The following is a 57,671-nucleotide window of genomic DNA, read 5'->3' on the forward strand; positions in this document are numbered from 1 at the left end:
CAAGCAGAAACACGGGGGCTCGTCGTGCGGTTCAATCTTCTCGGACCAGTGGGTGTCGAAGTCGGCGGGAGCGAGCCGGCGGTTCCGTCGGGGATGCCCCGGATGGTGCTCCTGGTCCTCCTGCTCCACGCGAACCAGGTGGTCTCCACGGAGCAGTTGACCGTGGCGGTGTGGGGGGGAGCGTCCACCGGCGACGGCTGCCGCGGGCCTCCGGAACCACGTGCTGCGTCTGCGTCGGCAACTGGGCCGGGAGGCCGGGGCGCGTATCCGGACGGTCGCGCCCGGGTACCGGGTCGACGTCCTCGACGGGGAACTGGACGAGGCCGAATTCCTCCTGGGCTGCCGTACCGGGCACTCCCTGCTCGCGAGGGGGGACCACCAGGGTGCGAGCCGCGCCCTGGCCGCTGCCCTCGCCCTGTGGCGCGGCGATCCGTTGACCGACCTTCCGCAGACCGCCGATGTGCTGGTCCGGGTCCGGCAACTGCTGGAGACCAGGCTGACAGCCTGGCAGGACCGGATAGCGGCCGACCTGTCCCTGGGGCGGCACCAGGAACTGGTCCCGGAACTCCGCGGACTGGCCGGGGCGCATCCGCTCCGAGAGGCGCTGCACGGCCAGCTGATGCTGGCGCTGTACCGGTCCGGTCGGCAGGCGGAGGCACTGGAGGCCTTCCAAGCGCTGCGCCGGACCCTGGTCGACGAGTTGGGTGTGGAGCCCTCCGGGCCGCTGCGGCACCTGCACAGCCGCATCCTCGGCTCGGATCCCGCACTCGGCCCTGATCCCGTACCCCGCCCGGACAGCGGGCAGGGCGGGGGCGCCGAAGGAGCGGAACCCGAGGCGCACGCCCCCGTGACGATCCCTGACGGTGCCGATGCCGTGGCCGCCGCCTCCGGACCGCGGAACAGCGGCTCCGGGGTCCGGCAGCTTCCGGCGGACACCCGCGCGTTCACCGGCCGCTCCGGGGAACTGCTGACATTGCTCGCCCTGGCGGAACAGGCGGACGCGGCCGGAGCCGACGGGCCGGACGGACCGGACGTCGGCACGGTCGTGGTCTCCGCCATCGACGGCATGGGCGGAGTGGGCAAGACCGCCCTCGTGGTGCACGCCGCGCACCGGCTGGCCGAGCGGTTCCCGGACGGCCAGCTGTTCCTCGACCTGCACGGCCACACACCCGGCCGGGCACCGCTGACCTCGGCCGAGGCCCTGGGGCGGCTGCTCCGCTCGCTCGGCGCGGATCCCCGCTCCATCCCCGGAGAGCCTGGTGAACGCGCCGCGTTCTACCGGGACCGGCTGGCCGGGACCCGGACGCTGATCCTGCTGGACAACGCCGCGAGCACGGCCCAGGTCCGGCCGTTGCTGCCGGGTGCTCCGGGAAGCCTGGTGCTCATCACCAGCCGTCGCCGACTGGCCGGCCTGGACGACGCGGACCCGCTGCACCTGGACCCGCTGTCCCGTGCCGAGGCACGCGCGCTGCTGCACACCGTGGCCGGGACGGAGCGGCTGCCGGTGGGGAATCCGGCGACCGAGGAGATCATCTCCCTCTGTGGCTGCCTGCCCCAGGCGCTGCGGATCATCGCGGCCAGGCTGCGCCACCACCCGGTGCTACGGCCTGAGGAACTGGCTGCGCTGCTGCGGGACGAGAAGGCACGCCTCGACCATCTCAGCGACGGGGAGCGGAGCCTGGTGGTCGACTTCGACTGCTCCTACAGCGCCTTGCCGGCCGCCGAGCAACTGCTCTTTCGGCGTCTCAGCCTGGTGCCCGGCGCCGACTTCGACGGCTGTGCCGCAGCGGCCCTGCTGGGCCCGGCCGCGACCGGGCGGGAGCCGGCGGACGCGGAGCGGCTGCTGGAGTCACTGCTGGACCGGAATCTGCTCGTCCAGCAGGCTCCGGGGCGGTACCGCTTCCATGACCTGGTCCAGCTCTACGCCCGCGGCGTGGCGGCGGGCGCCGGGGCAGGGGGACCGGAGGCGTGGGAGCACGAGGCCGCCCGGGAGCGGTTGCTCGACTACTACGCCGGCACCGAGCAGCCTCCTTCGGTGACACCCGCAGTGCTGTCGGCGCTGACCCTCGTCCCTCAGGGCTCCTGCGCGTTCTGATCAAGGAAGTATGCGAAGTATTACGCGGATCATACGCCGCTGTTATCAGTTCCTGTAAGGATTACTTCAGTTGGTCATTTCACCTTCGCAATCATTTGTCCGGAAATGCACGAGACTCTGGAGAATTCATGTCCCGTATAGCCAAGACCATCACCCGGGCGGGGCTGCTCACGGTGGCGGTGCCGGCGCTGGCCTTCGCCGCCACGCTGCCCGCGCACGCGGCGGCGGCGCCGAACATCATCAAGCCCATGAGCAGCGGCGGTGGCTGCATCACCCAGGGGACCGAGGGCGACTCCGTCGAGGCGTGCATCAGTGCCTCGGGGACCACGGTGAAGTCGGACGGCTACTTCAACAAGATGCCGAAGTGCACCACGGTCACCATTTTCCTCGAAGACACGGGGACGGGTCAGGAGTGGACCCACGTGGAGAGCTGCGGCCTCGGCCACCACGGCCCCATCGGCATTACCGGGACCAAGGGCCACAACTACCGGACGGTCATCACCGTGACCGAGCCCGGCAACAACTACTCCGTCAGCATCAGCCCCACCCTGCACCTCTCGTAACCGGGTCCGGCTGGGCCGCCGAGCCGGGTGCCACCCGGCTCGGCGGCGGCGCCCCGCACGGCCGAATCCGTCACTCGGTATCATGAAGCATCGCCGTACCGTCCAGTCGGCGCGATGCATCAGGAGAGCAATTGCCGGACGAGGTCGTGCCCACCGCTGCCGACGCGCAGGACGGCGCCTCCGCTGCCCCGGGCACCCCGGCTGCCAAGGCCCCGAGCGCCCCGGTCGCCAAGGACGGGGCGTCGGTCGCGCCGCGCCCTGTCGCGCCCTCGCCCAGCCGGGTGCGGGCCCGGCTCGCCCGGCTCGGCGGCCAGCGCACCAGCACCCTCAACCCGGTCCTCGAACCGCTGTTCCGGATCGTCCGCGGCAACGACCCCAAGGCCGACCTGGTCACCCTGGAGCGGGCCTACCAGATCGCCGAGCGCTGGCACCGCGGCCAGAAGCGCAAGAGCGGCGACCCGTACATCACCCACCCGCTGGCCGTCGCCACCATCCTGGCCGAGCTGGGGATGGACACCGCGACGCTGATGGCGGGCCTGCTGCACGACACCGTCGAGGACACCGACTACGGCCTGGAGACGCTGCGCCGCGACTTCGGCGACACCGTCGCGATGCTGGTCGACGGCGTCACCAAGCTGGACAAGGTCAAGTTCGGCGAGGCCGCGCAGGCCGAGACGGTCCGCAAGATGGTCGTGGCAATGGCCAAGGACCCGCGGGTGCTGGTGATCAAGCTGGCCGACCGGCTGCACAACATGCGGACCATGCGCTACCTCAAGCGCGAGAAGCAGGAGAAGAAGGCCAGGGAGACCCTGGAGATCTACGCTCCGCTGGCGCACCGCCTCGGGATGAACACCATCAAGTGGGAGCTGGAGGACCTCGCCTTCGCGATCCTCTACCCCAAGATGTACGACGAGATCGTCCGCCTGGTCGCCGAGCGCGCCCCCAAGCGGGACGAGTACCTCACCACGGTCACCGACCAGGTCGTCGGCGACTTCCGGGCGGCCAGGATCAAGGCGACCGTCACCGGGCGCCCCAAGCACTACTACAGCGTCTACCAGAAGATGATCGTCCGCGGTCGCGACTTCGCCGAGATCTACGACCTGGTGGGCATCCGGGTCCTGGTCGACTCGGTCCGCGACTGCTACGCGGCGCTGGGCACCATCCACGCGCGGTGGAACCCGGTGCCGGGGCGGTTCAAGGACTACATCGCGATGCCCAAGTTCAACATGTACCAGTCGCTGCACACCACGGTGATCGGCCCCGGCGGCAAGCCGGTCGAGCTGCAGATCCGCACCTTCGACATGCACCGCCGCGCCGAGTACGGCATCGCCGCGCACTGGAAGTACAAGCAGCAGGCCGTCGCCGGGACGTCCAAGGTCCGCACCGACACCCCGTCCGGCAAGAGCGGCAAGGCCGACACCGTCAACGAGATGGCCTGGTTGCGCCAGCTGCTGGACTGGCAGAAGGAGACCGAGGACCCGAGCGAGTTCCTGGAGTCGCTGCGCTTCGACCTCTCCAACAACGAGGTCTTCGTGTTCACCCCCAAGGGCGACGTGATAGCGCTGCCGGCCGGGGCCACCCCGGTCGACTTCGCCTACGCCGTCCACACCGAGGTGGGCCACCGGACCATAGGGGCCCGGGTCAACGGCCGCCTGGTGCCGCTGGAGAGCACCCTCGACAACGGCGACATGGTCGAGGTCTTCACCTCCAAGGCCGCCAACGCCGCGCCCTCCCGGGACTGGCTCGGCTTCGTCAAGTCGCCGCGGGCCCGCAACAAGATCCGGGCCTGGTTCTCCAAGGAGCGCCGCGAGGAGGCGATCGAGCAGGGCAAGGAGGCGATCACCCGGGCCATGCGCAAGCAGGGCCTGCCGCTGCAGCGGATCCTCACCGGCGACTCCCTGGTCACCCTGGCCCACGAGATGCGCTACCCGGACATCTCGTCCCTCTACGCCGCCATCGGCGAGGGCCACGTCTCGGCGCAGACCATCGTGCAGAAGCTGGTCCAGGCGCTCGGCGGCGAGGAGGGCGCGACCGAGGACATCGCCGAGACCGCCACCCCGTCGACCAGCACCGGCCGCCGCAGTCGGCGGGCCGCCAACGACCCCGGCGTGGTGGTCAAGGGCGTGGCCGACGTCTGGGTCAAGCTCTCCCGCTGCTGCACCCCGGTGCCGGGCGACCCCATCGTCGGCTTCGTCACCCGCGGCAACGGCGTCTCGGTGCACCGCGCCGACTGCGTCAACGTGGACGCGCTGGCGCAGCAGCAGGAGCGGATGGTCGAGGTCGAGTGGGCGCCGACCCAGTCCTCGGTGTTCCTGGTCGCGATCCAGGTCGAGGCGCTGGACCGGTCCCGGCTGCTCTCCGACGTCACCCGGGTGCTCTCGGACCAGCACGTCAACATCCTGTCGGCGGCGGTGCAGACCTCCCGGGACCGGGTGGCGATGAGCCGGTTCACCTTCGAGATGGGCGACCCCAAGCACCTCGGGCACGTGCTCAAGGCCGTCCGCGGGGTCGAGGGCGTCTACGACGTCTACCGGGTCACCAGCGCCCGGCCGAAGTAGCCCGGACACGCTTGAGGCCCTACCGCGAAACGGTAGGGCCTCAGCCGTGGGGCGGGGTCGGTCTCAGCCGCCGAACTCCTGGAGCCCCTTCAGGGCCTGGTCGAGCAGCTCACGGCGGCCCTCAAGCTCCTTCTCCAGCTTGGCGACGCGCCCGCTGTCGTTCTTGGCGCGGGCCGCCTCGATCTGCTGCTCCAGCTTGTCCACGGCCGCCTGGAGCAGCCCGGTCATACCCTGCGCACGGGCGCGGGCCTCCGGGTTGCTGCGCTGCCACTCGGCCTCCTCGGCCTCGCGGATGGCGCGGTCCACCGTGTGCAGCCGGGCCTCCAGCTTCGGCCGGGCGTCGCGCGGGACGTGGCCGATCTCCTCCCAGCGCTCGCTGACGCCGCGGTAGGACGCCTTGACCGCCTTGAGGTCGCTGATCGGCAGCAGCGCCTCGGCCTCGACCAGCAGGGCCTCCTTGAGCTTCTGGTTCTCCCGCTCCTCGGCGTCGCGCTCGTCGAACACCGCCGAGCGGGCCTGGAAGAACACGTCCTGGGCGCCGCGGAAGCGGGCCCACAGCTCGTCCTCGGCCTCGCGCTGGGCCCGTCCGGCCGCCTTCCAGTCCGCCATCAGCTCGCGGTAGCGGGCCGCGGTGGCGCCCCAGTCGGTCGAGTTGGACAGCGACTCGGCCTCCTTGGCCAGCCGCTCCTTGACCTGGCGGGCCTCGTCGCGCTGGAGGTCCAGGGTGGCGAAGTGCGCCTTGCGGTGCTTGGAGAAGGTCGAGCGGGCGTGCGAGAAGCGGTGCCACAGCTCGTCGTCGGACTTCCGGTCCAACCGGGGCAGGCCCTTCCAGGTGTCCACCAGGGCCCGCAGCCGGTCCCCGGCCTCGCGCCACTGGTTGGACTCGGCGAGCTGCTCGGCCTCGGCGACCAGCACCTCCTTGGCGGCCTTGGCCTCGTCCTGGGCCTTCGCGCGGGCCGCCTTGCGCTCCTCGCGACGGCTGTCGACCTCGCCGACCAGCGCCTCCAGGCGCGCGGCCAGCGCGGCCAGGTCACCGACCGCGTGGCCCTCGGCGACCTGCGCGCGCAGGTGGTCGATCGCGGTCATCGCGTCCTTCGCCGCCAGGTCCGTGCTACGGACCCGGCGCTCCAGCAGGCCGATCTCGACGGACATGCCCTCGTACTTCCGGGTGAAGTAGGCGAGAGCCTCGTCGGGGGAGCCCGCCTGCCACGAGCCGACGACGCGTTCGCCCTCGGCCGTCCGCACGTAGACGGTCCCCTCGTCGTCGACACGGCCCCACGGGTCGCTGGTCACAGCGCCTCCTCCATATGGCGGCTCGTCGTCCGGGGACGAGGGCCGCCTTCCACAGTTCGTTGTCCGGCTGGGCGCGAAAGCTTCGCCGCCGGGTCAGGGCACCCTACAAGACGCCAACATAGGCGACCGGCACCGGTGCTGTCCGTATCCCGGCGGCGAAAACTGCGCCAGCGCGCCGTCAGGCTGTGATCAGCCCTTCTTGACGCTCACCGTGTTCATGACGACCGTCTGCAGCGGGTGCCCGTCGCCGGTGCCGTTGGCGTTGTCCGAACCGGCCGCGGCGATCTTCGTCAGCACGTCCATGCCGCCGGTGACGGTGCCGAACGGGGTGTAGTTGGCCGGGAGCTGGCTGTCCTTGTAGACCAGGAAGAACTGGCTGCCGTTGGTGTTCGGGCCCGAGTTGGCCATCGCCACGGTGCCGGCCGGGTAGGTGCCGCCCTTGATCGCCGGAGCGGTCAGGTTCTCGTCCTTGAAGGTGTAGCCCGGACTGCCGGAGCCGGTACCGGTCGGGTCGCCGCACTGCAGCACGTTGAGGCCGCCGCTGGTCAGCCGGTGGCAGGAGACGTGGTCGAAGTAGTGCTGCCCGGCCAGGAACACGAACGAGTTGACCGTGTGCGGGGCGTTCGCCGCGTCCAGCTTCAGGGTGACCGGGCCGCAGTTGGTGTCCAGCGTCGCGGTGTAGGCCGCGGTGGTGGTGATGGTCATGGCCGGCTCGGTCTTCCACTGCTTCGAGCCCGGGGTGCCGGCCGCCGGGGTGGTGCAGCCGGCCACGTGCGCCGACCCGGCCTTGGGCCCGGCGCTGGCACTGGCGGTGGCCGAGGCGGTCGGGGTCGGGGCCGCGGCGGTCGTCTTCTTGTCGCTCTTGGAGGTCATCGCCCAGGCCCCGACACCGGCCCCGGCCAGCACGATCACCACGGCGCCGATGACCGCGGTGCGCTGGCGGGCCCGCCGTACGGCCTGGGCCCGGTTCCTCGCCTGGCGCTCCAGCCTCAGCCGCTCCAGTTCCCGGCGCCGCTTCTCCTTGTCCTTCGGGAGGGGCTTGCTGGGCCTGTCGTTGGGTGCCACCGACCGTCACTCCTTCACTTTCGCCACACCGAGCCGGTGAGGACCTTCTAACCCGTTGGCCGCTCAGTGTAGGGATGGAATCTGTAAGCGGAAGGCCAGCCCTGCCCGTGGACGTCCGGCAACTGGTTCGCGATCGTCCCCGCAGCGCCGGTAGGCTGCCAGCATCTTCCTCCGTACATAAGGAATCACGTGTTCATCGCCGGTTTCCCCGCAGGGGCCTGGGGCACCAACTGCTACCTGGTCGCCCCCGCCGCCGGCGAGGAGTGCGTCATCGTCGACCCGGGCCACCAGGCCGCCGCCGGGGTCGAGGAGGCCGTCCGCGAGCACGGGCTCAAGCCGGTCGCGGTGGTCCTCACGCACGGGCACATCGACCACGTCGCCTCGGTCGTGCCGGTCTGCGGCGCCCGCGGCATCCCGGCCTGGATCCACCCCGAGGACCGCTACATGCTGGCCGACCCGGAGAAGGCCCTCGGCCGGGCGCTGGGCGCTCAGTTGATGGGCGAGCTGACCGTGGGCGAGCCGGACGACGTCCGGACCCTCACCGACGGCAGTGTGCTGGAGCTGGCCGGGCTGCGGCTCACCGTCGACCACGCGCCGGGCCATACCGGGGGGTCGGTGACCTTCAGGACGCCCGCTGCGCCGGAGCTGCCCCCGGTGCTCTTCTCGGGCGACCTGCTGTTCGCCGGCTCCGTAGGACGTTCGGATCTCCCCGGCGGCGACCCCGACGCTCTCCTGCGCTCGCTGGCACGCGTGTGCCTGCCGCTCCAGGACGAGACCGTGGTGCTGTCCGGACACGGCCCCCAGACCACCATCGGCCGCGAGCGCGCGAGCAACCCCTACCTGCTCCAGGTGGCGGGCGCGACCTCGGCCGAGCCCGGCGCCCCCCGCCGGGGACTCTGAATTCGAGACGAGACGTGAGCAACTCCTTCCAGGCCCCCAAGGGCACGTACGACATCCTGCCCGCCGACTCCGCCCGCGTGCTCGCGGTGCGCGAGGCCATCGCCGCGCCGCTGCGCCGGGCCGGGTACGGCTACATCGAGACGCCGGTGTTCGAGGACGTGAAGCTGTTCTCCCGCGGTGTCGGCGAGTCCACCGACATCGTCTCCAAGGAGATGTTCACCCTCACCACGATCGGCGGCGACGAGCTGGCGCTGCGTCCCGAGGGCACCGCCTCGGTGTTGCGAGCCGCGCTGGAGGCCAATCTGCACCGGATCGGCAACCTCCCGGTGAAGCTCTGGTACAGCGGCTCGCAGTACCGCTACGAGAAGCCGCAGAAGGGCCGCTACCGCCAGTTCTGGCAGGTCGGCGCGGAGGCGATCGGCGCCGAGGACCCGTTCCTGGACGCCGAGTTGATCATTCTCGCGGCCGACGCCTACCGCTCGCTCGGACTGCGGAACTTCCGGATCCTGCTGAACAGCCTCGGCGACAAGCAGTGCCGCCCGGTCTACCGGGCCGCGCTGCAGGAGTTCCTGCGCGGCCTCGACCTGGACGCCGACACGGTCCGCCGGGCCGAGATCAACCCGCTCCGGGTGCTCGACGACAAGCGGCCCGACGTACGGAAGCAGCTGGTCGGCGCGCCCGCGCTGGTCGACTTCCTGTGCGAGGAGTGCAAGGCGTACCACGAGCAGGTCCGCGAGATCCTGACCGCGGCCGACGTGGCCTTCGAGGACGACCCCAACCTGGTCCGCGGCCTGGACTACTACACCCGCACCACCTTCGAGTTCGTGCACGACGGCCTCGGCTCGCAGTCCGCGGTCGGCGGCGGCGGGCGGTACGACGGACTGTCCGAGATGATCGGCGGCCCGGCGCTGCCCTCGGTCGGCTGGGCGCTCGGCGTGGACCGGACCGTGCTGGCGCTGGAGGCCGAGGGCATCGAACTGCCCAACCCGGCCGCGAGCGACGTCTTCGCCGTCCCGCTCGGCGAGGAGGCCCGGCGGGTGCTGTTCGGCGCGGTGACCGCGCTGCGCCGGGAGGGCCTGTCCGCCGACCTCGTCTACGGCGGCAAGGGCCTCAAGGCCGCGATGAAGGCCGCCGACCGCTCCGGCGCGCGCTTCGCCGTGGTCGCAGGCGATCGCGATCTCGCCGACGGCCTGGTGCAGCTCAAGGACCTCACCACGGGCGAGCAGACCCCGGTCGCCCTGGACGCTCTCGTATCCACCCTGAAGGAGAAGCTGAAGTGATCCGCAGCCATGAAGCCGGCACGCTCCGCCCGGAGCACGCCGGCGCCACCGTGACCCTCGCAGGCTGGGTGGCCCGCCGCCGCGACCACGGCGGTGTCGCCTTCATCGACCTGCGCGACGCCTCCGGCACCGTCCAGGTCGTCGTCCGCGACCTGGAGGCGGTCTCCGAGCTGCGCTCCGAGTGGTGCGTCAAGATCGTCGGCGAGGTCCGGGTCCGCCCCGAGGGCAACGCCAACACCGAGATCCCGACCGGCGAGGTCGAGGTCGTGGTGAACGAGCTGACCGTGCTCTCCGAGTCCGCCGCGCTGCCGTTCCAGGTCGCCGAGTACGAGCCGGGATCGGTGAACGAGGAGGTCCGGCTCCGCTACCGCTACCTCGACCTGCGCCGCGAGGGCCCGGCCAAGGCGCTGCGGCTGCGCTCGCGGGCCACCCACATCATCCGCACGGTGATGGAGGAGAACGACTTCCTCGACATCGAGACCCCGTACCTGACCCGCTCCACCCCCGAGGGCGCGCGCGACTTCCTGGTGCCGGTCCGGCTCCAGCCGGGCCACTGGTACGCCCTGCCGCAGTCGCCGCAGCTGTTCAAGCAGCTGCTGATGGTGGCCGGGATGGAGCGCTACTACCAGATCGCCCGCTGCTTCCGGGACGAGGACTTCCGCGCCGACCGCCAGCCGGAGTTCACCCAGCTCGACGTCGAGGCCTCGTTCGTGGACCAGGAGGACATCCTGGCGCTCGGCGAGAAGCTGGTCTCCCGGATCTGGGGCGAGGTGCACGGCCACCAGGTGCAGCTCCCGCTGCCGCGGCTGACCTACGCCGAGGCGATGTCCCGCTACGGCTCGGACAAGCCCGACGTCCGCTTCGGCAACGAACTCGCCGACCTGACCGAGTACTTCGCGGGCACCGAGTTCCGGGTCTTCCAGGCCCCCTACGTCGGCGCGGTGGTGATGCCCGGCGGCGCCGGGCAGCCGCGCAAGCAGCTGGACGCCTGGCAGGACTGGGCCAAGGCGCGCGGCGCCCGCGGCCTGGCCTACGTCCTGGTGGACGAGGACGGCTCGCTGCGCGGCCCGGTCGCCAAGAACCTCTCCGAGGCGCACCTGTCCGGCCTGGCCGAGGCGGCCGGAGCCAAGCCCGGCGACGCGGTCTTCTTCGCCGCGGGCAAGCGCACCGCCTCGCAGGAGCTGCTGGGCGCGGCCCGGCTGGAGATCGGCCGCCGCTGCGACCTGATCGACGAGTCGGCGTGGGCCTTCCTCTGGGTGGTCGACTTCCCGATGTTCGAGCCGATCGAGGACGACAAGGGCGAGTTCCAGGGCTGGCACGCGGTGCACCACCCGTTCACCGCCCCCACCGCCGAGTCGATGGACACCTTCGACAAGGACCCGGGCAACGCCCTCTCCAACGCCTACGACCTGGTCCTGAACGGGTCCGAGATCGGCGGCGGCTCGATCCGTATCCACCAGAAGGACGTCCAGAAGCGGGCCTTCGACGCGATCGGCCTGACCGAGGAGGAGGCCCAGTCGCAGTTCGGCTTCCTGCTCGACGCCTTCGACTTCGGCCCGCCGCCGCACGGCGGCATCGCGCTGGGCCTGGACCGCCTGGTCGCCCTGCTCGGCGGCTACGACACCATCCGCGACGTGATGGCCTTCCCGAAGACCTCCACCGGCGGCGACCCGCTGACCGGCGCGCCCACGCCGATCACGGCGCAGCAGCGCAAGGAGGCAGGCGTCGACGCCAAGCCCAAGTCGGAGCAGTCGGAGGACTGACCCGGGTTCCCCGAACCACGCGTGGGGGCAGGCACCGAACAGGGTGCCTGCCCCCCGACGTCAGGCGGGGTACGGGTGCCAGCTGGCGCTGTCCAGGTGAAGTGCTCCCTGGGCCAGCGGGACGGTGATGCCCTGGCCGAAGATCCCCTCGGAGTGCTGGGTGTAGACGTGTGACGCGGCCTGGTGCTCCAGGAGGTGCCAGGTTCCGGGGCGCGGGTCGACGATCAAGTACCAGCCGATGCCGTGCTCGGCGTACAGCTCCCGCTTGGTGTGCCAGTCGTCGTGCCAGGCCCGCTTCCCGGGCGAGACAACCTCGACGACGACCTGCAGCAGTTGGACCGGGAGATCACGGACCGTCAGGTCGACGTCATCGAGCCGCAAGATCACCACATCAGGGCGCGGCGTGCCGTCGGTGCCCAGGTCGATTCCACGCTCGCCCCAGGCGTCGTACGGCTCGCCGACCTGGCGGACGATCGACTTCCCGACCAGGTCGTGCAGCATCGTCGGGTTCGCCTGCATGACGATCTCGCCGCCGTAGTACTGGGCGCGCACGCCGCTGGGCTCCTGGAAGTCGGCCCAGACGCGGTCCATGTCGGTCATGCCGCGATTCTATCGAGTACCCCACGGGAAGCAGCCGGCCTGGCCTGTAGCACGGTGCTACTGTGGGAATATGGCGACCATACTGGCGCGGCGCGCGCGTATCCGTGGTGACCGGCACCAGGTGACCCTGCCTCCGGAGATCCGGGAGGCCCTGCACGTCCGGTCCGGGGACGAGATCGAGTTCGCGGTGGACGAGGACGGTCGGGTCACCGTGCGCGGGTACGTCTCGATCCCGGCCGACCAGGCCTGGTTCTTCACGCCCGAGTGGCAGGCGGGGGAGCAGGAGGCACGGGAGCAGAAGGCCCGTGGCGAGGGCGACGGCTACGACACCGACGAGGAGTTCCTCGCCTCGTTCGACGAGTCCGGCTGATGCCCACGTACCTTCGGCTGCTCCGGTTCAATCGCGACTGGGCGAGTCTCACCGCTGAGCAGCAGGCGCGTTTCCGGATCGCTGTCGCGGTGTTCGTCGCGGACCTGCGCAAGGGCGAGGGGTTCCGGCCGAGCCTGAGGGTGAAGAAGATGTCCGGGTTCGACGTCTGGGAGATGACCTGGGCCGCGGACGGGCGGGCGACGTTCAGCTACGGCGAGGAGACCCGGCCGGGCGAGGTTCACATCGTGTGGCACCGGATCGGAACGCATGACATCTTCCGCAAGCCGGAGTGACCGGGCTCGGTCCGTCCGGACCGGGAGGTGCGCGGGCGGACGGACCGAAGGCGGACGGACCGAAGGCGGACGGACCGAAGGCGGACGGACCGAGGGCGAGTCGGCTACAACCGGGACAGGTAGCCGTTGTCGACCAGCCAGAGGACGTTGAGCTGGGTCGGGGCGCCGGGGACGAGGGTGCCGTCCAGCTGGTACTGGCGGCCGAGGCCGGGCTGGCCGAACCAGGGGGCGATCGGGCCCGCGTCCACCGTGAACGGCTTGAGGACGCGGTAGTCGTGGTAGTTGCAGCTGCCCGCCGGGACGCTGTCCAGGCTGGACGGCGGGATCGAGCGGGCGGCGTAGGGGAGGCCCTCGGGGGCGAGGAACGCGCCGTACTCGCTGCCGAAGCGGTCGATGTCGGTGCCGGGGCGCAGCGTCTGGGGGCCCTCGATCGGCTGCCCGGCGCGGTCCAGCAGGTAGCCGTTGTCCGGCGGGTAGATCCAGCCGGGGGAGCCGGAGTTGGCGGTCGGGCTGTAGTACTGCGCCAGCAGCCGCGCGTCGCTGCCGAGGTCGCCGGAGCGGCTGTAGCCGAGGAGTTCGAAGCCGACCCGGCCCAGCAGCGGCAGCTGCTGCGGGCCGAGCCGGGAGTCGTCGTGGTGGAAGGCGGTGGAGCACTGGTCCAGCGGGGTGCCTGCGGCCTGCGCGCTGCCGGTGCTGAGCAGCGTGCCGGTGAGCAGGGCGGTGGCCGCGACGAGCGCGGCCAGAGTCCGTCGGATGCGCAAGGGTTCTCCCGGAATCGTTCTGTGATCACACGTGTGCGTACAGTGATCATCCAAGGGGATCCGACGGTGTCCGGTCAAGAGCGCACGCGGGCGCGGAGCGCATAGGGTTCAGGGCATGGAACCGGACCTCTTCACCGCCGCCGCGGAGGAACGCCAGAGCCAGGAGCCGAACCGCTCGCCGCTCGCGGTGCGGATGCGGCCGCGGACCCTGGAGGAGGTGGCCGGACAGCGGCGGCTGCTCGGGGCCGGTTCGCCGCTGTGGCGGCTGGTGGCCGGGGCCGGGGGACCGGCGGCGACCTCCTCGGTGATCCTCTGGGGCCCGCCCGGCACCGGGAAGACCACGCTCGCGTATGTGATCAGCCAGGCCACCGACAAGCGCTTCGTCGAGCTGTCCGCGATCACCGCCGGGGTCAAGGAGGTGCGCGCGGTGATCGAGTCGGCCCGTCGCGAGACCGGCGCCTCCGGCCGGGAGACCACGCTGTTCCTGGACGAGATCCACCGCTTCTCCAAGGCGCAGCAGGACAGCCTGCTGCCCGCCGTGGAGAACCGCTGGATCACCCTGATCGCGGCGACCACCGAGAACCCCTTCTTCTCGGTGATCTCCCCCCTGCTCTCCCGCTCGCTGCTGCTCACCCTGGAGTCGCTGACCGAGGACGACGTCCGCGAGCTGCTGCGCCGCGCGGTGGCCGACGAGCGCGGCCTGGCGGGCGCGGTGACCCTGGCCGAGGACGCCGAGGAGCACCTGGTCCGGATCGCCGGCGGCGACGCCCGCAAGGCGCTGACCGCGCTGGAGGCCGCGGCCGGGTCGGCGCTGGAGCTGGGGGAGGCGGACGTCCGGCTGGAGACGGTCGAGCAGGCCGTGGACAAGGCGGCGGTGCGCTACGACCGGGACGGCGACCAGCACTACGACGTGGCCAGCGCGCTGATCAAGTCGATCCGCGGCAGCGACGTGGACGCGGCGCTGCACTACCTGGCCCGGATGATCGAGGCGGGCGAGGACCCCCGCTTCATCGCCCGCCGGCTGATGATCTCGGCCAGCGAGGACATCGGCCTGGCCGACCCCAACGCGCTGCCGATCGCGGTGGCCGCGACCCAGGCGGTGGCCATGATCGGCTTCCCGGAGGCGTCGCTGACCCTCTCCCACGCGGTGATCGCGCTGGCGCTGGCGCCCAAGTCCAACGCCGCGACGGTCGCCATCGGCGAGGCCCTGGCCGACGTCCGCAAGGGCCTGGTCGGGCCGGTCCCGCCGCACCTGCGGGACGGCCACTACGCGGGGGCGAAGAAGCTCGGCCACGCCCAGGGCTACGTCTACCCGCACGACCTGCCGGACGGCGTCGCCGCCCAGCAGTACGCACCGGACGCGGTGCACGGGCGGACGTACTACCGGCCGACCCGGCGCGGCGGGGAGTCGCGCTACGCGGACATCGCCGACTGGGTGCGCGGCAAACTGCGCGGCCAGTAGCGGACAGCGGTGACCAGGGGCCGACGGCGGTGGTCGGGAGCACCGCGCGGCGTCCGTTAGGATGGTCCGAAGCGAGATGTCCCGTGTCCGGATGCGAGTCCGGCCGTCACCAGCGGGGCGTCATACAGGGAGCCGCCACCGGCAACACGGTGGCTCCAGGAGCGTCGCGCACCTTCGGGTGTCGCGTGCAGCCCACCACCTCTCCAGGCGGTGGGCCTGTGTCGTGTGCTGCACATTGTGCCCGGTTCCGGCGACTGGCTGTCCCGGACCGCGAGAGGCGACCTCCTTCAACAGTGGTGAGCCAGTTTCCATGCAAAGGAGTTCGGTTCGTGACGAACCAGAAGCGCCCCAAGGTCAAGATTGCCCGCGCCCTGGGCATTCCGCTGACCCCGAAGTCCGTCAAGTACTTCGAGGCCCGCCCCTACCCGCCCGGCCAGCACGGCCGTGGGCGCAAGCAGAACTCGGACTACAAGGTCCGTCTGGTCGAGAAGCAGCGCCTGCGCGCTCAGTACGACCTGAGCGAGACCCAGATGGCCCGTGCGTTCGACCGTGCCCGCAAGGTCGAGGGCAAGACCGGTGAGGCGCTGATCAGCGAGCTGGAGACGCGTCTGGACTCCCTGGTGCTGCGTTCGGGCATTGCCCGCACCATCTACCAGGCCCGCCAGATGGTCGTCCACGGCCACATCGAGGTCAACGGTTCGAAGGTCAACCGTCCCTCGTTCCAGCTGAAGCCCGGCTTCGTGGTGACGGTCCGTGACCGTTCCAAGGAGAAGACCCCGTTCCAGGTCGCCCGTGAGGGTGGCAACGCGGGCGAGGGTGCGACCGTCAAGTACCTCGAGGTCAACCTGAAGGCCCTGGCCTTCCGTCTGGACCGCGCGCCGCAGCGTCGTGAGGTTCCGGTCATCTGCGACGAGCAGCTCGTCGTCGAGTACTACTCGCGTTGATCCGCGGGTAGTGCCCAGCGGGCCCCCGCCGTCCTCTGACGGCGGGGGCCCGCTGCCGTTCCACCCCCGACAGGGCTTCAGCCGCCTACGCGTCCGCCGGGGCCGGGCTGCGCGGGGAGGTCGGCACCGGCCGCGGTCCCGGCAGGCCGCCGCCCGCGGCCGGGCCGCCTGGCTCCGCGCTGTGCAGCGCGCGGGTGACCGCCGCGTCCAGATCCAGCAGGGTGCCCTGCCGAAACGATTCCGCAGCCTCTGTCTCGGCCAGTCCCGCCAGCACCCGCGCCTCGCAGGTCTCGTGCGCGGCGTTGAAGGTGCTCGAACCGAACAGCGGGATGCCGACCGAACGCCAGATGCTGTGCGCGGCGCCCTGGAGCAGTCGGGCCTCCCGCAGGTCGCCCGCCGCGCCGTCCTCGCCGGGCTCGGTGGCCAGCAGCGCCAGCACCTCGATCCCCAGCACCACCCCGACCAGGTCCCGGAAGCCGTGGCTCAGCCGCACGCACTCCCGGGCGTGGCCCCGGGCCGCCCGCAGCTCCCCGCCGAGCCAGTCCGAGTAGGCGACGGCGAACATCCCGTAGGCGTAGGCCCACTGCTCGCCGAACTCCTCGCAGACACCCCTGACCTTGGCCATCCACAGCTCACCCGACTCGGTCTCGCCCTGGAAGATCATGGCCAGGCCGAGTTCGAACATGGCCATCACCACATTGCTGTTCAGCTCGCCGAGCTTCTCGTAGTGCCACAGCGCCTCCTCGAACAGCTCCGCCGCCCGGGGCAGGTCGTCGCCGATCAGCGCCGCGCAGCCCTGCCGGTGCACCGCGTAGGCGAGGGCCCGGTCGTCGCCGGTCTCCAGCGCCTGCCGGCGGCACTCCTCCAGGGCCGGTCGGGCCCGCGCCAAGTCGCCCTGCAGCGTGGCCATGTAGCCGGTCACCCAGAGCGCCTTGGCCCTGGCCTCGGTCGGCTCGCCGGACAGCGCCAGCGCCCGGTCCAGCCAGTGCCGCCCCTCGCTGAGGTGCCCGCAGCCGACCCAGAAGTACCAGAGCGTCCCGGCCAGGAACAGGGCGAGCTGCTCCTCGCCCGGCTCGGTCAGGCAGTAGTCCAGCGCTGCGCGCAGATTGGCGTGCGCCCGGTGGGTGCGTTCGCTGGTCTGTGCCTGCCGGGCGCTGAACCACTCGATCTCGCCCCAGGTGGCCAGGCCCAGGTACCAGTCCCGGTGGCGGCGGCGGATCCGGTCCTCGTCGCCGGTGTCGCGCAGCCAGCGGGCCCCGTACTCGCGCAGGGTGTCCAGCAGCCGGTAGCGGACGCCGTGGCCGTGCTCCTCGTCGCGGAGCACGATGGACTTGGCGACCAGCTCGGACAGCACGTCCAGCACCTCGTCCGCGGGCAGTCCGGTGCCGCCGCAGACGTACTCGGCGGCGTCCAGGTCGAAGCCCCCGGCGAAGACCGAGACCCGGGCCCAGAGCAGCCGTTCGGCCGGGCTGCACAGCTCGTGGCTCCAGCCGACGGCGGTGCGCATGGTCTGGTGCCGGGGGAGCGCGCTGCGGGAGCCGCCGGTGAGGATCCGGAAGCGGTCGTCCAGCCGCTCGGTGATCTGCTCCACCGAGAGCACCCGCAGCCGTCCGGCCGCCAGCTCCAGCGCCAGCGGGATGCCGTCGAGACGGCGGCACAGCGCGGCCACCGCCTCGGCGTTGCCCGCGGTGAGCCGGAACCCCGGGACCACCGCCGCGGCCCGCTGGACGAACAGCTGCACCACCTGGGCGTCCGGGCTGTCCGCGGGCAGCGGCGGGACGTGCAGCAGGTGCTCCCCGGCGACGCCCAGCGGCTGCCGCCCGGTGGCCAGCACCCGCAGCCGGGGGGCCGCCGCCAGCAGCCGGGCGACCAGCGCCGCCGCCGCGTCCACCAGGTGCTCGAAACCGTCCAGCAGCAGCAGCAGTTCGCGTTCGCGCAGATGCTCGACCAGGACGTCCACCGGCGGACGGGTGGTGCCGTCGGTCAGCCGCAGCGCCTCGGTGACGGCGTGTTCAAGCAGCGCGGGGTCGCTGACCGGGGAGCACTCCACCACCCAGGCGCCGTCGTTCAGCCGGCTCGCGGCGCGCGCGGCGGCGCGGAGCCCGAGCCGGCTCTTGCCGACGCCGCCGGGGCCGACCACGGTGACCAGCCGGTTGCCGTCCAGCAGCCTTTGCGCGTCCGCGAGTTCGGTGGAGCGGCCGACGAAGGCGGTGGTCTCGGCGGGGAGGTTCCCCGGGGTGGTGCTGGACAATCGATCCCCCTGTGGGCGTACGAGGGCGCTCCCCCTGTTCGGCCCAACGAGCGAGCCCGCCGCCGGTTACGCGCCCCGGCGCGGCGGCGGCCCCCGGCCGCGGGCGACGGCGTCGCGGTCCTGGGAGCGCGGCCCGGCGCGATAGGGTTCCTGCACGCCCACAGGCGCGGGCAAAGCGGTGCGGAACGACGAGCGAGCGAAGGAGCAGGCCAAGGTGTCCGGTGGAGAGGTCGCGGGCCTCGTCGTCGCCGTGTTCTGGGCGGTGCTGGTCACCCTGCTCGCGGTGGTCCTGGTCCGGCTCGCCGCCGCGCTGCGCCAGGCGACCGCCCTGGTCGCGGCGGTCACCGAGCGGACCGTGCCGCTGCTGGACGAGGCCGCGCAGACGCTCCGCGCCGCCAACGACCAGCTGGCCCGGGTGGACGAGATCACCGCCAACGTCCAGGACGCCGCCGCCAACGCCAACGCGCTGTCCTCCACCATGGCCGCCACCCTCGGCGGCCCGCTGGTCAAGCTCTCCGCCTTCAGCTACGGCGTCCGCAGCGCGGTCGCCAAGCAGCGCACCGCCGGGCAGCCGGAGCGGCTGATCCCGCACCAGACCGAGCGCGACCTGATCGCCCGGATGGTCAAGGCCGAGGTCAGGGCCGCCACGGTGCGCCGCGGCGTGTTCGCCCGGCTGCTCAGGAAGGGCTGACCACGATGCGCCGGATGTTCTGGATGGCCGTGGGCGCGGGCGCGACGGTGTGGACCCTCAACAAGGCCCAGCGGCTCGCCCGCAGCATCACCCCCGGCAGCCTGGCCGACAGCGCCGCCCGCGGCGCGGTCGAGGCCGGCTCGGCCGTACGCTCCTTCACGGGCGAGGTCAGGGCCGGGATGCTGCAGCGCGAACTGCAGCTCAACCGCGAACTCGGCCTGGACGGCAGCGTCCTGGCCCGGACCGAGCCGTCGAAGGCCCCCGTGCTGCGCGGGGGCGTGAAGAAACGGGTGGAGATCCCGCCCGCTGTGCCGTCTACTACGCATATCACCCCGTACAACCGGAATGAGGACCTGTAATGGAGTCGGCTGAGATCCGCCGCCGCTGGCTGCGATTCTTCGAGGAGCGCGGCCACACCGTCGTCCCCTCGGCGTCGCTGATCGCAGACGACCCGACGCTGCTGCTGGTCCCGGCCGGCATGGTGCCGTTCAAGCCCTACTTCCTCGGCGAGGTCAAGCCGCCCTTCCCGCGCGCCACCAGCGTGCAGAAGTGCGTCCGCACCCCGGACATCGAGGAGGTCGGCAAGACCACCCGGCACGGCACCTTCTTCCAGATGTGCGGCAACTTCTCCTTCGGCGACTACTTCAAGGAGGGGGCGATCCGCTACGCCTGGGACCTGCTCACCCTCCCGCCCGCCGACGGCGGCTACGGCCTGGACCCGGAGCGGCTCTGGATCACCGTCTACCTGGACGACGACGAGGCCGAGAGCATCTGGCGGGAGAAGATCGGCGTCCCGGCCGAGCGGATCCAGCGGCTGGGCAAGAAGGACAACTTCTGGTCCATGGGCGTCCCCGGCCCCTGCGGCCCCTGCTCGGAGATCAACTACGACCGCGGCCCCGAGTTCGGCGTCGAGGGCGGCCCGGCCGTCAACGACGAGCGCTACGTGGAGATCTGGAACCTGGTCTTCATGCAGTACGAGCGCGGCGCGGGCGACGGCAAGGAGGACTTCCCGATCCTGGGCGACCTCCCGGCCCAGAACATCGACACCGGCCTCGGCCTGGAACGCCTCGCGATGATCCTGCAGGGCGTGCAGAACATGTACGAGACCGACACCCTGCGGGTGGTGATCGACAAGGCCACCGAGCTGACCGGGGTCCAGTACGGCGCGGCCCAGGGCACGGACGTCTCGCTGCGCGTGGTCGCCGACCACATGCGCACCTCGGTGATGCTGATCGGCGACGGGGTCACCCCCGGCAACGAGGGCCGCGGCTACGTGCTGCGCCGGATCATGCGCCGCGCCATCCGCAACATGCGGCTGCTGGGCGCGCCGGGGCCGGTGGTCGGCGAGCTGGTCGACACCGTCATCTCCACCATGGGCCAGCAGTACCCGGAGCTGGAGACCGACCGCAAGCGGATCGAGAGCGTCGCGTTGGGCGAGGAGGCCTCCTTCAACCAGACGCTGAAGGCCGGGACGGCGATCCTGGAGACCGCGGTCGGTGAGACCCGCGCCGCCGGCAGCACGGTGCTGTCCGGTGACAGGGTGTTCCAGCTGCACGACACCTACGGCTTCCCGTATGACCTCACCCTGGAGATGGCTGCCGAGCAGGGTGTCTCGGTGGACGAGGACGGTTTCCGGCGGCTGATGAAGGAGCAGCGGGACCGGGCCAAGGCCGACGCCAAGGCCAAGAAGATGGGCCACGCCGACGTCTCCGCCTACCGTGAGGTCGCCGACCGCTCCGGCGTCACCGACTTCATCGGCTACACCGGTGTGATGGGCGAGGCCACCGTGGTCGGCCTGCTGGTGGACGGCGTCCCGGCGCCGGCCGCCAACGAGGGCGACGACGTCGAGGTCATCCTGGACCGCACCCCCTTCTACGCCGAGGGCGGCGGCCAGCTCGCCGACCACGGCCGGATCCGGCTGGACTCCGGCACCGTGGTCGAGGTCCACGACGTGCAGCAGCCGGTCAAGGGCCTGAGCGTGCACAAGGGCACGGTGCTGGTCGGCCAGGTGGTGCTGGGCGCCGCCGCCTACGCCCAGGTGGACGCGGACCGCCGACGCGCGGTCTCCCGGGCCCACTCGGCCACCCACCTGACCCACCAGGCGCTGCGCGACGCGCTCGGCCCGACCGCCGCCCAGGCCGGTTCGGAGAACGCCCCGGGCCGCTTCCGCTTCGACTTCGGCTCGCCGACCGCCATCCCCGGCACGGTGCTCACCGACGTCGAGCAGAAGATCAACGAGGTGCTGGCCCGCGAGCTGGACGTCACCGCCGAGGTGCTGACCATGGACGAGGCCCGCAAGCAGGGCGCGATCGCGATGTTCGGCGAGAAGTACGGCGACGCGGTCCGGGTGGTCACCATCGGCGACTACTCCAAGGAGCTGTGCGGCGGCACCCATGTCGCCAACACCTCGCAGCTGGGCCTGGTGAAGCTGCTCGGCGAGTCGTCCATCGGCGCGGGCGTGCGCCGGGTCGAGGCGCTGGTGGGCGTGGACGCCTACCGCTTCCTGGCCCGCGAGCACACCGTGGTCTCCCAGCTGACCGAGCTGGTCAAGGGCCGTCCCGAGGAGCTTCCGGAGAAGATCGCGGGCATGCTCGGCAAGCTCAAGGACGCCGAGAAGGAGATCGAGCGCTTCCGCGCCGAGAAGGTGCTGCAGGCCGCGGCCGGCCTCGCCGCCGACGCCGAGGACGTGGCCGGCACCGCGCTGGTCGCGGCCCGGGTCCCTGACGGCACGTCGGCCGACGACCTGCGCAAGCTGGTGCTGGACGTCCGGGCGCGGATGTCCGGCGACCGCCCGGTGGTGGTCGCGGTGTTCAGCGTGGTGGGCGGCCGTCCGCTGACCGTGATCGCCACCAACGAGGCGGCCCGCGAGCGCGGGATCAAGGCCGGTGCGCTGGTCCGCACCGCCGCCAAGACCCTCGGCGGGGGCGGCGGCGGCAAGGACGACGTGGCCCAGGGCGGCGGGACCGACCCGGGCGCGGTGGACCAGGCCGTCGCTGCGGTGCGCCGCGAGGTCGGCGCCGCGTGAGCGAGGGTCCGGCCGAGGGCCCGCCGGAGCGCGGCTTCCGGCGCGGGCGGCGGCTCGGCGTGGACGTGGGCGACGCCCGGATCGGTGTCGCGTCGAGCGACCCCGACGGGATGCTCGCCACCCCGGTCGAGACCGTCCCGGCCGGGGGGAAGTCCCAGGCCCGGCTGGTCGCGCTGGTCGAGGAGTACCAGGCGGTGGAGGTGGTGGTCGGGCTGCCCCGTTCGATGAACGGGGGCGAGGGCCCGGCCGCCGCCAAGGTCCGCCGCTACGCGGGCGAGCTGGCGCGGCAGCTGGCGGCGGGTCAGCCGCCGGTCCCGGTGCGGCTGGTGGACGAACGGATGTCCACGGTCACCGCCGCCCAGGGGCTGCGTGCCTCGGGGCGGAACGCCAAGAAGGGGCGCTCGGTGATCGACCAGGCCGCGGCCGTGGTGATCCTGCAGAGTGCGCTGGAGCGGGAGAAGTCGACCGGGCTGCCGCCGGGGCAGCCGGTGGAGCCGCAGACCGCTGGGCCGGAGGGGTGAGCTTCGTCGTATGATCGGCGCGCTGTGCGGTTGACGCGTCGCCATATCGGATGATCTGTCCTATTGCGGAACGTGGCCTGCGATGCAGTGGGGTAACGTTCCGCATCACGGCGGGCCTATGGCACGCTGGTTCGATCGTCGGCGGGGAGGTCCCGTCCGACCGGAGGGGATGCCGGTCGCCACGTCGTCCAAGGGGAAGTATGAGCGACCAGGGCCGCGGCTACGGATCCGAACCGTGGAGCCAGGGGCAGCCCCGCCAGGGCGGGCCCAACCCCGGGTACCCCCAGCAGCCGCCGTACCGCGGCCCGCAGCCCGGCCACCCCGGCGGCCAGCAGCAGCCCTATCCGGGCCCAGGTCAGCAGCCGGGCGGTCCCGGCCCGCAGCAGCAGCCGTACCCCGGTCAGCAGCCCGGCCGTCCCGGTCCGCAACAGCAGCCCTACCCCGGTCCGCAGCAGGCATACCCGGGTCCGCAGCCGGGCCACCCCGGGCCGCCGCAGGGCTACCCGGGCCCGCAGCCCGGTGGTCCGCAGCCCGGTCACCCCGGCCCGCCGCAGGGCTACCCCGGACACCAGGGGCAGCCCGGCTATCCGCACTCCGGCGCCTGGGGCGGTCCGCAGCAGCCGCAGGACCCGTACAGCTCGGGCCAGTACCCGGTGGTGCAGCAGCCGCAGCAGCCCCGGCCGCAGGCCCGCGGCCCGGTGCTCGGTCCGGACGGGATCGACTGGGAGGCCGAGGCCGCCGCACTGGAGGCGGACGTACGCGAGCCCGACCAGGAGCCCGACCACGGCGAGCCCCCCTACCAGGACCCCGACCACGGCACCGGCGAGCACCCGGCCGTGCCCGGCGACGACTACGAGGACGAGGAGTACCACCCCTTCCTCGCCGCCGAGGACGACAGCCGCTCCGGCGAGCGCCGCCGCCGCCAGCAGGGCCGGACCCAGCGCAAGCGCAGCGGGGTGGCCTGCCTGGGCATGTCGCTGCTACTGCTGATCGTGCTCGGGGCCGGCGGCTACTTCGGCTACGGCGAGTACCAGAAGCACTTCGGCCCGCCGGCCGACTACAAGGGCATGGGCACCGGCTCGGTGTCCGTGGTGGTCAAGGACGGCGACGTCGGCACGGACATCGGCAACACCCTGGTTCAGGACGGCGTGGTCGCCAGCACCAAGGCCTTCGTCAACGCCTACAACGACAACTCCAAGGCGATCAGCATCCAGCCCGGCGCCTACACCCTGGCGAAGAAGATGTCCGCCGCCAACGCGGTGGCCGCGCTGGTGGCCGCCAACGGCGGCGACGCGCTGATCATCCCGGAGGGCCTCCCGGCGGCGAAGATCTACCCGATGGTGGACAAGAAGCTGGGCCTGTCCGCGGGCGCCACCGCCGCGGCGGCCAAGGCCGACGTGGCCAAGCTCGGGCTGCCCTCCTACGCGCACGGCAACATCGAGGGCTTCCTCTGGCCGGCCCGCTACTCCATCACCAAGGGCATGAAGCCGGACGATCTGCTCAAGGAGATGGTCGCCACCGCGGTCGGCAAGTTCGACTCGCTGGGCATGGACTCCGGCGCCTCCGCGGTCAAGCTGAAGTCCGGCTACCAGGTGCTGATCGAGGCCAGCATCCTGCAGGCGGAGGGCAACAACCAGGCGGACTTCGGCAAGATCGCCCGGGTCCTCTACAACCGGCTGAACACCAACGACACCCAGGGCAACCTCGGCCTGGACACCACCCTGCAGTACGCGCTGAAGAGCACCCACTTCACCTACGCGCAGAAGAACAACGACAGCGCCGGCGGCTACAACACCTACATCAACAAGGGCCTGCCGCCCGGTCCGATCAGCAACCCCGGCGACGCCGCGGTGCAGGCGGTGCTCAACCCGACGCCGGGCAACTGGGCCTACTTCATCGCGATGACGCCCAGCAACACCCAGTTCACCGAGACCTTCGCCCAGTTCAAGGTGCTGGTCCAGCAGTACTGCACGGCCCACAAGCTGGGCTTCGACTCCACCGCGGGAGCCTGCGTCTGATGCGTGCCGCCGTCCTTGGCTCGCCGATCGCCCACTCGTTGTCCCCGGTGCTGCACCGGGCCGCCTACGCGGCACTGGGGCTGACCGACCGCAGCTACGACCGCTTCGAGGTGGACGAGGCGGCCCTGCCGGGTTTCCTGGCCGACCTGGACGTGGCGGGCCGGGACGGCGGCGGGGCCTGGTCCGGCCTGTCGCTGACCATGCCGCTGAAGCGGGCGGTGATCCCGTTGCTGGACCAGGTCAGCGACACCGCCCTGGCGGTGGACGCGGTGAATACCGTGCTGTTCCACCCCGACGGCCGCCGCACCGGGGAGAACACCGACGTGCCGGGACTGCTCGCGGCGCTGCGCGAGCGCGGGGTGACCCGGGTGGAGTCGGCGGCGGTGCTGGGCGCCGGGGCGACCGCCTCGTCCGCGCTGGCCGCGCTGCGCGAGGTCTGCGCCGGGCCGGTCGCCGTCTACGTCCGTGGCCCGGAACGGGCGGCGCAGATGCGGGAGCTGGGCGAGCGGCTCGGGGTCGACCTGGTCACCCGGCCGTGGGAGCGCGCGGCCGAGGCCTTCACCACCCCGCTGACCGTCTCCACCACTACGGCCGGCGCCAACGACCACCTGGCGGGCGCGGTGCCGGCCGCGCCGGGCGCGCTGTTCGACGTGCTCTACCACCCCTGGCCGACGCCGCTGGCGGCGGCCTGGTCGCAGGCCGGCGGCACCGTGCTGGGCGGCCTGGACCTGCTGGTGCACCAGGCGGTGCTGCAGTGCGAGCTGTTCACCGGCATCGCCCCGGCCCCGCTGGCGGCGATGCGCGCGGCCGGCGAGGCGGCCCTCGCGGGCTGACCCGCGGGGCCCGCCGCGCGGTCCGTCCGCCGTTCGCCGGCGGTGCCTCCCGCTGTCCGTCCCGCGGTCCGCCGGGCCGTCCGTCACCTGGACGAATTCTGAACCCCGGCACCCGGCGTGGGAGGATCGAAGCCGACGTACGTCCGGAACTTTGAGGAGCACCGTTGGGTACCTTGCGCTGGCTGACGGCGGGGGAGTCGCACGGCCCCGCACTCGTGGCGACGCTGGAGGGCCTGCCGGCCGGCGTCCCGATCACCTCGGCCGAGATCGCCGACGCGCTGGCCCGCCGCCGCCTGGGGTACGGACGCGGCGCACGGATGAAGTTCGAGCAGGACCAGGTCACCTTCCTCGGCGGGGTCCGGCACGGCCTGACCATGGGCAGCCCGGTCGCGATCATGGTCGGCAACACCGAGTGGCCGAAGTGGGAGCAGGTCATGTCGGCCGACCCGGTCGACCCGGAGATCCTGGCCGGCCTGGCCCGCAACGAGGCGCTCACCCGCCCCCGCCCCGGCCACGCCGACCTCGCCGGGATGCAGAAGTACTCGCTGGACGAGGCCCGCCCGGTGCTGGAGCGCGCCAGCGCCCGGGAGACCGCGGCCCGGGTCGCCCTCGGCGCGGTCGCCCGCTCCTACCTCAAGCAGACCTGCGGCATCGAGCTGGTCTCGCACGTGGTCGAGCTGGGCGCGGCCAAGGCCCCGGCCGGGGTGGTCCCGGTCCCCGCCGACGAGGCCCGGCTCGATGAGGACCCGGTGCGCTGCCTGGACGCCGACGCCGCCAAGCGGATGGTCGCCGAGATCGACCAGGCCCACAAGGACGGTGACACCCTCGGCGGCGTGGTCGAGGTGCTCGCCTACGGCGTCCCGGTGGGCCTCGGCTCGCACGTGCACTGGGACCGCCGCCTGGACGCCCGGCTGGCCGCCGCCCTGATGGGGATTCAGGCGATCAAGGGGGTCGAGGTCGGCGACGGCTTCGAGCTGGCCCGGGTGCCCGGCTCGCAGGCCCATGACGAGATCGTCCCCGGCGAGGACGGCGTGCGCCGCACCTCCGGCCGCTCCGGCGGCACCGAGGGCGGCCTGTCCACCGGTGAGCTGCTGCGGGTCCGCGCCGCGATGAAGCCGATCGCGACCGTCCCGCGCGCGCTGGCCACCATCGACGTGCGCACCGGCGAGGCCGCCAAGGCGCACCACCAGCGCTCCGACGTCTGCGCGGTCCCGGCCGCCGGGATCGTCGCCGAGGCGATGGTCGCGCTGGTGCTGGCCGACGCGGTGAACGAGAAGTTCGGCGGCGACAACATCAGCGAGACCCGCCGCAACGTCCAGGGCTACCTCGACCACCTCGTGGTCCGATGACCGGCCCGACGAGCGGCCCGGCGTCCGGCCCGGTGGTGGTCCTGGTCGGGCCGCCCGGCTCCGGCAAGTCCACCGTGGGCGCGGCGCTGGCCGAGCGCCTGGGCGTGGGCTACCGCGACACCGACGCGGACGTCGTCGCCTCGGCCGGCAAGCCGATCGCGGACATCTTCCTGGACGACGGCGAGCCGCTGTTCCGCGAGCTGGAGGCGGCGGCGGTGCGCACCGCGCTGGCCGAGCACACCGGGGTGCTGGCGCTCGGCGGCGGAGCGGTGCTGCGCGAGGAGACCCGCGCGCTGCTGGCCGACCACCCGGTGGCGTTCCTGGACGTCGGCCTGCACGACGCGGTCAAGCGGGTCGGCCTGGACGCCCCGCGCCCGCTGCTGATCGGCAGCCCGCGGGCCCGCTGGCGCGAGCTGATGGAGCAGCGCCGCCCCCTGTACACCGAGGTCGCCCGCACCGTGGTGGCCACCGACGGCCTGACCCCCGACCAGGTGGCCGAGGCCGTCCTCAACGCCCTTGAGCTGGAGAAGGCATGACGGAGAGTCACCCGGTCGCCCGGATTCGCGTCGGCGGTACTGCCGGTACCGCCCCGTACGACGTGCTGCTCGGCCACAACCTGCTCGGCGAGCTGGCCGGGCTGGTCGGCACGGCCGCGCGCCGGGTCGCCGTGGTGCACCCGGAGGCGCTGGCCGCGACCGGTGAGGCGATCAGGGACGACCTGGCCGCGCAGGGCTACCAGGCCATCGCGCTGCAGGTGCCCAACGCCGAGGAGGCCAAGAGCGCCGAGGTCGCGTCGTACTGCTGGTCGGTGCTGGCGCAGACCGGCTTCACCAGGACCGATGCGATCGTCGCGGTGGGCGGCGGTGCGACCACCGACCTGGCCGGCTTCGTCGCCGCCTCCTGGCTGCGCGGCATCCGCTGGATCGCCATGCCGACCACGCTGCTGGGCATGGTGGACGCGGCGGTCGGCGGCAAGACCGGGATCAACATCGTCGAGGGCAAGAACCTGGTGGGCGCATTCCACCCGCCGGCCGGGGTGCTGGCCGACCTGGCCACGCTGGAGTCGCTGCCGCGCAACGACTACGTCAGCGGCCTGGCCGAGGTGATCAAGACCGGCTTCATCGCCGACCCGGTGATCCTGGACCTGGTCGAGTCCGACCCGCAGGCCGCCGCGACCCCGGCCGGGCCGCACACCGCCGAGCTGATCGAGCGCTCGATCAAGGTCAAGGCCGAGGTGGTCTCCGGCGACCTCAAGGAGTCGGGCCGCCGCGAGATCCTCAACTACGGCCACACCCTGGCCCACGCCATCGAGCGCAATGAGCGCTACAAGTGGCGCCATGGCGCGGCGGTCAGCGTCGGCATGGTCTACGCCGCCGAACTCGGCCGCCTGGCCGGGCGGTTGGACGACGCCACGGCCGACCGGCACAAGGCCGTGCTGGCCTCGGTCGGGCTGCCGCTGACCTACCGGGCCGACGCCTGGCCGAAGCTGCTGGAGACGATGAAGCTGGACAAGAAGTCCCGCGCGGACATGCTGCGCTTCATCGTGCTGGACGGCCTGGCCAAGCCCACCGTGCTGGAGGCCCCGGATCCGACCCTGCTGGTCGCCGCCTACGCCGAGGTCGCCACGTGAGCGAGCCGCAGCGGGTACTGGTGCTGAACGGCCCCAACCTCGGCCGTCTCGGCAGCCGCGAGCCCGACGTCTACGGCTCCACCTCCTACGCCGGGCTGGTCCAGCGCTGCACCGCGCTCGGCAGGGAACTGGGGCTGGAGGTCGAGGTCCGGGAGACCAACGACGAGGGGGAGATGATCCGCTGGCTGCACGAGGCCGCCGACGGGAAGCTCCCGGTGGTGATCAACCCCGGTGCGTTCACCCACTACTCGTACGGGATGCGGGACGCCGCCGCGCAGCGCACCGCGCCGCTGATCGAGGTGCACATCTCCAACCCGCACGCCCGCGAGGAGTTCCGGCACACCTCGGTGATCTCCGCGGTGGCCTCCGGTACCATCGCCGGATTCGGCATCGGCTCCTATGAGTTGGCCCTGCGCTCGCTGGTCTGAGAACCTGGTCCCGGGCGGCACGGCAGGGGTGCCGACGAGCCGCCCGGAACGGTTCCGCAGGAGGTGGGCGCGTTGAGCGAGGGGCACTACCCGGGCAGTCTGCCCGAGCCGGCGCCCGGCCCGCCCCGGGCCACGCTGCAGCTCCGGGCCGTCCCGGAGAGCGCCGCCACCGGACACTTCGCCATGCCGGACGCGCCGCCGCCGGGGACCGCCTACCCGCACCCCCAGCCGCAGGGGCCGGTCGCGGTGCTGCTGATCGGCCCGGCCGGCGCGGGCAAGACCTCGGTCGCCCGCTACTGGGCCGACCGCCGGGCCACGCCCACCGCACACATCAGCCTGGACGACGTCAGGGAGTGGGTCAGGGCCGGTTTCGCCAACCCGCAGTCGGGCTGGAACGACCAGTCCGAGGCGCAGTACCGGCTGGCCCGCCGCACCTGCGGCTTCGCCGCCCGCAACTACTTCGCCAACGGCATCTCCTGCATCATCGACGACGCGGTCTTCCCGGACCGCCCGGCGATCGGCCTCGGCGGCTGGAAGCGGCACGTGGGCCCGGCGCTGCTGCCGGTGGTGCTGCTGCCAGGACTGGACGTGGTGCTGGCCCGCAACGCGGAGCGCAGCGGGGTGCGCAGGCTGGCGGACGAGGAGGTGGCCCGGATCCACGGCCGGATGGCCGGCTGGTACGGCTCGGGCCTGACCATCATCGACAACTCCCGCCTGGACGTCCCCGGCACCGCGGCAGCCCTGGACCAGGTCGTCGCCCGCAGCCTGGCCGCCCAACCGCAGCCCCCGCACCCGCCCGCCCAGCACCCGCCCGCCCCGCACCCGCCCGCCCCGCACCCGCACCAGCCACCGCCCCGGTAGCCCGACCGGATGCCGTCGGGCGGCGCCGCGGCCCGGCCGTACCTAGGCTCGGGACCATGCCCCACCTGTACGCAGAACGCCGGGACCGGCTCCGCGGCCGTTGCAGCGCCGCCGGGCTCGACGCCGCGCTGGTCACCAGCCCGGCCAACGTCCGCTGGCTGACCGGCTCGGACGGCGCGCGGGCACTGCTGCTCACCCGCGACGCGGTGCTGGTCGCCTCCTCCACGCCGCCCGCCCCGCCCGTGACCTCAGCGACCCCCGCGGCCTCCACGGCCGCACCGCGGCGGGACTCGGACGGCGGCCCGGTCGCCGTGCTGCTCCCGCCCGGGGAGGATCCGGCGGTGCTGCTCGCGGCCCGCTGCTCCGGCCGCACGCTCGGGGTGGAGGAGCACCACCTCACCGTCGCCCGGCACCGCGCGGTCACCGCCGCGACCGGAGCCGAGCAGCTGCGGGACCTCGGCCCCGCGGTCGAGCAGCTGCGCACGGTCAAGGACGAGGAGGAGATCAACCACCTCCGGGTGGCTGGCGAGATCGCCGACCAGGCGCTGGGCGAACTGCTGGAGTCCATCCTGGTCGGCCGCACCGAACGGCACCTGGCGATGGAGCTGGAGCGCCGGATGGTCGACCACGGCGCCGACGGCCCGGCCTTCCCGGTCCGGGTCGGCGCCGGTGAGCACTCCGGGCTCGTCGCGCACGTCCCCGGCGACCGGCGGGTCGAGGACGGCGAGTTCCTCACCGTGGCGCTCGGCGCCTGCTACCGCGGTTACCGCGCCGCGCTGACCCGTACCTTTGTGATCGGGCTCAGCCCGGCCGACTGGCAGGCCGACCTGCACCGGCAGGTGTTCGCGGCCCAGCGCGCCGCGCGCGAGGCGCTGGCCGTCGGGGCCGGCTGCGACGCCGCCGACCTGGCCGCGCTGCGGGTCCTCGACGCGGCCGGGTCCGGCCTCCCGGCGGACCCGGGAGCCGGCCTCGGCGGGGGTGTCGGGGACGGTGTGGGCCTGGAGATCGGGGAGCAGCCGCATCTCGGCCCCCAGGAGTTCGGTAAGCTTGACAATCGTGTGCCGGTCACCGTCGGCGTCGGGGTGTGCATCCCCGGCCGGGGCGGGGTCCGGATCGAGGACACGCTCGTCGTGCGACCGTCCGAGGACGGGGGCCCCGAGCTGCTCACCACCACCACCAAGGAGCTCCTCGCCCTGTGACCCCCGCGGGTCCGCGGACACGGCCACTTGGTTCGGGGTTCTGTTCCTTGACAGACAGCGATATATCACAGGAGTTAGTGCGACCGTGGCTTCCACCAACGACCTCAAGAACGGCATGGTGCTCAAGCTCGACAATGGCCAGCTCTGGTCCGTCGTCGAGTTCCAGCACGTCAAGCCCGGCAAGGGCCCGGCCTTCGTGCGCACCAAGCTCAAGCACGTGCTGTCCGGCAAGGTCGTCGACAAGACCTTCAACGCCGGCGTGAAGGTCGAGACGGCCAACGTCGACAAGCGCGGGATGCAGTTCTCGTACAAGGACGGCGAGGACTTCGTGTTCATGGACATGGACACCTACGACCAGATCCAGATCTCCCGCACGGTGCTCGGCGACAACGCCAACTACCTGCTGGAGGGCTTCGAGGCCACCGTCGCGATGTACGAGGGCGCGCCGCTCTACGTCGAGCTGCCGACCTCGGTCGAGCTGGTCATCGAGTACACCGAGCCCGGCGTCCAGGGCGACCGCTCCACCGGCGGCACCAAGCCCGCGCGCCTGGAGACCGGCCACGAGATCGGCGTCCCGCTGTTCATCGTCACCGGCGAGAAGATCAAGGTCGACACCCGCACCGGTGACTACCTCGGCCGGGTGAACTCCTAACCGTGTCCACCGCACGCAACAAGGCCCGCACGCGCGCCTTCCAGATCCTCTTCGAGGCGGACCACCGGGGCGTCGCCCCGCAGTCCGTCCTCGCGGACTGGGTGCGCCGCGCCCGGACTCCGGACGAGGGCACGCCGCAGGTCAGCGAGTACACGATGGAGCTGGTCGAGGGCTACACCCAGTACGCGGCCCGGATCGACGACCTGCTCGCCACCTACGCGGTGGGCTGGACGCTGGACCGGATGCCCATCGTGGACCGCAATGTGCTGCGCCTGGGCGCGTACGAGCTGATCTGGGTGGACAGCGTCCCCGACGCCGTCGTCCTGGACGAGTCGGTCCAGATCGCCAAGGAGTTCTCCACCGACGACTCCCCGGCGTTCGTCAACGGCCTGCTGGCCCGGCTGCTGGAACTCAAGCCCTCGCTGCGCGCCACCCGCGACTGACGTCGGCTCGGACAAGCCCGGCGGTTCCCCGGAGCGGGGGCGCCGGGCTTTTCGCCGCCCCCGGGGATCACCTTTGGTGACAGTCCTGTGACACAGCGTGCGCATGGGGCGGGCGGGACCGGGGAGGACGGAGTCAGCGGCCGACGCGCCGCAGCGTTCCCCCGCACCCCGAGGAGTCCCCATGGCCGCCAGGCACGCCCGTACCCCCGCCAGGACCGCCGCGCCCGCCTCCTGCCCCGGCGCCGCCCGCCGCACGGACGAGGCCCGCTCCCGGCGCTGCACACCCCCGGCTGCCCCGGCGCCGACCCTGCTCGGCCTGATCACCAGCCGGGAGGACTTCGAGGAGCTGCGGCGCGACGGCGGCACCGAGTACACCTCGTTCGCGCGCTACCTGGCGGACACCGGGGAGCTGATCGCCGGGATCCGGGCAGCCGGCGGCAGCGTCCGGGGGCGCGCGTTCCACCCCGGCGACCTGGTCGCCTACTGCGCCGAGCGGGGCCTGTCGCTGGCCGACCCCGGCAGCCACACCGCGTACACCGCCGACCCGGAGGCCGCGGACACCGAGTGGGTCCGCTACCAGGACGAGCCGCTGGAGGAGTTCCTCGGCCGACTGGACCGGGCCCGGCAGCGCGGACTGGTCCACCGGCAGCTGGAGCGGCTGCTCGCGGAGACCGCGGAGGCCGCGGCGACCGGGGTGTTCCCGACCGAGCCGCTGCGCGAGGCCTACGAGCGCGGTGCGGCGGCGCTGCGCCGGATGCTGCTGGGCGCGGGACCGGGCCGGTTCCGCCTGGTCTGCGCACTCCAGCCGCCGGAGGGCCCGGTCGAGGCCCGAGCCGACCTGCTGCTGGTCGCCGGGGAGGCGGGTGGCGGCACCGTGCTGCGGATCGAGGACGCCGACCTGGACCTGCTCTGCTCGCTGCTCTGCACCGGCTACGCGTTGGGCCTGCCAGGCGGGGTGCTGCTGTCCGGGATGTGCGCCGAACGCGGGTCGGTGGCCTGGGGCTGGGGCTTCGACGGCGGCGGCGCCGACGGCAGCGGGTTCGCCCCGTGCAACGCCGCCGACGTGCTGCTCGACCTGACCGTTCCGGCCGCGTCCTGGATCGCGGTCTGCCTCCCCGGCGCCGCGGCGGTCCCCGGCTTCCCGCTCGACGAGATCGCCCTGGACTGACCCCGGCTCAGCCGGAAGGGGGCGCACCGGAACCGTCCCGGTGCGCCCCTTCCGGCCGTGCGTGCGGGTTCACCCCGCCGCCGAGGCGGTGGTCCGGGGGAGGAGCTGGACCAGGGCGGCCAGCAGCAGTTCGACCGCCAGCAGCGCGGCCAGGGCCGCCCGGAGCGCGTGCGGGTAGTGCGCGACCACCCCGTCGCCCAGCGCGCCGTAGAAGACGATGCCGATCAGCGCGATCCCCAGCGCCCCGCCGACCTGCTGCACCGTCGCCAGCACCCCGGACGCCGAGCCGACCAGCTGCGGGCTGACCCGCACCAGCACCGCCCCGGTCAGCGGGGCGATCACCATGCCCATCCCGATCCCGTCCACCAGCAGGCCGGGGACCAGCCAGCCGACCCCGGTACCGCTGCCCACGGCCGACCAGAGCAGGCCCAGCCCCAGCGCCATCAGCAGCGCGCCCACGGACAGCACCTGACGGCCCATCCGCGCCGCGAGCAGGTGCGCGGTCATCGAGGTGGCCAGGTAGCCGCCGCCGATCGCGACGAAGACGACGCCCGACGCCAGCGCGTCAAGACCGCGCCCCTGCTGCAGGTACAGCGCCAGGACCAGGAAGAACGAGCCCTGGCCGAGCCAGAAGGTCAGCGTGGTGAGCAGGCCGACGCTGAACGCCCGCTCCCGGAACAGCCCGGTGTGCACCAGCGGCGACCCGTCCGCCCGTCCGCTCAACCGGTGCTGGTGCGCGCCGAAGACCGCGAACAGCGCGGCGGAGCCGCCCAGGCAGAGCCAGGTCCACAGCGGCCAGCCCTGCGAACGTCCCTGGATCAGCGGCAGGACCAGGGCCACCAGCGCGGCGCTGACCAGCACGACCCCGGTGTTGTCCAGTCGGGGCCGCTGCGGGGCCCGCGACTCGGGGACGGTGCGCGGGACCAGCGCCAGGGTGGCCAGCCCGACCGGCAAGTTGATCAGGAAGCAGGCCCGCCAGTCCAGCCCGAACAGGTCGGCCCGGATCAGCAGCCCGCCGATGAGCTGCCCGAACACCGCGCCGACGCCCATCGTCAGCCCGTACATCGCGAACGCCTTGGCCTGGGCCGCGCCCTGGTAGGAGGTGCGCAGGATGACCAGCACCTGAGGGCCCATCAGCGCGGCGGACAGGCCCTGGACCACCCGGGCCGCGATCAGCACTCCGGTCGTCGGGGCCAGGCCGCAGGCCGCCGAGGACAGCGTGAACAGCGTGAGCCCGGCGCTGAAGACCCGGCGCCGTCCGGCGATGTCGCCGATCCGGCCGGCGGTGATCAGCCCGGCGGCCAGGGCCAGGCTGAAGCCGGCCACGATCCACTGGACCGCCGAGGGGCCGGCCCCGAGCCGCAGCTGCATCGAGGGGATCGCCACATTGACGATGAAGAAGTCCAGCGCGGTCATGAAGGGCGCCACCAGCACGCCCGGACGCAGCCCGCGCGGCGGCCGGGTCGGCGCCGACCGGCGGGGTGGAGCGGGGGAGGGGACGGGGGCGGTCGAGCTGGTCGAGGTGGTCATCACTGCTCTCCTGGAACGGCGGAACGGGTGACTACTGAGGGGGACGGCCCGCGCGGGGCTGTGGGAGCAGCCCCGCGCGGGAGATCGGGGACGGCGGTCAGCCGGCCGCGGGCACCTGGTCGAGGAAGCCGAGCACCTGGCTGATCCGCCCGTCGGCGTCGGCCACCAGCACGTCGAAGCCGACGACCAGCGCCTCACCGCCGGCCGGGCCCAGCTCCCAGCCGAAGCGGGCGATGCCGTGGTGCGCGTCGACCGGCCCGAGCAGGCTGAACACCAGCCCGGGGAACTGCTGCTGGACCGCGCCGAGGGTGGCGTCGATGGCGTCCCGGCCCTCGGCCGCGACCAGCGGGTCGGTGTAGCGGCCGTCCTCGGCCCAGAGGTCGGCGACCAGGGCCCGGCGGGCGGCCGGGTCGGTCTCGTTCCAGCCGGCGAGGTAGCGCACCGCGAGGTCCTGGAGGTTGGCTGCGTCGGTCATCGGAGACTCCTTGGCCTTGTGCCGGGACCCGGTGTCCCCGCAGGTCAAGAAGCTACGCAGGAGCGACGGCGGTCGAATCCGTCATGCTTAGGTACTTCGCGGGCAGGTAGGGTTCCGGTCGTGGCTTCCCAGCTGTACGGACGCGAGGACGAGCAGGCCGTCGTCGACGCCCTGCTGACCGCCGCCCGGCAGGGCCGCAGCGGTGCGCTGGTGCTGCGCGGCGAGCCGGGCATCGGCAAGACCGCGCTGCTGGACCACGCCGCCGGGGCGGCAGCCGGTGCCGGCTTCCGGGTGATCCGCACCACCGGCGTCCCCGACGAGGCCGAACTCCCCTTCGCCGGGCTGTCGCTGCTGCTCGCACCGGCCGTGGACCGGCTGCCCGGACTGCCCGCGCCGCAGCGCCGCTCGCTGGAGCGGGCGTTCGGCCTGGCCGAGCCGGAGGAGGCCGGGTCCACCCCCGGCGACCGGCTGCTGGCCGGGCTCGCGGTGCTCTCGCTGCTGGCCGAACTCGCGGACCGGCAGCCGCTGCTGTGCCTGGTGGACGACGCCCAGTGGCTGGACCCGGAGTCCACCGGGGCGCTGCTGCTGGCCGCCCGGCGGCTGCAGGCCGAGGGCGTGGTGCTGCTGCTCGCCGCCCGCGACGGGGAGGGCTCCTGGGCCGCCCCCGGGCTGCCGGAGCTGCGGCTGTCCGGCCTCGCCGAACCGGCCGCCGAGGCGCTGCTCGCCGCCACCGCCGCGCTCCCGCTGCCGGCCCGTCGCCGGATCCTGGCCGAGGCGCACGGCAATCCGCTGGCGCTCACCGAGCTGCCGCGGCTCCCGGGCAGCAGCGCTGACGCAGAGTCAGCAGACGATACGTCAGCTGACATTTCCCCGGCGGAGGTTCCGCTGGCGGGTCGGCTCCAGCTCGCCTACCACGGACAGGTCACTCGGCTGCCCGCGGCCACCCAGACCCTGCTGCTGGTCGCCGCGCTGGAGCAGACCGGGGAGCTGGACCCGGTGCTCAGAGCGGCGGCGCTGCTGGGCGCGCGGGCCGAGGACCTGCGCGCCGCCGAGGAGGCGGGCCTGGTGCGGACCGGGGCCGGGGCTCGGCTCGGCTTCCGGCACCCGCTGCTGCGCTCGGCCGTCCAGCAGCGCGCCCCGCTGGCCCAGCGGCTGGCCGCGCACCGGGCGCTGGCCGAGGTGCTCACCGACGAGCGCCGCCGGGTCTGGCACCTGGCCCTGGCCGCGACCGGCCCCGACGAGCAGCTCGCCGCGGCGCTGGAACGCGGTGCCGAGCACGCGGCCCGGCGCGGCGGCCATGCCGGGGCCGCCTCTGCCTATGAGCGGGCGGCCCGGCTCAGCCCGTCCCCGGCCGACGCCACCCGCCGCCATGCCTACGCCGCCGAGGCCGCGGTGGAGGGAGGCGAGCTGGACCGCGCGGCCGGTCTGGCGACCAGGGCGCTGCGCCGGATGGACGCCGAACCGGGCCCGCCGGACCCGCTGACGCAGGCTCAGCTGCTGTTCGTCCAGGGCGTCACCCGGTTCTGGCACGGCGACCACAGCGGCGCACTCGACCTGCTGCTGCGCACCGCCGACCTGGTCACCGGCGTGGCGCCGGAGCAGGTCGCCCGGGTGCTGTTCCAGGCCTTCCATGCCGCATGGTACCTGGGCGAGGAACCGGTCGACCGGGTCAGGGAGCGGCTGGTCGCGCTGGACCGGGCGCTCGCCCCGGACGCCTGGGCGCTGCCGCTGGTCCGCTACCTGGTCGACGTCACCGGGGCGCTGCTCGGCCGCGCGGACGCGGCGGGTTCGGCGCCCGCCCCGGTCGCCGAGGCGGTGGCGCTGGCCCGTGCCGCGGGCGCGGCGGTGCCGGTCGACCTGGGCACGGTGTGCGGGGCCGGGCTGATCCTCGGCGACGACGCCGAGACCGCCCGGCTGGCCGGGGAACTGGTCGCCGAGGCCCGCACGGTGGGCGCGGTCGGGGCGCTGCCCACCCTGCTGTTCTTCCTGGCCGAGGGGGAGCTGTTCACCGGCCGTCCGGCCGACGCGCTGGCCCACGCCGCCGAGTCGCTGCGGATCGCCGAGGACATCGGCCAGCGGCAGTGGGCCGGGCAGATGCACAGCTTCCTCGGCTACCTGGCCGCGCTGGCCGGGGACGAGGCGGCGACCCGGGCCGCCGCCGCCGACGCGCTGGCCGCGGGCCCGGCCGGCCGCCCCTGGACCCAGTGGGCGCTGGGCCTGCTCGACCTCGGCCAGGGCCGGGCCGAGGACTGCCTGACCCGGCTCGAACCCCTGGTCGGCGGCCCGCAACGGCACCACGTCGCCGCGTTGCGGGCCGTCCCCGACCTGGTCGAAGCAGCGGTACGGCTGCGGCAGCCGGAGCGGGCCGCCGACGCCTTCGGCTACTTCCGCGGCTGGGCCGCCCGCACCGGTCAGCCGTGGGCGGCGGCCCTGGTGCTCCGCTGCGAGGCCCTGCTGGAGCAGAACGGCGGCGCGGAGCAGCGCTTCCTCGCCGCGCTCACGCTGCACGGCGAGCAGCACCGCCCCTGGGACCGGGCCAGAACCGAGCTGCTGTACGGCGAGTGGCTCCGCCGCGAACGCCGCAGGACCGACGCCCGGGTCCCGCTGCGGGCCGCGCTGGACGCCTTCGAGCAGGTGGGCGCCGCCCCCTGGGCCGAGCGGGCCCGCACCGAACTGGGCGCGACCGGCAGTGCCGCCCCGGCCCGGGAGGGCGCGCAGGGCGGTACCGCGCAGCTGACCCCGCAGGAGGCGCAGATCGTCCGGCTGGCGGCGCAGGGGCTGTCCAACCGGGACATCGCCGCGCAGCTGTTCCTCAGCTCGCGGACCGTCGGCTACCACCTCTACAAGGCCTACCCCAAGCTGGGCGTGGCCTCCAGGACCGAACTGGCATCCGTGCTCTGACCCGGCGTCAGCCCCCGCCCCGACCCGGCGTCAGCCGCCCCCGCTCAGCTCGCGGTCCAGCGGCGCACTGAACCGCGGGGTGATCCGGACGCCGCCGATGAACGCGGCCAGCCGTTCCGCCTCGACCCCGATCGCGGTCTCCGCCTCCGCGCCGACGTCCTCCAGCAGCCGCCAGACCAGCTCGCCGTCCGGGCGCTGGGCCCAGCCGCCGACCACCCGGCCGTCCCACCACACCGTCGCGCCGAGGTTGCCGGTGCGGTCGAACAGCCCGGCCGCGTGCTCCGGCGGCAGGTACCAGTCGCGCTCGCGCCAGCCCATCCCGGTCGGGTCCAGGGCCGGCAGCAGCGCCGCGTAAGGAGCCGTCCCCGGCGCGGCGCTGCCGGGGTCGCCGTCGCCGGGCAGGACGTGGCCGGTGGCCCCGCCGTCCAGCTCGACCTGCTCCGCGGAGACCGCGGCCAGCGCCGCGCGCACGTCCCTGCGGTTCCAGCCGGTCCACCAGACCAGGTCGGCCTCGGTGCCGGGCCCGTAGCCGGCCAGCCAGCGGCGCACCAGTTCGGCGCGGGCCTCGGCGGCGGGCAGCTCCGGGAACGGCTCGCCCGGCGCCCAGCGGAACTGGCTGGAGGTCCAGCCGCCGCGCGGACGGTCCCGCCGGATCCGGTGCTCCATGGCGAGCCCGCGCAGCACCCGGCTGGCGACGGTCTGGGTCCGCTCGTAGGACTTCCCCGCGCCCGCCACCACCCGCTCCTGCAGGGCCGGCACGGCCGCGCCCAGCTCCGCGCCGGTCAGCGGCCCGCGCTCGGCCAGCACCGCCAGGACCTCCGCCTGGGCCGCGGCCAGCCACGCCGCGTCCCAGCCGCCGCCGTCCGCGAGGTAGCCGAGCAGGTTCTTGTGCTCCCTGGCGGCGACGGCGCGGGCCGAGGAGGAGTCGACGACCGGGCCCAGCTCCCGGCCGACCACGAACATGGTGCGGCGCATGGCCAGCATCCGGACCAGGCTCTCCCGCTGGTAGAGGGCGTCCTCCAGGGCGGCCGGGGCGGCGTCCGCCATCCTCGCGGCGACGGCCAGGAAGACCGTGGCCGGGTCGGTGGCGTGCAGGGCGACCAGCGCGTCGGCGACCTGCTCCGGGGTGGCGGCGCGGGCGGCTGGGGCGAGCAGGTGGCGTCCGGCCAGGCGGGCGCGGCGGTCCGCGTCAGTGATTCTCACACCGCCCACCGTAGCCAGCAGACAGGGCTGTCGCATTTATTGATGGTTCGTCAGATTCTGGTTAGCCTCACGGAACCGGTGACAGAGCGGCCACGCCGGGTGGCCGCCCGGTGGCCGGAACCGTGGAGGAGAGATCATGCCCGAGGTAGCAGTCAGCGTGTCGGTGCCCGCGCCGGTGGACAAGGTGTGGGCGGTCATCAGCGACTTCGAGCGCTTCGGCGAGTGGAACACCATCCACACCGCGTTCCCGGCCGGCGCTCCGAAGGAGCTGGTGGTCGGCGGGGTGTTCAGCGAGAAGATGACGCTGATGGGGATGCCCTCCGAGGCGTCCTGGACGGTCACCGAGGTGGAGCCGGGGCGGGCCTGGAAGCTCGCCGGCAAGGGGCCGATGGGCATCACCCTGATGCAGCACTACGTCCTGGCCGAGGACGGCGAGGGGACCAGGGTGACGGTGGAGAGCGAGTTCAAGGGCGCGGCCGTGAACATGATGGCGGCCCGGGTCAAGGACGCGACCACCACCGCGCTCAACGAGTCGCTGCGCAAGCTGACCGCGCTGGTCGGCTGACACCGCGTCCGCCGCGCAGGAGCCGCCAGGGCGAACGGCGGGAAACCGCCTCGGTTCCGGCGGTGGGCGGGTTCGGGCCATGGTGCACGATGGTGTCCGGAAACCGGGCCCCGACGGGGGCGGCCCGGCCGCGCCGGCACAGGAGGCCGCCATGCACCCCGAGCCGCCCTGGCTCCTCGGCCCCCCGGCCGTGCGGGACCGCAGCAGCCTGCGCGAGCAGGTCACCCACGCCTTGCGGGCCGCCCTGGTCGGCGGTGAGCTGCACCCCGGGGTGGTCTACTCCGCGCCGGTGCTGGCCGCGGAGTTCGGGGTCTCCGCCACGCCGGTCCGCGAGGCGATGCTGGACCTGGCCAAGGAGGGCCTGGTCGAGACGGTCCGCAACAAGGGCTTCCGGGTGCTCGGGCTCAGCCCGCAGGACTTGGACGACATCACCGAGACCCGGGTGCTGATCGAGGTCCCGGTCACCGTCCGGGTCGCCCGCAGCGCCGAGCGCTCCGACCTGGAGGCCCTGCGCGGTCTGGCCCGGGAGACGGTACGGGCGGCCAGGGCCGGGGACCTGGCCGCCTGCGGGGCCGCCGACCGGGCGTTCCACCTGACCCTGCTCGCCCTCGGTGGGAACCGGCGGCTGACCGAGACGGTGGGCGAGCTGCGCCGCCGCTCGCTGCTGGCCGGGCTGAGCCGGCTGGCCTCCACCGGGCGGCTGGTCGCCTCCGCCAAGGAGCACGAACGCCTGCTCGACCTGATGCTGCGGCGCGACCCGGACGCCGTGGAGGCCCTGCTGCGGAGCCATCTGAACCGGGTCCCGCCGGACAGCGCGACGCGGGCCGCCCCCCGAGGTTCGGGGGAGCGGCCCGCGTCGTGAGGCGGTGTACTGCCGTGACGTTTCTGCAGTACCGGCGCGGACGGCGCCGTCAGATCGAGTCGTCCTCGCGCACCGCGCGGCGCGCGTCGGGGTCGAGCACGCCCCAGTTGATCAGCTGGTCCACCAGCAGCGAGGCGGGCTGGTCGTAGATCACGGCGAGGGTGCGCAGGTCGTCCTGACGGATCGACAGCACCTTGCCGTTGTAGTCCCCGCGCTGGCTCTGGATGGTCGCCGCGTAGCGCTGGAGCGGGCCGGCCTTCTCGGACGGGACCGCGGACAGCCGCTCCAGGTCCAGCACCAGGCGCGGCGGCGGCTCGGCCGCACCGCCCGGGGTGCTGCCGGGAAGCAGCTCCTGCACCGGGACGCCGTAGAACTCGGCCAGCTCGGCCAGCCGCTGCACCGTCACCGCACGGTCGCCGCGCTCGTACGAACCGACGACCACGGCCTTCCAGCGGCCCTGGGACTTCTCCTCGACGCCGTGCAGGGAAAGCCCCTGCTGGGTGCGGATCGCACGCAGCTTGCCGCCGAGCTGCTTTGCGTAGTCGCTGGACAAATGGTCTCCCCGGACGTGATGTGGCGTGACGCTCTGAGTGCGCTGTACGAAAACCGGTACGTGCCTTTTCCTGCCCTGAGACGGTGCGGAGGATGGGCATCCGTCGTCCGGCCGTAACTCACTGTGAGGTTACGCAGAGTGATATGACTTCGTCAAGCTGAATGGTGCAGTCGTGCGATGCCCTGGCCTGCATGATCGCCCTGGTAGGGTGGAGCGGATTCCACAGACATCCTTTAAGGCCCGTCCAGTGAGGCGGGGAAGGAGGTCGGCTTCGGCATGACCGCAACAGCCCGTACCCCTCGCGACCCCGGCGGCGCGAACCCCGGCGGCTACCGCCAGGTGCTCGACGAGAGCGACGTCGCCCGCTCGCTGACCCGGATCGCCCACGAGATCGTCGAACGCGCCAAGGGCGCCGACGACGTGGTGCTGCTCGGCATCCCCACCCGCGGCGTCCTGCTGGCCGACCGGCTGCGCGCCCGGCTGGCCCAGATCACCGGCCGCGACATCCCCTGCGGGACCCTGGACATCACCATGTACCGGGACGACCTGCGGCTCAAGCCCGCCCGCGCCCTGGAGCACACCGAGATCCCGCCCGGCGGCCTCGACGGCAGGCTCGTCGTCCTGGTCGACGACGTGCTGTTCTCCGGCCGCACCGTCCGCGCCGCGCTGGACGCCCTCGGCGACCTGGGCCGCCCGCGCGCGGTCCAGCTCGCGGTCCTGGTCGACCGGGGCCACCGCGAGCTGCCGATCCGGGCCGACTACGTCGGCAAGAACCTGCCCACCTCGCTGCGCGAGTCGGTGAAGGTGAAGCTGGTGGAGGAGGACGGCCTCGACGCCGTGCTCATCGGCGACCGCGACGACGCCCACGGGAGCGCCCAGTGAAGCGACACCTGATCTCCACCGCCGACCTGACCCGCGACGACGCGCTGCTGATCCTGGACACCGCGGAGGAGATGGCCCAGGTCTCCACCCGCGCCGTCAAGAAGCTGCCGACGCTGCGCGGACGCACCGTGGTCAACCTCTTCTTCGAGGACTCCACCCGCACCCGCACCTCGTTCGAGGTCGCCGAGAAGCGGCTCTCCGCCGACGTGGTCAACTTCTCCGCCAAGGGCTCCTCGGTCTCCAAGGGCGAGACGCTCAAGGACACCGCGCTGACCCTGCAGGCGATGGGCGCCGACGCGGTGGTGATCCGGCACGGCGCCTCCGGCGCGCCGCAGCGGCTGGCCGAGTCCGACTGGCTGCACGGCAGCGTGGTCAACGCCGGCGACGGCACCCACGAGCACCCCACCCAGGCCCTGCTGGACGCCTTCACCATGCGCCGCCACCTCAACCCCGGCCTCGGCCGGGACCTGGCCGGGCGCAGGATCACCATCGTCGGCGACGTGCTGCACAGCCGCGTCGCCCGCTCCAACGTCCGGCTGCTGCACACCCTGGGCGCCGAGGTCACCCTGGTCGCCCCGCCGACCCTGGTCCCGTACGGGGTGGAGAGCTGGCCCTGCGCGGTCTCCTACGACCTGGACGCGGTGCTGCCGAAGAGCGACGCGGTGATGATGCTCCGGGTCCAGCGCGAGCGGATGAACGCCGCGTTCTTCCCCACCCAGCGCGAGTACTCGCTGCGCTACGGCCTGGACGCCAAGCGCGCGGCGGCCCTGCCGGACCACGCCATCGTGATGCACCCCGGGCCGATGGTCCGCGGCATGGAGATCGCCTCGGAGATCGCCGACTCGGCCCGCTCCACCATCGTCGAGCAGGTCGCCAACGGGGTCAGCATCCGGATGGCGGTCCTCTACCTGCTGCTCGGGGGCTCCGAGCCCGCCCTCTCACCCGCCCGCCCGTCGCCCGCCACCACCCCTGACGGGGACGCTACGCGTCGCATCCCCGATCCCACCGAGGAGCACAGCAAGTGACCAGCTACCTGATCAAGAACGCCCGCGTCCTCGGCGGGGAGCCGCAGGACCTGCGCCTCAAGGACGGCCTGATCGCCGAGATCGGCACCGGGCTCGCCGCCGACGGCGAGACCGTGGTCGAGGCCGACGGCCTGGTCGCCCTGCCCGGCCTGGTCGACCTGCACACCCACCTGCGCGAGCCCGGCCGGGAGGACGCCGAGACCGTGCTCACCGGCACCCGCGCCGCCGCGAAGGGCGGCTTCACCGCCGTCCACGCCATGGCCAACACCTTCCCGGTGGCCGACACCGCCGGGGTGGTCGAGCAGGTCTGGCGGCTCGGCAGGGAGTCCGGCTACTGCGACGTGCAGCCGGTCGGCGCGGTCACCGTCGGCCTGGAGGGCAAGCAGCTCGCCGAGCTGGGCACCATGGCCGACTCCGCGGCCGGGGTCCGGGTCTTCTCCGACGACGGCAAGTGCGTCGACGACGCGGTGATCATGCGCCGGGCGCTGGAGTACGTGAAGGCCTTCGGCGGCGTGATCGCCCAGCACGCCCAGGAGCCCCGGCTGACCGAGGGCGCGCAGATGAACGAGGGCGCGGTCTCCGGCGAGCTGGGCCTGCGCGGCTGGCCGGCCGTGGCCGAGGAGTCGATCATCGCCAGGGACGTGCTGCTGGCCGCCCACGTCGGCTCGCGGCTGCACGTCTGCCACGTCTCCACGGCCGGCTCGGTGGAGATCATCCGCTGGGCCAAGTCCAAGGGCTGGGACGTCACCGCCGAGGTCACCCCGCACCACCTGCTGCTGACCGACGAGCTGGTCCGCTCCTACGACCCGGTCTACAAGGTCAACCCGCCGCTGCGGACCGAGACCGACGTGATGGCGCTGCGCGAGGCGCTGGCCGACGGCACCATCGACGCCGTCGCCACCGACCACGCCCCGCACCCGTCCGAGGACAAGGACTGCGAGTGGGCCGCCGCGGCGATGGGCATGGTCGGCCTGGAGACCGCGCTCTCGGTGGTGCAGCAGACCATGGTGGACACCGGCCTGATCGGCTGGGCCGAGGTCGCCGACCGGATGTCCCGCCGCCCGGCCGCCATCGGCGGACTGGCCGGCCAGGGCCGTCCCGTCTCGGTGGACGAACCGGCGAACCTGGTCCTGGTGGACCCCGCGTACCGTGGAACGGTGAACCCCGACTCCTTCGCCACGCGCAGCCGCAACACCCCCTACCGAGGTCGTGACCTGCCCGGACGGGTGGTCGCCACGTTCCTGCGGGGACGGGCCACGGTCCTGGACGGTGAGCTGGTATGAGTCTGCCGAGCCTGCTCGCCGAGACCCCGCACTCCGCGCCGGTCACCCACGTCAGCGACCTGGTCGGCTGGATCGTCGGGCTGCTGGTGCTGATCGGGCTGATCTACTGGCTGATGCGCCAGGGCTGGCTGTGGCGCAGGACCCAGCAGTCGGGCATCCCGGCGCTGCCGGTCGCGCCGAAGCACACCACGCAGACCCTGCTGGAGCTGGAGGGCCGCTACCTGGGCACGACCACCGCCGGCGACTGGCTGGACCGGGTGGTCGCGCACCGGCTGGGTGAGCGCAGCCTGGTCGAACTGACCCTCAGCGCCGAGGGCCTGAACGTGGTCCGCCCCGCCTCCAGCAGCTTCTTCGTCCCGGTCGCGGAGCTGCGCGGGGCGCGGACCGACCGGGGCATCGCCGGGAAGGTGGTCCCCGAGGGCGGCCTGCTGGTGGTCACCTGGGAGCACGGCGGCAAGCAGTTGGACACCGGGGTCAGAGCCGACCACCCGGCCGAGCACGAGAGCTGGGTCACCGCGATCGAGGTCCTGATGCGGGCCCACGCCAAGGTGACCGGCGAGATTTCGATCGAACACACGGAAGGCGCATGATGACCGCACGAACCGAGAGGAAGCCGGCCGCCTACGTCCTGGAGGACGGGCGGGTCTTCCGCGGCCATGCGTACGGCGCGATCGGCGAGACCTTCGGCGAGGCCGTCTTCAACACCGGGATGACCGGCTACCAGGAGACGCTGACCGACCCCTCCTACCACCGCCAGGTGGTCGCCATGACCGCCCCGCAGATCGGCAACACCGGCGTCAACGACGAGGACAACGAGTCGGCCCGGATCTGGGTGGCCGGATACGTGGTCCGCGACCCGGCCCGGATCCCCTCCAACTGGCGCTCGCGGCGCTCGCTGGACGACGAGCTGGTGGCCCAGGGCGTGGTCGGCATCAGCGGCGTCGACACCCGCGCGCTGACCCGGCACCTGCGCGAGCGCGGCGCGATGCGCTGCGGCATCTTCTCCGGCGAGGCCCTGGCCGACGACGCGGCGCTGGTCGAGCGGGTCCGGCAGGCCCCGCAGATGGCGGGCGCCGACCTCTGCGGCGAGGTCGCCACCGACGCGGCCTACGTCGTCCCGGCCGTAGGCGCCAAGCGGTTCACGGTGGCCGCGCTGGACCTCGGGATCAAGGGGATGACCCCGCACCGGATGGCCGAACGCGGCATCGAGGTGCATGTGCTGCCCGCCAACTCCACGGTGGAGGACGTCTACGCGGTCGCCCCCGACGGCGTGTTCTTCTCCAACGGTCCGGGCGACCCGTCCACCGCGGACGGCCAGGTCGCCGTGCTGCGCGAGGTGCTGGGCCGGAAGACCCCGTTCTTCGGGATCTGCTTCGGCAACCAGCTGCTGGGCCGCGCCCTGGGCTTCGGCACCTACAAGCTCAAGTACGGCCACCGCGGCATCAACCAGCCGGTGCAGGACCGCAGCACCGGCAAGGTCGAGGTCACCGCGCACAACCACGGCTTCGCCGTGGACGCCCCGCTGGACCGGGTCTCCGACACCGAGTTCGGCCGGGTCGAGGTCTCCCACGTCTGCCTGAACGACGACGTGGTCGAGGGCCTGCAGTGCCTGGACCGGCCCGCCTTCAGCGTGCAGTACCACCCGGAGGCGGCGGCCGGTCCGCACGACGCCGCCTACCTGTTCGATCGCTTCGTAGAGCTTCTGGAGGGCCAGCGTGCCTAAGCGCACAGACATCCACTCGGTCCTGGTCATCGGCTCCGGGCCGATCGTGATCGGCCAGGCCGCCGAGTTCGACTACTCCGGCACCCAGGCCTGCCGCGTCCTCAAGGCCGAGGGCCTGCGGGTGGTCCTGGTCAACTCCAACCCGGCCACGATCATGACCGACCCGGAGATCGCCGACGCCACCTACGTCGAGCCGATCACCCCGGAGTTCGTCGAGAAGATCATCGCCAAGGAGCGCCCCGACGTCCTGCTGCCCACCCTGGGCGGGCAGACCGCGCTGAACACCGCGATCTCGCTGCACGACAGCGGCGTCCTGGCGAAGTACGGCGTCGAGCTGATCGGCGCCAACGTCGAGGCGATCAACAAGGGCGAGGACCGGGAGCTGTTCAAGGGCGTGGTCGCGGCCGTCAAGGCCAAGATCGGCTACGGCGAGTCGGCCCGCTCGGTGATCTGCCACAGCATGGACGACGTCCTCACGGGCGTGGACACCCTCGGCGGCTACCCGGTCGTGGTCCGCCCCTCCTTCACCATGGGCGGCGCCGGCTCCGGCTTCGCCCACGACGAGGACGAGCTGCGCCGCATCGCCGGGCAGGGCCTGACCCTCTCGCCGACCACCGAGGTGCTCCTGGAGGAGTCCATCCTCGGCTGGAAGGAGTACGAGCTGGAGCTGATGCGCGACCGCAACGACAACGTCGTGGTGGTCTGCTCGATCGAGAACTTCGACCCGATGGGCGTGCACACCGGCGACTCCATCACCGTCGCGCCCTCGATGACGCTGACCGACCGCGAGTACCAGCGGCTGCGCGACATCGGCATCGCGATCATCCGCGAGGTCGGGGTGGACACCGGCGGCTGCAACATCCAGTTCGCGATCAACCCCGACGACGGCCGGGTCATCGTCATCGAGATGAACCCCCGGGTCTCCCGCTCCTCCGCGCTGGCCTCCAAGGCCACCGGCTTCCCGATCGCCAAGATCGCGGCCAAGCTCGCGGTCGGCTACACCCTGGACGAGATCCCCAACGACATCACCGAGAAGACCCCGGCGTCGTTCGAGCCCACGCTCGACTACGTGGTGGTGAAGGTGCCGCGGTTCGCCTTCGAGAAGTTCCCGAGCGCCGACGCCACGCTGACCACCACCATGAAGTCGGTGGGCGAGGCGATGGCGCTGGGCCGCAACTTCCCCGAGGCGCTGAACAAGGCGCTGCGCTCGCTGGAGAAGAAGGGCTCGCAGTTCACCTTCGTCGGTGAACCGGGCGACAAGGCCGCGCTGCTGACGAAGGCCCAGGTCCCCACCGACGGCCGGATCAACACCGTGATGCAGGCGATCCGGGCCGGGGCCACCCCGGCGGAGGTCTTCGAGGCGACGAAGATCGACCCCTGGTTCGTGGACCAGCTGTTCCTGATCCACGAGATCGCCGAGGAGGTCGCCGCAGCCGACAAGCTGGACCCGGAGACGCTGCGGCACGCCAAGCGGCACGGCTTCTCCGACCAGCAGATCGGTGAGATCCGCGGCTTCACCGCGGACGTGGTCCGCGAGGTCCGGCACGCGCTGGGCATCCGCCCGGTGTTCAAGACGGTCGACACCTGCGCCGCCGAGTTCGCCGCGAAGACCCCGTACTTCTACTCCTCCTACGACGAGGAGAGCGAGGTCGCGCCGCGGACCAAGCCCGCGGTGCTGATCCTGGGCTCGGGCCCGAACCGGATCGGGCAGGGCATCGAGTTCGACTACTCCTGCGTCCACGCCTCCTTCGCGCTCAGCGACGCCGGCTACGAGACGGTGATGGTCAACTGCAACCCGGAGACCGTCTCCACCGACTACGACACCTCCGACCGGCTCTACTTCGAGCCGCTCACGCTGGAGGACGTGCTGGAGATCGTCCACGCGGAGACCCTGGCCGGACCGGTCGCCGGCGTCATCGTCCAACTCGGCGGGCAGACCCCGCTGGGCCTGGCACAGGCGCTCAAGGACAACGGCGTGACCATCGTCGGCACCCAGCCCGAGGCGATCGACCTGGCCGAGGAGCGCGGCGCGTTCGGCCGGGTGCTGCGCGACGCCGGGCTGCCCGCGCCCAAGCACGGCACCGCCTTCTCCTTCGACGAGGCCAAGGCCATCGCGGACGAGATCGGCTACCCGGTGCTGGCCCGGCCGAGCTATGTGCTGGGCGGGCGCGGCATGGAGATCGTCTACGACGAGCCGTCACTCGCGGACTACCTCAAGCGGCACGCCGGGCTGATCTCCGAGCACCCGGTGCTGATCGACCGCTTCCTCGACGACGCGATCGAGATCGACGTCGACGCGCTCTACGACGGCACCGAGCTCTACCTCGGCGGCGTGATGGAGCACATCGAGGAGGCCGGCATCCACTCCGGCGACTCCGCCTGCGCGCTGCCCCCGATCACCCTCGGCGGCTTCGACATCAAGCGGCTGCGGGCCTCCACCGAGGCCATCGCCAAGGGCGTCGGCGTGCTCGGCCTGATCAACATCCAGTTCGCCATGGCCGGGGACATCCTCTACGTGCTGGAGGCCAACCCGCGCGCGTCCCGGACCGTGCCGTTCACCTCCAAGGCCACGGCGGCGCCGCTGGCCAAGGCGGCGGCCCGGATCTCGCTCGGCGCGACCATCGCCCAGCTGCGGGACGAGGGGATGCTGCCCAAGGAGGGCGACGGCGGCACGCTGCCGGTGGACTCGCCGATCGCGGTCAAGGAGGCGGTGATGCCCTGGAGCCGCTTCCGCGACATCCACGGCCGCGGCGTCGACACCGTGCTCGGCCCGGAGATGCGCTCCACCGGCGAGGTGATGGGCATCGACGGCACCTTCGGCACCGCGTACGCCAAGTCGCAGGCGGGCGCGTACGGGGCGCTGCCGACCAAGGGGCGGGTGTTCGTCTCGGTCGCCAACCGCGACAAGCGCAACCTGGTCTTCCCGACCCGGGCGCTGGTCGAGCAGGGCTTCGAGGTGCTGGCCACCTCGGGCACGGCGGAGGTGCTGCGGCGCAACGGGATCGACGCCACGGTGGTGCGCAAGCACAGTGAGGGCCCCGGCGCGGACGGCGAGCGGACCATCGTGCAGCTGATCCACGACGGCGAGGTCGACCTGATCATCAACACCCCGTACGGGACCGGCAGCCGACTGGACGGCTACGAGATCCGCACGGCCGCGGTGGCGCGGTCGGTGCCGTGCCTGACCACGGTTCAGGCGATGGGCGCGGCGGTGCAGGGGATCGACTCGCTGCTGCGGGGGGACATCGGCGTGCGCTCCCTCCAGGAGCACGCGGCTCAGCTGAACGCCTCGCGCTGACGCGAGGCACCCACCAGGGGCGCGGGGAACTGCGCAGCGCAGTTCCCCGCGCCCCTGAGGTAGTGCGACCCGAGAGGCGAAGTTTTGTACCGCTTGTTCTTCCGACTCGTCTTCAAGCGACTGGACCCGGAGAGGGCGCACCATCTGGCGTTCTTCTGGATCCGGCTGGCCGCCGCGGTGCCGGGGCTGCGTTCGGTGCTGCGGAGCGTCCTGGCGCCGCGGGACCCCGCGCTGCGGGTGAAGGCGCTGGGGATGGACCTGCCCGGACCGTTCGGGCTCGCCGCCGGGTTCGACAAGAACGCGGTGGGGATCGACGGGCTGGCGATGCTCGGCTTCGACTACGTCGAGATCGGGACCGTCACCGCCGAGCCGCAGCCAGGCAACCCGGCCCCGCGGCTGTTCCGGCTGATCGAGGACCGCGCGCTGGTCAACCGGATGGGCTTCAACAACGAGGGCTCCGCCGCCGTCGCGGCCCGGCTCGCGGCCCGGCCGGCCCGGTCGCGGACCGTGGTCGGGGTCAACATCGGCAAGACCAAGGTGGTCCCCGAGGCCGAGGCGGTCGCCGACTACGTCACCAGCACCGAGCGGCTCGCCCGGCACGCCGACTACTTCGTGGTCAACGTCAGCTCGCCGAACACCCCGGGGCTGCGCAACCTCCAGGCGGTGGACCAGCTCCGGCCGCTGCTCAGCGCGGTCCGGGCGACCCTGGACGCGGCCTCCGCCCGCGGCCACGTCCCGCTGCTGGTCAAGATCGCCCCCGACCTGGCCGACGCGGACATCGACCAGGTCGCCGACCTGGCCCTGGAGCTCGGCCTGGACGGCATCATCGCCACCAACACCACCATCGGCCGGGACGGCCTGCGCACCGACCCGGCCAAGGTCGAGGCGGCCGGGGCCGGCGGCCTCAGCGGCGCACCGCTGCGGGCCCGCTCGCTGGAGGTGCTGCGGCGGCTGCACGCCCGTACCGGGGACCGGCTCACCCTGGTCTCGGTCGGCGGGATCGAGAGCGCCGACGACGTCTGGGAGAGGATCACCGCCGGCGCCACCCTGGTACAGGGTTACAGTGCCTTCATCTACGAGGGGCCCTTCTGGTGCCGCAGGATCCACCGCGGCCTGTCCGCCCGGCTGCGGGCCGGCGGACATGGAACCCTGAGCGAAGCAGTCGGCGCGTCGAACGGAAGGTGAACGGATGGCGCACCCCCTCCAGGTCAGAGCGCGGGTCCTCGACATCGCCCCGGCGGGTGCCTACAGCCGCTTCCTGCTGCGGGCGCCCGGGGTGGCCGGGCGGGTGCGCCCCGGGCACTTCGCCGCGGTGGCGGTCGGCGGCGAGGACTCGGCGATGCTGCTGCGCCGCACCTTCTCGATCCACCGGGCCGACCCCGAGCAGGAGACCGTCTCGCTGGTCGTCGCCGAGCGCGGACGCGGCACCCGTGAGCTGCTGCGCAGCCGGGTCGGCGACACCGTGGACCTGGTCGCCCCGCTCGGCACCGCGTTCCCGCAGCCGGTCGGCGCGATGACCGCGCTGTTCGTCGGCGGCGGCCACGGCAGCGCCCCGCTGTTCGCGCTGGCCGAGCAGATCACCGGGCAGGGCGGCGCGGTCGGCTTCATCCTCGGCGCGTCCACCGCCGACCGGCTGTTCGGCGTCGACAGCGCCCGCAAGCTCACTCCGGACGTGCTGGTCACCACCGAGGACGGCTCGACCGGGATAAAGGGCCGGGTGACCCTGCCGCTCGCGGAGGCGGTCCGGGCCATCGGCGCGGAGGCGGTCTACTCCTGCGGGCCGATGGACATGCTCCACGCGGTCACCGAGGTCGCCGCGGCCGAGGGCGCGCGCAGCTTCTGCGCGGTCGAGGAGGCCATGGGCTGCGGCACCGGCCTCTGCATGACCTGCGTGCTCCCGGTGGTCGGCGAGGACGGCGTGAGCCGCTTCGTCCGCTCCTGCGTGGAGGGCCCCTGCTTCGACGGCGCCCGGGTCCGCTGGGACGACATCGGCACCGTCCCGGCCGACCTCTACGGCGCGGCGGACGCGGGGGCGCAGCGGTGACCGGCGCCCCGGACCCCGGCGCCCCGGACCCCGCCGACGTGGACCTGACCGCGCCGTTCGGCAACGGCGTCCTGCCCAACCCGGTCACCACGGCCTCCGGCTGCGCCGGGTACGGGCGGGAGCTGGCGAGGTTCCAGCCGCTCACCGAGCTGGGCTCGATCACCACCAAGTCGGTGATGCCGTACCCGCACGCCGGGCAGCCCACCCCGCGGATGGCGGAGACCCCCAGCGGGATGCTCAGCTCCATCGGCCTGCAGGGCACCGGCATCGAGCACTTCGTCGAGCACGAGCTGCCCTGGCTGGCCGAGCGCGGCGCGCGGGTGGTGGTCTCCATCGCCGGGGAGCGGGTGGAGGAGTTCGCCGAGACCGCGCAGGCCCTGGCCGGACGCCCCGGGGTGGTCGGCATCGAGGCCAACCTGTCCTGCCCCAACGTCGCCAACCGCGGCCTGGTCTTCGCCTGCAACCCGGCCACCTCGTACGACGTGGTCGCGGCGATCCGGGAGGCGGCGGACCCGGCGCAGCCGCTCTACGCCAAGCTCTCGCCGGACGTCACCTCGGTCACCGAGATCGCCGCCGCCTGCGTCCGGGCCGGGGCGGACGGACTGTCGATGATCAACACGCTGCTCGGCACCGCCATCGACACCAGCACCCTGCGCCCGGCGCTGGCCGGGATCACCGGGGGCCTGTCCGGCCCGGCGGTCCGGCCGGTCGCGGTGCGCTGCGTCTACCAGGTGCACGCGGCGATGCGCGCCGGAACCGTGCCGATGGTGCCGATCCTCGGCATGGGCGGCATCAGGACCGGCCTGGACGCGCTGGAGTTCGTGCTCGCGGGCGCCTCCGGCACGGCCGTCGGCACCACCCTCTTCAACGACCCGTCGGCCCCGCTGCGGATCCTCGGCGAACTGCGCCAGGCGCTGGCCGACCGCGGCTTCGGCAAGCTCACCGACGCCATCGGCTACGCCCACCACCAAGGAGTGCACCCATGACCCGGCCCCTCGCCCCGTTCGGTACCCGGCTGTGGGAGGCGATGGACGCCCGCGGCCGGCTCTGCGTCGGCATCGACCCGCACGCCTCGCTGCTGGAGGCCTGGGGCCTGGGCGACGACGTGGCCGGCCTCGAACGCTTCTCGCTGACGGTGGTGGAGGCGCTGGCGGAGCAGGTCGCGGTGTTCAAGCCGCAGGCGGCCTTCTTCGAGCGCTTCGGCAGCAGGGGCGTGGCGGTGCTGGAACGGACCGTCGCCGACGCCCGCGCGGCCGGGGCCCTGGTGCTGATGGACGCCAAGCGCGGCGACATCGGCTCGACCATGGCGGCGTACGCGGACGCCTTCCTCGCGCCGACCAGCCCGCTGTTCTCGGACGCGGTCACCGTCTCGCCGTACCTGGGCTTCGGCTCGCTGCGCCCGGCGCTGGACCTGGCCCGTGCCTCCGGCGCCGGGGTGTTCGCGCTGGCGCTCACCTCCAACCCGGAGGGGCACGAGGTGCAGCACGCGGTGGGCGCGGACGGGCTGACCGTGGCGCAGTCGGTCCTCGGCCGGCTGTCCGCCGAGAACGGCGACGCGGACCCGATGGGCTCGTTCGGCGCGGTGGTCGGCGCCACCCTGACCGGAATCGACGCGGACCTGGACATCAACGGCCCGCTGCTGGCCCCCGGCGTCGGCGCGCAGGGCGCGACCCCGGCGGACCTCCCGAAGGTGTTCGGCCCGGTCGCGCGGAACGTTCTGCCCAGTGTTTCGCGGGACATTCTGAAGCACGGGCCCTCGGCCGCGGCACTGCGCGAGGCGTCCGCGCGGTTCGTGGACGAGGTACGCGCGGCAATCGGTTGAGAGTTCGGCCGTTCGCCCATTCGTGTGGTGGTTTCGTGAATGCCTTGTGATGGCCTGAGCTGCGCATACGGCCCCACGGCGGTACCTGCGCAGACAGGAATGGGGTGCCGGGAGAGCCCTTCCCGGAGATGAGCGGGTGCTATGTCCGGAAAAGTCCTGGTCGGTAGAGTCTGACCAGGACTTTTCTGTCGTTTTTCCTGACGTGGACGGTCCAGAGGGGTAGTGTCCGGCGGTAAGCCCGGAGAGGGGCATCTTCCACGTTGCTCTCGCAGGTCAGAGCCGCTAGGTTCCTCGACGGTCTTGAGTAGGTCCCTGTCCCATTCATTCGAATCACTGAGGTGAACGGCGTGGCACTTCCGCCCCTTACCCCTGAGCAGCGCACCGCTGCGCTCGCCAAGGCAGCTGAGGCTCGCCGGGAGCGCGCCGAGATCAAGAATCGGCTGAAGCACTCCGGCGCGTCGCTCCACGAGGTCATCAAGGCCGGCCAGGAGAACGACGTCATCGGCAAGATGAAGGTCAGCGCTCTCCTGGAGAGCCTGCCCGGCGTCGGCAAGGTCCGTGCCAAGCAGATCATGGAGCGGCTCGGCATCAGCGAGAGCCGTCGGGTCCGCGGTCTCGGCACGAACCAGATCGCTTCGCTGGAGCGCGAGTTCGGCGGCGCTCCGGCGTGAACCGTCCCGGTGGTTCGGAAACCCTCCGGGTTGCTGGATAATCGGTACATGAGTGAACGTCCGCGGTTGACCGTGCTCTCCGGCCCCTCAGGTGTCGGCAAGAGCACGGTCGTCGCTCATCTGCGCCAGAAGCACCCCGAGGTGTGGCTCTCGGTCTCCGCCACCACGCGCAAGCCGCGTCCCGGTGAGCGGAACGGTGTCCACTACCACTTCGTGGACGAGGACCAGTTCGCCAAGATGGTCGCCAACGGCGAGCTGCTGGAGTGGGCGGTCTTCGCCGGGAACCACTACGGCACCCCGCGCAAGGCGGTGCTGGACAAGCTGGAGCTGGGCGAGCCGGTGCTGCTGGAGATCGACCTCCAGGGCGCCCGGCAGGTGCGCGAGTCCATGCCCGAGGCCCAGCTGGTCTTCCTGGCCCCGCCGTCCTGGGAGGAGCTGGTCCGCAGGCTCACCGGCCGCGGCACCGAGTCCCAACAGGTCATCGACGAGCGCCTGGGCGCGGCCACGGTGGAGTTGGCCGCCGAAAGCGAATTCGACACGACTCTGGTCAACACCTCGGTCGAGGGTGTAGCGGGCGAACTGCTAGCCTTGCTCAACGTAGTCTGATCATTTTCTCCGGAAGGTTCCCGCGTGTCCTCTTCGATGACAGCGCCCGAAGGCATCATCAACCCGCCGATCGATGAGCTGCTCGAGGCCACCGACTCCAAGTACAGCCTGGTGATCTACGCGGCCAAGCGCGCGCGCCAGATCAACGCCTACTACTCCCAGCTCGGCGAGGGCCTGCTGGAGTACGTCGGCCCGCTGGTCGACACCCATGTGCACGAGAAGCCGCTCTCGATCGCGCTGCGCGAGATCAACGCCGGTATGCTCACCGCCGAGGCGATCGACGCCCAGTAAGACCTTCGTGTGAAAGCACGTCCAGCACCACAGCGCCGCGATCCGTAGCAGACATGGGTCGCGGCGTTCGTCATGACCGCAGCAGGGAGACTCCGTGAACATCGTCCTGGGCGTCAGCGGCGGGATCGCCGCCTACAAGGCGTGCGAGCTGCTGCGGCGGTTCTCCGAGTCGGGGCACGACGTGCGGGTGGTGCCGACCGCCTCGGCGCTGCACTTCGTCGGCGCGGCGACCTGGTCGGCGCTGTCCGGGCAGCCGGTCTCCACCGAGGTCTGGGAGAGCGTGCACGAGGTCCCGCACGTGCGGATCGGGCAGCAGGCCGACCTGCTGGTGGTCGCCCCGGCCACGGCGGACCTGCTGGCCAGGGCGGCGCACGGGCTCGCCGACGACCTGCTGACCAACACCCTGCTGACGGCCCGCTGTCCGGTGGTGTTCGCCCCGGCCATGCACACCGAGATGTGGGAGCACCCGGCCACCCGGGAGAACGTCGCCGTGCTGCGGCGGCGCGGGGCGATCGTGATCGAGCCCGCGGTCGGCCGGCTGACCGGCGCGGACACCGGCAAGGGCCGCTTCCCCGACCCGGAGGCGGTCTTCGAGCTGTGCGCCCGGGTGCTGGCCCGCGGCGCCGACCGGGTCGGCGCCGACCTGGCCGGACGCCATGTGCTGGTCTCGGCCGGCGGCACCAGGGAGCCGCTGGACCCGGTGCGCTTCCTCGGCAACCTCTCCACCGGCCGCCAGGGCTACGCGCTGGCCTCGGTGGCGGCGGCCCGCGGGGCGCGGGTGACCCTGGTCGCCGCGCACACCGAGCTGCCCGACCCGGCCGGGGTGGACCTGGTCCGGGTCGGCACGGCGGCGGAGATGCGGGCCGCCGTGCTGGCCGCCGCGCCCGACGCCGACGCGGTGGTGATGGCCGCCGCGGTGGCCGACTTCCGCCCCGCGGATTACGTTCCCGTGAAGATCAAGAAGGTGGACCGGGCCGATCCCGAGCCGGTGGCGCTGGTGCGCAATCCCGACATCCTGGCCGAGGTCTCCCGGGACCGCGCCGCGCCGGGGCAGGTCGTGGTCGGCTTCGCGGCCGAGACCGACGACGTGCTGGCCAACGGTCGTAAGAAGATCGCCCGAAAGGGTTGTGATCTTCTTGTGGTCAACCAGGTCGGCGGGGGCCTGGCCTTCGGCAGCCCGGACAACCAGGCAGTGGTCCTGGCCGACGACGGCGCGGAGACCGAGGTCCCGTACGGGCCCAAGGCGGCACTGGCCGACCTGCTCTGGGACCTGGTCGCGGAGCGGCTGGCCCGGAGCCGCCCACTGACCGGGGACGGCCGGTCCGAGCAGCGCTGAGCGTCCACCAGGTGATCCAGAAGGTGGACCGGGTGGGGTTTCCGCCGCTTCCGTTGGCTACACTCCCCGCAGTAGTCCTCAATAAGTCTTTCCGGGCCGACCGGGGCCACCTCCGCCCGAGCCGGTCCAGTCAGCAGCCGCTGCAACCCAGGGAGCGCTGTGTCTCGCCGCCTGTTTACCTCTGAGTCCGTGACCGAGGGTCACCCGGACAAGATCGCTGACCAGATCAGCGACACCATCCTCGACGCGCTGCTCAAGGACGACCCCACCTCGCGGGTCGCCGTTGAGACGCTGATCACCACCGGCCAGGTCCACATCGCCGGTGAGGTCACCACCAAGACCTACGCCCCGATCGCGGCGCTGGTCCGCGAGCGGATCCTGGAGATCGGCTACGACTCCTCGAAGAAGGGCTTCGACGGCGCCTCCTGCGGCGTGTCGGTGTCCATCGGCGCGCAGTCCCCTGACATCGCCCAGGGCGTCGACGACGCCTTCGAGGCGCGGGTCGAGGGCGACGACGACGAGCTCGACAAGCAGGGCGCGGGCGACCAGGGCCTGATGTTCGGCTACGCCTGCGACGACACGCCCGAGCTGATGCCGCTGCCGATCAGCCTTGCGCACCGGCTGGCCGAGCGGCTCTCCGCGGTCCGCAAGAACGGGACCATCCCGTACCTGCGCCCGGACGGCAAGACCCAGGTCACCATCGAGTACGACGGCGACAAGGCGGTCCGTCTGGACACCGTCGTGGTCTCCTCGCAGCACGCGTCCGACATCGACCTGGACTCGCTGCTCGCCCCCGACATCCGCGAGTTCGTGGTGGAGCCGGAGCTGAAGGCGCTCGCCGACGCGGGCATCGACCTGGTCACCGAGGGCTACCGGCTGCTGGTCAACCCGACCGGCCGGTTCGAGATCGGCGGCCCGATGGGCGACGCCGGGCTGACCGGTCGCAAGATCATCGTCGACACCTACGGCGGCATGGCCCGCCACGGCGGCGGCGCGTTCTCCGGCAAGGACCCGTCCAAGGTCGACCGCTCGGCCGCGTACGCGATGCGCTGGGTCGCCAAGAACATCGTGGCCGCGGGCCTGGCCCGGCGCGCCGAGGTCCAGGTCGCCTACGCCATCGGCAAGGCCGAGCCGGTCGGTCTGTTCGTGGAGACCTTCGGCACCGAGACCGCCCCGGTCGCGGACATCCAGGCCGCCGTCACCAAGGTCTTCGACCTGCGTCCGGCCGCGATCATCCGCGACCTGGACCTGCTGCGGCCGATCTACGCCCAGACCGCCGCGTACGGCCACTTCGGCCGTGAGCTGCCGGACTTCACCTGGGAGCGGACCGACCGCGCCGAGGCGCTGAAGACCGCGGTCAAGGGCTGACGCCCCGAGCCCCCGGTCAGCGCGGGCCCCGTCCGGATCGCCTCGGACGGGGCCCGCGCTGCGTCGTGGGCTCAGGATCCAGGACTCAGGACAGGACGACGGCCATGTCCCGGTAGGTGGAGTAGCCGGCCTGGAACTTCGTCTTGGCGATCCAGTAGTAGCCGCGCGCCGGGTCGGCCACATAGACGCCGTGCGGGGTGACCCCGGCGAGCGTGAC

At 72.7% G+C, this 57,671-nt stretch carries 52 protein-coding genes and 1 pseudogene (1 of these 53 cut by a window edge); 43 read left to right on the forward strand and 10 right to left on the reverse strand.

All coding sequences use genetic code 11. The features are described 5' to 3' along the window. The first annotated feature begins 220 nt into the window (after positions 1-220). The 3 genes from ACEZDE_RS04875 (at position 221) to ACEZDE_RS04885 (ending at position 5,216) form a co-directional block, all read left to right on the forward strand. The gene (locus ACEZDE_RS04875) at positions 221-2,095 is read left to right on the forward strand and encodes an AfsR/SARP family transcriptional regulator (RefSeq protein ID WP_380532654.1); all 1,875 of its coding nucleotides are present in this window, start codon (positions 221-223) and stop codon (positions 2,093-2,095) included. Between the two features lie 128 nt (positions 2,096-2,223). Continuing rightward, positions 2,224-2,658, forward strand: coding sequence for a hypothetical protein (locus ACEZDE_RS04880; protein ID WP_380532657.1), 435 nt, complete (start codon positions 2,224-2,226; stop codon positions 2,656-2,658). A 131-nt stretch (positions 2,659-2,789) separates the two neighbouring features. After that, positions 2,790-5,216: a RelA/SpoT family protein gene (locus tag ACEZDE_RS04885; protein WP_380532660.1), complete on the forward strand. Its 2,427-nt coding sequence runs from the start codon at positions 2,790-2,792 to the stop codon at positions 5,214-5,216. Positions 5,217-5,279: 63 nt separating this feature from the next. On the opposite strand, the gene ACEZDE_RS04890 is transcribed toward ACEZDE_RS04885, so the two are convergent. Continuing rightward, complete coding sequence (locus tag ACEZDE_RS04890; RefSeq protein ID WP_380532663.1) at positions 5,280-6,509, reverse strand: DUF349 domain-containing protein; 1,230 nt, start codon at positions 6,507-6,509, stop codon at positions 5,280-5,282. Positions 6,510-6,698: 189 nt separating this feature from the next. Next, positions 6,699-7,574: a peptidylprolyl isomerase gene (locus ACEZDE_RS04895; protein ID WP_380532666.1), complete on the reverse strand. Its 876-nt coding sequence runs from the start codon at positions 7,572-7,574 to the stop codon at positions 6,699-6,701. A gap of 189 nt (positions 7,575-7,763) precedes the next feature. Here ACEZDE_RS04895 and ACEZDE_RS04900 point away from each other — a divergent pair, with 189 nt between their 5' ends. The 3 genes from ACEZDE_RS04900 to aspS are packed head-to-tail and all read left to right on the forward strand — an operon-like array spanning position 7,764 to position 11,517. Then, positions 7,764-8,474, forward strand: coding sequence for an MBL fold metallo-hydrolase (locus tag ACEZDE_RS04900; RefSeq protein WP_380532669.1), 711 nt, complete (start codon positions 7,764-7,766; stop codon positions 8,472-8,474). A 14-nt stretch (positions 8,475-8,488) separates the two neighbouring features. After that, positions 8,489-9,754 (forward strand): histidine--tRNA ligase, encoded by a 1,266-nt coding sequence (hisS, locus tag ACEZDE_RS04905; RefSeq protein ID WP_380532671.1) that lies wholly within the window; start codon positions 8,489-8,491, stop codon positions 9,752-9,754. Next, the gene (gene aspS, locus ACEZDE_RS04910) at positions 9,751-11,517 is read left to right on the forward strand and encodes an aspartate--tRNA ligase (protein WP_380532674.1); all 1,767 of its coding nucleotides are present in this window, start codon (positions 9,751-9,753) and stop codon (positions 11,515-11,517) included. Before hisS ends, aspS begins: the two co-directional genes overlap by 4 nt. 60 nt (positions 11,518-11,577) lie before the next feature. Here aspS and ACEZDE_RS04915 read toward each other — a convergent pair whose 3' ends face one another. Next, entirely contained in the window at positions 11,578-12,117 is a 540-nt protein-coding gene (locus ACEZDE_RS04915) for a Uma2 family endonuclease (RefSeq protein WP_380532677.1), read from the reverse strand. Positions 12,118-12,187: 70 nt separating this feature from the next. Between ACEZDE_RS04915 and ACEZDE_RS04920 the strand changes: the two genes are divergently transcribed. Continuing rightward, positions 12,188-12,487, forward strand: a complete 300-nt coding sequence (locus tag ACEZDE_RS04920) for an AbrB/MazE/SpoVT family DNA-binding domain-containing protein (protein WP_380532680.1) — start codon at positions 12,188-12,190, stop codon at positions 12,485-12,487. Continuing rightward, positions 12,487-12,780 (forward strand): hypothetical protein, encoded by a 294-nt coding sequence (locus ACEZDE_RS04925; RefSeq protein ID WP_380532683.1) that lies wholly within the window; start codon positions 12,487-12,489, stop codon positions 12,778-12,780. Before ACEZDE_RS04920 ends, ACEZDE_RS04925 begins: the two co-directional genes overlap by 1 nt. A 104-nt stretch (positions 12,781-12,884) precedes the next feature. On the opposite strand, the gene ACEZDE_RS04930 is transcribed toward ACEZDE_RS04925, so the two are convergent. After that, on the reverse strand, positions 12,885-13,541 hold the full coding sequence (locus ACEZDE_RS04930) for a TNT domain-containing protein (RefSeq protein ID WP_380532686.1): 657 nt from the start codon (positions 13,539-13,541) through the stop codon (positions 12,885-12,887). Positions 13,542-13,656: 115 nt separating this feature from the next. Between ACEZDE_RS04930 and ACEZDE_RS04935 the strand changes: the two genes are divergently transcribed. Together ACEZDE_RS04935 and rpsD are read left to right on the forward strand one after the other, a co-directional pair. Next, positions 13,657-15,003, forward strand: coding sequence for a replication-associated recombination protein A (locus ACEZDE_RS04935; protein ID WP_380532689.1), 1,347 nt, complete (start codon positions 13,657-13,659; stop codon positions 15,001-15,003). A gap of 329 nt (positions 15,004-15,332) precedes the next feature. After that, positions 15,333-15,947, forward strand: coding sequence for a 30S ribosomal protein S4 (gene rpsD, locus ACEZDE_RS04940; RefSeq protein WP_380500908.1), 615 nt, complete (start codon positions 15,333-15,335; stop codon positions 15,945-15,947). Positions 15,948-16,032: 85 nt separating this feature from the next. Here rpsD and ACEZDE_RS04945 read toward each other — a convergent pair whose 3' ends face one another. Further along, positions 16,033-18,198: an ATP-binding protein gene (locus ACEZDE_RS04945; RefSeq protein ID WP_380532692.1), complete on the reverse strand. Its 2,166-nt coding sequence runs from the start codon at positions 18,196-18,198 to the stop codon at positions 16,033-16,035. A 214-nt stretch (positions 18,199-18,412) separates the two neighbouring features. On the opposite strand from ACEZDE_RS04945, the gene ACEZDE_RS04950 reads away from it, so the two are divergent. The 15 genes and pseudogenes from ACEZDE_RS04950 to ACEZDE_RS05020 all read left to right on the forward strand — a co-directional run bounded on the left by ACEZDE_RS04950 (position 18,413) and on the right by ACEZDE_RS05020 (position 33,016). Beyond that, entirely contained in the window at positions 18,413-18,889 is a 477-nt protein-coding gene (locus ACEZDE_RS04950) for a DUF948 domain-containing protein (RefSeq protein ID WP_380532695.1), read from the forward strand. A 14-nt stretch (positions 18,890-18,903) separates the two neighbouring features. Then, positions 18,904-19,248 (forward strand): DUF6167 family protein, encoded by a 345-nt coding sequence (locus ACEZDE_RS04955; protein WP_380532698.1) that lies wholly within the window; start codon positions 18,904-18,906, stop codon positions 19,246-19,248. Beyond that, the gene (gene alaS, locus ACEZDE_RS04960) at positions 19,248-21,914 is read left to right on the forward strand and encodes an alanine--tRNA ligase (protein ID WP_380532701.1); all 2,667 of its coding nucleotides are present in this window, start codon (positions 19,248-19,250) and stop codon (positions 21,912-21,914) included. The genes ACEZDE_RS04955 and alaS overlap by 1 nt, the downstream gene beginning before the upstream one ends. Further along, positions 21,911-22,435, forward strand: coding sequence for a Holliday junction resolvase RuvX (ruvX, locus tag ACEZDE_RS04965; protein ID WP_380532703.1), 525 nt, complete (start codon positions 21,911-21,913; stop codon positions 22,433-22,435). The genes alaS and ruvX overlap by 4 nt, the downstream gene beginning before the upstream one ends. Before the next feature lie 200 nt (positions 22,436-22,635). Beyond that, on the forward strand, positions 22,636-24,453 hold the full coding sequence (gene mltG / locus ACEZDE_RS04970) for an endolytic transglycosylase MltG (protein ID WP_380532705.1): 1,818 nt from the start codon (positions 22,636-22,638) through the stop codon (positions 24,451-24,453). Next, a complete protein-coding gene (locus tag ACEZDE_RS04975; protein ID WP_380532708.1) occupies positions 24,453-25,286 on the forward strand; it encodes a shikimate dehydrogenase in 834 nt (277 codons plus the stop codon). The genes mltG and ACEZDE_RS04975 overlap by 1 nt, the downstream gene beginning before the upstream one ends. 164 nt (positions 25,287-25,450) lie before the next feature. Further along, positions 25,451-26,635 carry a chorismate synthase gene (aroC, locus tag ACEZDE_RS04980; RefSeq protein WP_380532711.1) on the forward strand — a complete coding sequence of 395 codons (1,185 nt, stop codon included), beginning with the start codon at positions 25,451-25,453 and terminating at the stop codon, positions 26,633-26,635. Beyond that, positions 26,632-27,171, forward strand: coding sequence for a shikimate kinase (locus ACEZDE_RS04985; protein ID WP_380532713.1), 540 nt, complete (start codon positions 26,632-26,634; stop codon positions 27,169-27,171). The genes aroC and ACEZDE_RS04985 overlap by 4 nt, the downstream gene beginning before the upstream one ends. Next, complete coding sequence (aroB, locus tag ACEZDE_RS04990; protein WP_380532716.1) at positions 27,168-28,265, forward strand: 3-dehydroquinate synthase; 1,098 nt, start codon at positions 27,168-27,170, stop codon at positions 28,263-28,265. Before ACEZDE_RS04985 ends, aroB begins: the two co-directional genes overlap by 4 nt. Next, positions 28,262-28,693 carry a type II 3-dehydroquinate dehydratase gene (gene aroQ, locus ACEZDE_RS04995; protein ID WP_380532718.1) on the forward strand — a complete coding sequence of 144 codons (432 nt, stop codon included), beginning with the start codon at positions 28,262-28,264 and terminating at the stop codon, positions 28,691-28,693. Before aroB ends, aroQ begins: the two co-directional genes overlap by 4 nt. A 63-nt stretch (positions 28,694-28,756) precedes the next feature. Further along, positions 28,757-29,473 (forward strand): annotated as a pseudogene (locus ACEZDE_RS05000) (AAA family ATPase); the annotation flags it as partial. A 137-nt stretch (positions 29,474-29,610) separates the two neighbouring features. Beyond that, positions 29,611-30,753 carry a M24 family metallopeptidase gene (locus ACEZDE_RS05005; RefSeq protein WP_380532720.1) on the forward strand — a complete coding sequence of 381 codons (1,143 nt, stop codon included), beginning with the start codon at positions 29,611-29,613 and terminating at the stop codon, positions 30,751-30,753. Between the two features lie 85 nt (positions 30,754-30,838). Continuing rightward, a complete protein-coding gene (efp, locus tag ACEZDE_RS05010; RefSeq protein WP_380532722.1) occupies positions 30,839-31,405 on the forward strand; it encodes an elongation factor P in 567 nt (188 codons plus the stop codon). Positions 31,406-31,407: 2 nt separating this feature from the next. Further along, positions 31,408-31,848, forward strand: a complete 441-nt coding sequence (nusB, locus tag ACEZDE_RS05015; RefSeq protein ID WP_380532725.1) for a transcription antitermination factor NusB — start codon at positions 31,408-31,410, stop codon at positions 31,846-31,848. A gap of 181 nt (positions 31,849-32,029) precedes the next feature. Then, the gene (locus ACEZDE_RS05020) at positions 32,030-33,016 is read left to right on the forward strand and encodes a hypothetical protein (RefSeq protein ID WP_380532727.1); all 987 of its coding nucleotides are present in this window, start codon (positions 32,030-32,032) and stop codon (positions 33,014-33,016) included. A gap of 69 nt (positions 33,017-33,085) precedes the next feature. Here ACEZDE_RS05020 and ACEZDE_RS05025 read toward each other — a convergent pair whose 3' ends face one another. Then, the gene (locus ACEZDE_RS05025) at positions 33,086-34,546 is read right to left on the reverse strand and encodes an MFS transporter (RefSeq protein WP_380532729.1); all 1,461 of its coding nucleotides are present in this window, start codon (positions 34,544-34,546) and stop codon (positions 33,086-33,088) included. Between the two features lie 97 nt (positions 34,547-34,643). Continuing rightward, positions 34,644-35,021, reverse strand: coding sequence for a nuclear transport factor 2 family protein (locus ACEZDE_RS05030; protein WP_380532732.1), 378 nt, complete (start codon positions 35,019-35,021; stop codon positions 34,644-34,646). Between the two features lie 120 nt (positions 35,022-35,141). Here ACEZDE_RS05030 and ACEZDE_RS05035 point away from each other — a divergent pair, with 120 nt between their 5' ends. Beyond that, positions 35,142-37,922, forward strand: coding sequence for an ATP-binding protein (locus ACEZDE_RS05035; RefSeq protein WP_380532735.1), 2,781 nt, complete (start codon positions 35,142-35,144; stop codon positions 37,920-37,922). Positions 37,923-37,952: 30 nt separating this feature from the next. Here the strand turns inward: ACEZDE_RS05035 and ACEZDE_RS05040 are convergent, their stop codons facing one another. Continuing rightward, positions 37,953-39,161: a winged helix DNA-binding domain-containing protein gene (locus tag ACEZDE_RS05040; protein WP_380532738.1), complete on the reverse strand. Its 1,209-nt coding sequence runs from the start codon at positions 39,159-39,161 to the stop codon at positions 37,953-37,955. A gap of 100 nt (positions 39,162-39,261) precedes the next feature. Here ACEZDE_RS05040 and ACEZDE_RS05045 point away from each other — a divergent pair, with 100 nt between their 5' ends. After that, positions 39,262-39,690 carry a type II toxin-antitoxin system Rv0910 family toxin gene (locus ACEZDE_RS05045; protein ID WP_380532740.1) on the forward strand — a complete coding sequence of 143 codons (429 nt, stop codon included), beginning with the start codon at positions 39,262-39,264 and terminating at the stop codon, positions 39,688-39,690. Between the two features lie 151 nt (positions 39,691-39,841). Then, positions 39,842-40,552 carry a GntR family transcriptional regulator gene (locus ACEZDE_RS05050; RefSeq protein ID WP_380532743.1) on the forward strand — a complete coding sequence of 237 codons (711 nt, stop codon included), beginning with the start codon at positions 39,842-39,844 and terminating at the stop codon, positions 40,550-40,552. 49 nt (positions 40,553-40,601) lie between these two features. Here the strand turns inward: ACEZDE_RS05050 and bldD are convergent, their stop codons facing one another. Then, on the reverse strand, positions 40,602-41,105 hold the full coding sequence (bldD, locus tag ACEZDE_RS05055) for a transcriptional regulator BldD (RefSeq protein WP_380532746.1): 504 nt from the start codon (positions 41,103-41,105) through the stop codon (positions 40,602-40,604). Between the two features lie 276 nt (positions 41,106-41,381). Here bldD and pyrR point away from each other — a divergent pair, with 276 nt between their 5' ends. From pyrR to metK, 15 genes are all read left to right on the forward strand, one after another. Further along, on the forward strand, positions 41,382-41,987 hold the full coding sequence (pyrR, locus tag ACEZDE_RS05060) for a bifunctional pyr operon transcriptional regulator/uracil phosphoribosyltransferase PyrR (protein WP_380532749.1): 606 nt from the start codon (positions 41,382-41,384) through the stop codon (positions 41,985-41,987). Beyond that, a complete protein-coding gene (locus ACEZDE_RS05065; RefSeq protein WP_380532752.1) occupies positions 41,984-43,012 on the forward strand; it encodes an aspartate carbamoyltransferase catalytic subunit in 1,029 nt (342 codons plus the stop codon). Before pyrR ends, ACEZDE_RS05065 begins: the two co-directional genes overlap by 4 nt. Continuing rightward, the gene (locus ACEZDE_RS05070) at positions 43,009-44,295 is read left to right on the forward strand and encodes a dihydroorotase (protein WP_380532755.1); all 1,287 of its coding nucleotides are present in this window, start codon (positions 43,009-43,011) and stop codon (positions 44,293-44,295) included. The genes ACEZDE_RS05065 and ACEZDE_RS05070 overlap by 4 nt, the downstream gene beginning before the upstream one ends. Further along, positions 44,292-44,885 carry a PH-like domain-containing protein gene (locus ACEZDE_RS05075; protein ID WP_380532758.1) on the forward strand — a complete coding sequence of 198 codons (594 nt, stop codon included), beginning with the start codon at positions 44,292-44,294 and terminating at the stop codon, positions 44,883-44,885. Before ACEZDE_RS05070 ends, ACEZDE_RS05075 begins: the two co-directional genes overlap by 4 nt. Beyond that, positions 44,882-46,018: a glutamine-hydrolyzing carbamoyl-phosphate synthase small subunit gene (gene carA / locus ACEZDE_RS05080; protein WP_380532761.1), complete on the forward strand. Its 1,137-nt coding sequence runs from the start codon at positions 44,882-44,884 to the stop codon at positions 46,016-46,018. The genes ACEZDE_RS05075 and carA overlap by 4 nt, the downstream gene beginning before the upstream one ends. Next, a complete protein-coding gene (gene carB, locus ACEZDE_RS05085; RefSeq protein ID WP_380532764.1) occupies positions 46,011-49,316 on the forward strand; it encodes a carbamoyl-phosphate synthase large subunit in 3,306 nt (1,101 codons plus the stop codon). The genes carA and carB overlap by 8 nt, the downstream gene beginning before the upstream one ends. Positions 49,317-49,400: 84 nt before the next feature. Continuing rightward, complete coding sequence (locus ACEZDE_RS05090) at positions 49,401-50,501, forward strand: quinone-dependent dihydroorotate dehydrogenase (protein WP_380532767.1); 1,101 nt, start codon at positions 49,401-49,403, stop codon at positions 50,499-50,501. 4 nt (positions 50,502-50,505) lie between these two features. Then, on the forward strand, positions 50,506-51,360 hold the full coding sequence (locus ACEZDE_RS05095; protein WP_380532770.1) for a dihydroorotate dehydrogenase electron transfer subunit: 855 nt from the start codon (positions 50,506-50,508) through the stop codon (positions 51,358-51,360). After that, positions 51,357-52,346, forward strand: coding sequence for a dihydroorotate dehydrogenase (locus ACEZDE_RS05100; protein ID WP_380532773.1), 990 nt, complete (start codon positions 51,357-51,359; stop codon positions 52,344-52,346). Before ACEZDE_RS05095 ends, ACEZDE_RS05100 begins: the two co-directional genes overlap by 4 nt. Beyond that, entirely contained in the window at positions 52,343-53,182 is an 840-nt protein-coding gene (gene pyrF, locus ACEZDE_RS05105) for an orotidine-5'-phosphate decarboxylase (protein WP_380532776.1), read from the forward strand. Before ACEZDE_RS05100 ends, pyrF begins: the two co-directional genes overlap by 4 nt. 347 nt (positions 53,183-53,529) lie before the next feature. After that, a complete protein-coding gene (locus ACEZDE_RS05110) occupies positions 53,530-53,853 on the forward strand; it encodes an integration host factor (protein WP_030248828.1) in 324 nt (107 codons plus the stop codon). A 48-nt stretch (positions 53,854-53,901) separates the two neighbouring features. Then, positions 53,902-54,459 carry a guanylate kinase gene (gene gmk / locus ACEZDE_RS05115; protein WP_380532779.1) on the forward strand — a complete coding sequence of 186 codons (558 nt, stop codon included), beginning with the start codon at positions 53,902-53,904 and terminating at the stop codon, positions 54,457-54,459. A 24-nt stretch (positions 54,460-54,483) separates the two neighbouring features. Then, positions 54,484-54,750 (forward strand): DNA-directed RNA polymerase subunit omega, encoded by a 267-nt coding sequence (gene rpoZ / locus ACEZDE_RS05120; protein ID WP_030248832.1) that lies wholly within the window; start codon positions 54,484-54,486, stop codon positions 54,748-54,750. A 94-nt stretch (positions 54,751-54,844) separates the two neighbouring features. Next, positions 54,845-56,086, forward strand: a complete 1,242-nt coding sequence (gene coaBC, locus ACEZDE_RS05125) for a bifunctional phosphopantothenoylcysteine decarboxylase/phosphopantothenate--cysteine ligase CoaBC (protein WP_380532781.1) — start codon at positions 54,845-54,847, stop codon at positions 56,084-56,086. Positions 56,087-56,245: 159 nt separating this feature from the next. Next, positions 56,246-57,454 carry a methionine adenosyltransferase gene (metK, locus tag ACEZDE_RS05130; protein WP_380532784.1) on the forward strand — a complete coding sequence of 403 codons (1,209 nt, stop codon included), beginning with the start codon at positions 56,246-56,248 and terminating at the stop codon, positions 57,452-57,454. Positions 57,455-57,539: 85 nt separating this feature from the next. On the opposite strand, the gene ACEZDE_RS05135 is transcribed toward metK, so the two are convergent. Then, positions 57,540-57,671, reverse strand: the final stretch of a protein-coding gene (locus ACEZDE_RS05135; RefSeq protein WP_380532787.1) for a C39 family peptidase. 579 nt of this gene lie beyond the right edge of the window; the window shows 132 of its 711 coding nt (coding positions 580-711); its start codon lies off the right edge, out of view — the gene reads right to left on this strand; it ends in the stop codon at positions 57,540-57,542.

Source organism: Streptacidiphilus cavernicola, from assembly GCF_042510955.1.
Classification (GTDB): Bacteria; Actinomycetota; Actinomycetes; order Streptomycetales; family Streptomycetaceae; genus Streptacidiphilus; species Streptacidiphilus cavernicola.

Bases quoted from the DNA above. Each gene is read 5' to 3' on its own strand.
- ACEZDE_RS04880 (WP_380532657.1), top strand. From the start codon at position 2,224: ATGTCCCGTATAGCCAAGACCATCACCCGGGCGGGGCTGCTCACGGTG.
- ACEZDE_RS04915 (WP_380532677.1), bottom strand. From the start codon at position 12,117: ATGACCGACATGGACCGCGTCTGGGCCGACTTCCAGGAGCCCAGCGGC.
- ACEZDE_RS04920 (WP_380532680.1), top strand. From the start codon at position 12,188: ATGGCGACCATACTGGCGCGGCGCGCGCGTATCCGTGGTGACCGGCAC.
- ACEZDE_RS04925 (WP_380532683.1), top strand. From the start codon at position 12,487: ATGCCCACGTACCTTCGGCTGCTCCGGTTCAATCGCGACTGGGCGAGT.
- ACEZDE_RS04935 (WP_380532689.1), top strand. From the start codon at position 13,657: ATGGAACCGGACCTCTTCACCGCCGCCGCGGAGGAACGCCAGAGCCAG.
- ACEZDE_RS04955 (WP_380532698.1), top strand. From the start codon at position 18,904: ATGTTCTGGATGGCCGTGGGCGCGGGCGCGACGGTGTGGACCCTCAAC.
- alaS (WP_380532701.1), top strand. From the start codon at position 19,248: ATGGAGTCGGCTGAGATCCGCCGCCGCTGGCTGCGATTCTTCGAGGAG.
- mltG (WP_380532705.1), top strand. From the start codon at position 22,636: ATGAGCGACCAGGGCCGCGGCTACGGATCCGAACCGTGGAGCCAGGGG.
- ACEZDE_RS04975 (WP_380532708.1), top strand. From the start codon at position 24,453: ATGCGTGCCGCCGTCCTTGGCTCGCCGATCGCCCACTCGTTGTCCCCG.
- ACEZDE_RS04985 (WP_380532713.1), top strand. From the start codon at position 26,632: ATGACCGGCCCGACGAGCGGCCCGGCGTCCGGCCCGGTGGTGGTCCTG.
- aroB (WP_380532716.1), top strand. From the start codon at position 27,168: ATGACGGAGAGTCACCCGGTCGCCCGGATTCGCGTCGGCGGTACTGCC.
- ACEZDE_RS05005 (WP_380532720.1), top strand. From the start codon at position 29,611: ATGCCCCACCTGTACGCAGAACGCCGGGACCGGCTCCGCGGCCGTTGC.
- ACEZDE_RS05020 (WP_380532727.1), top strand. From the start codon at position 32,030: ATGGCCGCCAGGCACGCCCGTACCCCCGCCAGGACCGCCGCGCCCGCC.
- ACEZDE_RS05025 (WP_380532729.1), bottom strand. From the start codon at position 34,546: ATGACCACCTCGACCAGCTCGACCGCCCCCGTCCCCTCCCCCGCTCCA.
- ACEZDE_RS05030 (WP_380532732.1), bottom strand. From the start codon at position 35,021: ATGACCGACGCAGCCAACCTCCAGGACCTCGCGGTGCGCTACCTCGCC.
- ACEZDE_RS05040 (WP_380532738.1), bottom strand. From the start codon at position 39,161: ATGCGACAGCCCTGTCTGCTGGCTACGGTGGGCGGTGTGAGAATCACT.
- ACEZDE_RS05045 (WP_380532740.1), top strand. From the start codon at position 39,262: ATGCCCGAGGTAGCAGTCAGCGTGTCGGTGCCCGCGCCGGTGGACAAG.
- ACEZDE_RS05050 (WP_380532743.1), top strand. From the start codon at position 39,842: ATGCACCCCGAGCCGCCCTGGCTCCTCGGCCCCCCGGCCGTGCGGGAC.
- pyrR (WP_380532749.1), top strand. From the start codon at position 41,382: ATGACCGCAACAGCCCGTACCCCTCGCGACCCCGGCGGCGCGAACCCC.
- ACEZDE_RS05075 (WP_380532758.1), top strand. From the start codon at position 44,292: ATGAGTCTGCCGAGCCTGCTCGCCGAGACCCCGCACTCCGCGCCGGTC.
- carA (WP_380532761.1), top strand. From the start codon at position 44,882: ATGATGACCGCACGAACCGAGAGGAAGCCGGCCGCCTACGTCCTGGAG.
- ACEZDE_RS05095 (WP_380532770.1), top strand. From the start codon at position 50,506: ATGGCGCACCCCCTCCAGGTCAGAGCGCGGGTCCTCGACATCGCCCCG.
- pyrF (WP_380532776.1), top strand. From the start codon at position 52,343: ATGACCCGGCCCCTCGCCCCGTTCGGTACCCGGCTGTGGGAGGCGATG.
- gmk (WP_380532779.1), top strand. From the start codon at position 53,902: ATGAGTGAACGTCCGCGGTTGACCGTGCTCTCCGGCCCCTCAGGTGTC.